The organism is Thalassospira sp. UBA848 (assembly GCF_002295455.1).
Lineage (GTDB): Bacteria > Pseudomonadota > Alphaproteobacteria > Rhodospirillales > Thalassospiraceae > Thalassospira.
The window spans coordinates 1-43,221 of the sequence record NZ_DBGS01000032.1 but is presented as its reverse complement, the minus strand read 5'-3'; the positions used below and the strand labels follow the sequence as shown (position 1 = coordinate 43,221).

Below are 43,221 nucleotides of genomic sequence, written 5' to 3'. Positions count from 1 at the left end.
CCCCGGTGGGTCGCCAGATCGAAGGCAATCGACAGACCCTTTTGCCCGGCGGCAAGGTTACGGCGATAAAACGCGTTGGATTCCTCGGCCGTGGAGAAACCGGCATATTGGCGGATCGTCCAGGGACGCTGCACATACATGGTGGGATAGGGGCCGCGCAAAAATGGCGGCATGCCCGGCATGGTGTTCAGGTGATCGATGCCGTCCAGATCCCTGGGGCCATAGGATGATTTGACATCGATGCCTTCGGGCGTGGTCCAGGGCGTGCTTTCAAACGGGTCCTTTGCGCCGGCGGATGCACCATCAAACAGCGGAAGGTCGGAGAAATCAGGAATGCGGGTCATGGTTATTTCTCCCCCTGCTTGCCAAGAAGGTGATCAAGTGCGGCACCACAAATGCCAAGAACATCGGCCCCGACAAAGACAAAGTCGTCAATGCCGGCGGCCGCGTAATCGGACCTCGCATCGCCCGGATTACCAGCAAGGTAAACCATGCTGGCCCCCTTTGCCTTGAGTGCCTTGGCAACATCGGTTGCCATGTCGCCATATTGCGGATCCGATCCACAGATTATGGCGATCTTGGCCCCGCTATCGGCGAAGGCGGATGCCAGTGTTTCTTCCGTGTCAAAGCCGTTATTGGTGATGGCTTCGATCCCGCCAGCTTCAAAGAAGTTTCGCGCAAAGGTCGCACGTGCCGTGTGCTGGGCGACCTTGCCAAGATTGGCGAGGAAGACCTGCGGGAAAGACCCGGTCTTTGTCTTGTGCGCCTCAGAACGTTTGCGAAGTGCCTCATAGTTTTCAGAAAGGCGATGGGCCGGAAGTGCACCGATACGGGTCGCGGCACTGGTGCCATAAAGCTCGGTAAACATGTGTCCGATGGTGGCGCCTGCGCGTGCGGCCTCAATCATGGCAGCAAGGCTTTTGCCGACCGTGCCGTCAAACTTGGTCTGGCGGCTCTTGGCATCGGCAACGATCACGTCAAGGTCGGGCGTTTCGCAGGTCACCTTGGCCTCAGCGATGTTGGGGAATTCGGAGACACCAGTCAGCGGGTCACGACGGGTGGACAGGCGTTTTTCACGGGCATTCCAGACGGTCTCGATTTCGGTTTTCAGGCTGCCATTGGCAAGGGCACTTAAAATACCACCCGAAGATTCAAGGGACTGGAATTTCGACCAGGCGGCCTTCGCCAGTTCCTTGGTCAGGTTTTCGATAAACCACGAACCACCAGCCGGATCGATGACCCGGTGCACGTTGCTTTCTTCCTGCAAGATCAGTTGGGTGTTGCGCGCAATGCGGCGTGCAAAGCCATCAGGCAGGCCAATCAGATGATCATAGGGCAGGCAGTTCACACTGTCCGCACCACCCAGACCGGCGGCAAAGCTTGTCACCGTGGTGCGCAGCATATTGACCCAGGGATCAACCTTGGTCATCGCCATTTCGGCGGTAACCGCATTGATCGTGATCGTCGCATCCTCGGCACCGGATGCTGAAAGAACGCGACTCCACATCATGCGAAGCGCACGCAGCTTGGCGATCCCGGCAAAGAAGTCCGTGCCGATGGCGACGTTAAACACCATCGCACCCGCAGCTTGATCAACCGCCATTCCGGCATCGGTCAGGGCACGTAAGTATGTCACCCCGCTTGCCAGCAAACAGGCCAGTTCCTGACCATCGGTGGCCCCGGCATTATAGTAAGGTGCGCCATTAACCGAAATTGCGGTCGCCAGCGGGAACAGGTCAATCAGCTCGACCGCGACGTTTGCCGCATGATCAACCGCCTCCTGTGCCCCGCAGGGCAGGGTGCCAGTAATTGCAAGGGTTCCAATCGGATCAATGTTAAAGGCCGGGGCGGCTTCGTCTGCGCCATCGGTATTGGCAATGTGCGCGGCCAACAGGGCCGCAGCCGGAACACCCGCGGCACCACCATCAAGCCCGACGGTGGCAAGGTTGGTGTAAACATCCTCAAGTGCGGCATCAAGATCGGCCAGACAATGAATGGCAATCCCGTCCACACCGACCTCGGCAGAACTGATTTCGCGCCCCGCACGGGCGGCGGCATCAAGTTTCAGCGTGATCGAGGTGGCCCCATTTTCAAGGTCCTCAAGGATCGCGGCATTGGTGGCTTTGGGGTCGGGATGGGTATGAAGCTGACGGATATCCCAACCGGTAACGGTTTCACGCGGCTCGACCGTGGCGTTAAGAACCTCGTGGATCAGCCGGGTCGCGTCATCCTGATCATCATTTGTATAGATCGGCTGAACGGAAAACCCATCAAGGGTGTTGGTGACAAGCTTCTTCTCGAACGGTGCACCCTTAAGGGCCTCTTCGGCCAGCTTGCGCCAACTTGCATAATCAGCAGATGGAAATTCGGATGCGAGCTTAAGCGGGTCGGACATGGTTTCTCCCGGCTTGGTTCATCCCGGCCTTGATGCGACTCCATATGGGGCGCGGCGCGGAAAGTTGCCAAATTCTATTCTACTACGGATTCCCAGTACCCGGTACACCCCGCCCGGCCCAATTCATGCCAAGAAAACACCATCGGTATTCTGACTCGTGCAAAACCGCGCAAAACGGCTTCGTACCTACAGTTGCGGGGGCAGTTCCGGGCTTGGCCACACCGCCAAAAGGCGGGGCCGCACCGGATTCCCGATCATGTTTTCCGGTCACATTCGCGACATGGCGGTTTATAGCACCTGTCCCTAATTCCGTAAATAGGCATGGAAATACCTATTTAGGCGGATAAGCCACCCGACAAATCAGGTTTCCGTAGCGTTATGTTGGCAGAAACATTGGGGTTTTATCGGCCGGGCCGTGATTTCTGTGCCACGGTGCCGGTGTCATAACCACCTTATACTTTCGCGCAAGGGGTGGAAGATCGGGGTGAAGGCAGAACATTGCATGGCAAAAATTTGGCGGGTTTAACCAATTTGACATTTTCATCTGTCAGTTTGGGCGTGTCCCAAATCTCGGAGTATCGCCATCCATGAATGCGCTCAGCGCCATGCCGCCGCAATTTTGTCCTGATGGACTGGTTGCGTTCGCCGACGACAGTCCCAGCGCCAAAGCAGCCCTTGAAACAGTGTTGCGCCGGGCCGGATATGACGTGGCCGGCTTTGATTGTGCCGATGATCTGATCGATCAGCTTGAAGGCATGTGCCCCAACGCCATTATTCTGGATATTGAAATGCCGGGCATGAGCGGCTTTGAAGCTTTTTGCGAGATTCGCCGCCGCTTCCCCAACAGCCAAAACGTGCCGGTTTTCTTTTTCTCCGCCCATTATGACGCCGATACCCGCGCGCAGGCGGATGCGTTGGGTGCCGCTGATTTCATCAGCAAGGATGCCAGCCCGAAAGTGGTCCTTGAGCAGCTCAACCGGGTTCTCGGCAATTCCATGAGCGCCTGTTAAGCTCTTCATTCGGCGTATTGCGATGACAAACGCTCTGCCTCGGCAGGGCGTTTTTCTATGTGTAATCGCTGGTCTTGCTTGCCATCATTCCCATATTTCGGGCATAGCATGGTCTGGGTTTATACCCGGTCCGCCACCAAATCCATCACGTCCCGGAGCACTCTGCAATGTCATCGTCCTCTGCTGCCAACCCGATCCTTGTCGAAGCCACCCGTGGCGCGATGGTCGAAAGTTTTCACCGTGGCCGGTATGTGGTGATGAAATCGGATGGCACCGTGATTGACGCGGGCGGCGATATTGACGCACTGATGTATCCGCGATCCGCGATCAAACCGCTTCTGGCGATCCCGTTGATTGAAAGTGGTGCGGCGGATGCCTTTGGCCTTGAAGACAAGCACATCGCGCTGGCGTGCTCGTCGCATAATGGCGAGGAAGAGCATGCAACCACGGTTGCCGCATGGCTTGAAAAGATCGGTCTGTCGGTCGAAACGCTGGAATGTGCGCCGCATTATTCGCTTAGCCTGAATGCCGCGATCAAGCAGGCATCCGATCATGTCAAACTGACCAAGGCGCATAACAACTGTTCGGGCAAACATGCCGGGTTCCTGACGACCGCGCAGCATCTTGGCGATGACCCGACAGGTTACATTGCAGAGCCCCATCCCGTTCAGCAGCGCCTGATCAAGGTGCTTGAAGAAATGGGGGATTGTGATCTGTCATCCACCCCGCGTGGCATTGATGGGTGCGGTATTCCGGTAATCGGTATGCGCCTGCGCGATCTGGGGCTTGCCATGGCCCGGATGGCTGATCCCGCTGGCCTGTCCGAAACGCGCGCCAATGCCATCAAGCGCATTCGCAAGGGCTGCGCAAACGCACCCTTCATGGTCGCAGGCACGGGCCGTTTCTGCAGTGCCATCATGGAAGAATGCGGCGAGGACGCGCTGGTCAAGGTCGGGGCAGAGGGTGTTTATTGTGCAGCCTTCCCGGAACAGGGGCTTGGTGTGGCGCTCAAGATTGATGACGGCACCCAGCGCGGGGCAGAGGTTGCGATGGGCGCGATCTTGCGCAAACATGGCGTGATCGACGATGCCCGCGCCGAGGTGCTTAAAAACCATCTGACGCCGGTGCTGACCAACTGGGCGGGCAAATATGCAGGCGACTTGCGCCCGGCCTTCTAATCAAGACGGGAAACCGATGCAAAGCATTGCGGCCTATATCTTTGCGGCCATTGCCGAAATTGCCGGGTGTTTTGCCTTCTGGGCCTGGTTGCGATCGGGGAAATCGATCCTTTGGGTCGTGCCCGGCGTCGTATCCCTTATTATCTTTGCCTGGCTTCTGACGCGGGTAGAAGCCGATTTTGCCGGGCGGGCCTATGCAGCGTATGGCGGGGTTTATATTACGGCATCAATATTCTGGATGTGGGTGGTTGAACGCAGCATGCCTGATCGCTGGGATATTATCGGCTTGCTGGTTTGCCTGATTGGGGCGGGCATTATTCTGTTTGCCCCGCGTTAAAGCTTTCAGGCTTTTGCCGGTTTTTCTTCTGGTTGTGGGCCGGTTCGATCTTCGCCGGGCAACAGAACATGGAACGTCGTTCCCTTGCCCATTTCGGTTTCAAACCAGATGCGCCCGCCATGGCGGACGGTGACGATGTCATGGGTGATCGACAGACCCTGCCCGGTCCCTTTGCCGACTTCCTTGGTGGTAAAGAACGGGTTGAAAACCTTGGATCGGTCTTCCTTGGCGATACCGGTGCCGTTATCAGAAATCGAAATCAGGATACTGTCATCAAGCGACGTCGTCTTGACCGTGATATGGCCTTCATCCGGTTTGCGCCCGGCAGCCTGAATGGCCTGTGCGGCGTTGACGATCAGGTTCAGGAAGACCTGATTGATCTCGTTGATGTGACAGGGAATATGCGGGATTTCAGGATCGAACTTCTCGATGATGTCGGCATTGTGTTTCCATTCATTGCGCGAAATCACAATCACGTTGGACAGAACACGGTTGATATCGGTGGTGGTTTTTTCTGCCCCGCCGGGGTGGGAAAACTCCTTCATCGACAGCACAATGCGCGCCACCTGATTGATCCCGTCCAAGGACTGCTGGGTCGCATGCGGGATTTCCTCAAGCAGGAATTCCAGATCGGAATCGCGCATCTGTCGAACAAAATCCTCAAACGTATTGGGTGGCAAACTGGCGCGGTTTTTCCACAAGGTCTGCAATGCCAGACCCAGGATACGTGACAGCGACCCATAACTGTCATTCAGGAACTTCAGGTTATCGCGAATATACTGGCTGGGCGTGTTGATTTCGTGGGCAATGCCGCCTGCGAGATGACCAATCGCCTCAAGCTTAAGGGCTTCGCGCAGGTCTTCCTCAAGTTTTTTCTGGGATTCTTCGGCCGTTTTGCGACGGGTGATATCCCGGAAAATATACAGATAACTCATTTCTGATTCGAAATTGGCCGGGCTTACTATGATTTCCATCGGAAAGCTGTCGCCATCAAGGCGTTGGGCCATGGTTTCGGTATAGTCATATTTTAAAACGCCGCTGCTGATATTGATGCAGCGGTTCAAAAGCCGGTGACGTACGGTGGCCTTGCGATCAATGAACATGACATCAACCGATGTTCCCAGCAGTTCATCACCCGTTGCGCGCAAGATTTCACCGGCTGACTTGTTGAAGTCCTGAATCATGCCGGTCGCATCGATGATCAGGATGCCTTCAACAACACTATCAAGAATGGTCTTGAGCCGTTGGGTTGCTTCCAGTTTGCGGCGCTTTTGTTCCTTCAACAGTGCCATGAAAGGCGCGCGAATTTCCTCGGGCGCATCAATTTCGTTCGCGGCATCAAGCAGATCCTCGCCGGATGTGACCTCGTCCGTGCTGCTCAGAATTTTTGGGGCCTCGATAGCGTCCTGGTTTTCGGTCATGACGCCTCGCCGATTTGCACTTCGGGGTCATGACCGCCACGGCGGACGCGAATGGGTTCGTGGAACTGATGGAGCTCCTGAAATACACGCAACCGTTGGAGCTGTATCTCTGAAACATAGTTGCCATGAGTGAGCAAGACCTGCCCCTCAAGGGTTTCGATATCAGTTAGCAGGAAGTCACCCATCCTGAGGTTCTTCAGATTGATGTCGTGCTCTGTTCCTTTGGGGTAGGCAACCTTGTCATAAGACGGGTCTTCTTTGGCGAGCAATGCCTCAATCTGGTCAAGAAGGCCCGGGTCATAGCGATCAGGTTTTTGGCGCAACTCGTCAAAATGCTGTTTGACGACCAGATCGCTATCAACAATCTTGCCAAGGTCGTTAAAGATCCGAAGCACGCGCGCCCCAAGCGGCAATTCGTTGCCAAGCGGGCCGTCGGCCGGGAAACCCGATCCATCAAAGTTGCGGTTCTGCAAATAGACAATTTCAGCGACTCTTTCCAGACGCGGGATATTGGAAATCAGTTGGCGGGCGACTTCCGGCGTCCGTCGAACCACATCACGTTCAAGCGGTTGTAGTGGTTTTTCCTCTCCGAGCCGGGCAAGGATTGTTGGCGGCAGCGATACATAGCCAATCGGGGCGAGCAAGGCGGCCAATCCCAATTCCCATGGATGCGGATAGCCGATTGATTTGGCAATGGTGTCGCACCAGATCTTGGCGCGCATCGCCTTGCCAAAGATTGCCGGATTAAGCTGTGCGAGAACCTCGGTCAGAACCTTGACACTGCCAGCCAGGGTTTGTTCGATCAGGGCCCTTTCAGCGGTTATCAACTGGTACTGCCGCAAACCTGCGTTAAGGCCGGCAATGAGGTCGTCGTCTTCGCAGGGTTTGTTGAAAAACCGGAAGATATGCCCGCGATTGATTGCCTCGACGGCGGTGTGTTGATCGGCATTTCCCGTCAGCATCATATTGACGGTGTCAGGGCTGAGCTTTGCGACCTCTCCCAATAACTGTACGCCATCCATGTCGGGCATGCGCATATCTGCCACACAGACGGCATATCTGTTACCGGCCTTGATTTTTTCAAGTGCCTGCAAAGGGCCGACTGCGGTGTCAAAATTGAACTTGCCGCGCAGCTTGCGCTTTAGAGCCATCAACAGGTTCTCATCGTCATCAACAAAGAGTACAGGAGGATTTTGTGTCATGCTCTGTCTCCCTTACGCATCAATCTCGCGGTATTTCTGTTCCACCAAGCGGGCGGTTTCGAGCCATACAGGCAGTCGATCGCGTTTGCCCAATTGATCCAGATATTCAAGATCAATGCGGCTTTCCGGCGCAGTCCCGGTGCGTTGCTCGATGGCAATTTCACGTGCCAGATGCTGCGCAACATAGATCGCCGTGAGTGCGTTCATTTCGGCATGCGGGGTCTTTTGGGGCCGATGGTGATAGGCAACAGTTTGCACCATGGCGCTGGGAAATCCCCACAATCCAAGAAGATAGGCACCGATTTCCGGATGAGCAGCACCGAACTGATCGCGCTCGGCGACATAAATCGGAACGTCTTCGGTTTCGACCCGTTTGACAACGTCGGCCATTTCATCGGCGCGATAGGCATACAGGATAAGGCTGCCAATGTGGCTCAGCATGCCAACTGCGGCCAGAACATTGACCACTTCTTTGGGCAGGTCTTCCTGTTCGGCAATCAGGGTCGCGATCACCCCAAGCTGCTGACTGCGTTTACAAAGCTGCATCATTTGCGTGACCGCGGATTTCGGGCCATCGAAGCTGCGAAACAGGCCAACAAACAAGGCAAGCGCCTTGAGCGTGTCGATGCCAATCATCCGGATGGCCTGCGAGATCGTGGTGATCTTCTGGCTGATCGCAAAATAGGCTGAATTGGTCAGCTTTAGAATTTCTGCGGTGAGTGCGATGTCTGATTCAACGATGGCTGTAAGCTGCTCGTTGCCGACAAGCGGGTTTTCAAGTGCTTTGACAAGGTTGGTATAGGTCGTCGGAGGCGAGGCAAGCGCGTCAATCCCGCCAACAAGGGCCCGCAAGTCCGGATTGGTCAGAAGATGGCGCAGATCAAGTGCATTTTCGATGGTTTCGATCAGCATCTTGTCTTCGCAGGGTTTGGCGAGATATTGATGCGCTGGCCCGACCGTGCGCAGGATCGCTTCTTCTTCGGCAAAACCGGACAAAATGATCCGCGCGGAATGCGGGTGTTTTTCCTGCATGATGGTCAAAAGTGCCGCGCCATCAGTTCCGGGCATGCGCATGTCTGAAATCACGACATCCGGATCGATCTCGTCAGCCTTGAGCAGCGCGCTTTCCGCGTCATGCGCGAAATGCAGCTGCCATTCCGGATGAACGGATCGCAATCTTCGACGCAACCCATCCAGAATATTCTTGTCATCGTCTACGAACAGGATGACGCTCATTTTCATCTCATGCGTGTGTTCCATGTTCAATACATGGGGCGAGAAGGGTGTCTTTGACAGTCCGCATTTGCGGAGGGTAATGAACTTTTTAGTCGTTCTTGCAATCAAAGGGTGTGGTGTGCGGGGCCATCAGCTATCGGTTAGTTCGCGGTATTTCTCGGAAACAATTGCCGCAATATTGGCCCATTCTTCCAGACGGCCATGCTTTCCGATCCGTGCGAGATAGTCCGTATCAATGCTGCTTTCGATGCTCATGCCCGCGTCACGGTCGGCGACTTCGCGGGTCAGGTGCTGCGCAACATATATGGCGGTCAGCGCCGTCATTTCCTGATGTGGAAGGTCCATCGGGCGGTGGTGATAGGCAACTGCCTGAATGACCGGGGCAGGGAACCCCCACAATCCAAGCAAATAGGCTCCGATCTCGGCGTGTCCTGCCCCAAACTGTTCGTTTTCAGCCTGATCGATTGAAATGCCTTCTTTTTCCACCCGTTCGACAACCGCCTGCATTTCGTCCGACCGGTTGGTGTAAAGGATAAGCGTCCCGATATGGCTGAGCATCCCGATCGACGGTACAGCATGGCAAATCTCACGCGGGAGACGTTCATATTCTGCAATCAGCGCAGCGGTAACCCCGATTTGCTGAGAACGGTGGCACAGTCGCTTCAGGTTGGCCGCCTGATTGGGCGGGCCGTCAAACCCGCGATACAGCCCGACAAACAGTGCCAGCGCCTTAAGCGTCTCCATGCCCAGCATGCGAACCGCATGGCCAACCGAGGACACATTCTGGGTGACTGCAAAATAGGACGAATTGGTCAGCTTCAGGACTTCGGTCGTTAACGCAATGTCGGACTCGACAATTTTACTGATGGTATCAAGCGAGTAATTGGGATCGGCAAAGGCTGTTTCGAGGCGCATATAGGTGTCTGGCGGGGATGCCAGGCTTTTGGAGTCCGCCACAAGGGTTCTGAGTTCCGGACTGCGTAACAACTGGCGCAGGCCAAGGGCGTTTTCAATGCTTTCGATCAGGGTTTCGTTATCGCAAGGCTTGCTCAGGAACTGGTGCGCCGGACCGATGGTGCGCAGATAGGATGCATTGTCGGCATGACCGGTCAGAATGATGCGTACGGCATCGGGTTGGGTTTTCTGCATGGTTTCAAGCAAGGTAACGCCATCCATGCCCGGCATCTGGATGTCCGATACGATCACATCGAAATCCTGTTTTTCAGCAAGCTCAAGTGCTTCTGCCCCGCTATTGGCAAAATGCAGGTTCCATTGTGGCCGCGCGCTGCGCAAGCGTCGGCGCAATCCGTTCAGGATGTTGGCATCGTCATCTACAAACAAGATCTGGTGCATTGGAACCGATACTTTTCAAGGACATATTGCAGATGGGGTTGCCTTTTGGCCCTTACAAGATCGCGAAATGACAAGTCATCGGGCAAAGCGAATCGGGTCATAAAGATGATAAGAGTCACCAAGCCGGATGCCCAATGCGGAAAAAACGGGAAACATTCCCGAAACCAAAAGCGTTAAAATAATACAATAGTATAGGTATTATGTGATGATATATTGATGTCATGCTCGGTATGGCGTGATTGTCATATTTTGTCAGAATGTATAGTGCCAACCGTGGGTACACTTTCAATGATTGTAAATTTGACGCGTATAAATGCTTTTCATGATCGACGGGGAGTGCGATCTCATAAATGACAACCCGCACGGAACTGATTGATGCCATTAAAAAGCATCAGCTCTATGTGATGAAGCAACCGGGTGGCAAGCGATTGCAGTTGCGCAATGGCAACCTTTCGCGCATCAAAATGAGCAAGATCAGTCTTGAGGATGCGGTTCTGCCCGGTGCCAACTTTATTCAGGCCGTAATCCGCGACGTCAAATTCGATTTCTGTGACCTGTTTGGAACCAACTTCGTTGAAGCTGATCTTGAAGGATCAAGCTTCATGCGGGCTGATCTGCGCGGTGCGAACATGGCGCGCGCAAAATTGCGCAATGCCAACCTTAAGGGGGCTGATCTTCGATCCGGCGTGATGGTGATCGTCGATGCTGGACGCGAAAAAAAGGTCAAGCGCAACACGGATTTGGCCAATGCCGATCTGCAAGGCTCGATGATGTCTGGCGCCAATCTGGCGGAAAGCAACATGTCCGGTGCCCGACTTGCCGACGCGGATCTGAGCGATGCCAACATGTTTGCCGTCAATCTTGCCGGGGCAGACCTTTCAGGGTGCAACCTTTCGGGGGCCAAGCTCAAGAACGCGAACCTGAAGGGGGCCAAGCTCAAGGATACATTGTTGCTGGGCACGGACCTGTCGGGTGCAAATCTGCGCAATGTCGATTTGTCCAATGTCGATCTGTCACAGGCCAACACTTCAAATTCGATCGGCAGCAAGTCGGGAGCGCCCTTGCCCGAAGATATCCGCATCTTGTTAAACGCCCATACGGAGTGGCTGACAAGTGGCGGGGCAGCAGGCGCACGACTTGATGTTACTGGCCGTGATCTGACCGAGCTTGATTTTACCGGCTTTGATCTTTCGGCAGCGTGCTTTGATGATTGCATCCTGCGTGGCGCGTTGCTGGTTGATACCATCCTTGTGATGGCATCCATGCGAAATGCCGATCTGGCCCGCGCCCGCCTGAGCGGTTCGATCATGAACGGGGTGCGGATGTCTTATGCCAACTGTTCCAAGGCTGTGCTTCAGGGTGTCAGGTTTGGCGGGCTGGAACAACGTGATGCCAAGGGACAAAAGACCGGCGAGGTGTGGCGGGCTGATCTGCAATCAGCAGATTTTTCCAATACTGACCTGCGAAACTCGGTCTTTGATCAGCCCCGCATGAAGGGGGCCTCGCTGCGCAAGGCGAATATTGCCGGTGTTGCATTCGGCGATACGGATTTAAGCGAAGTCGATCTTGATGGTGCCAATATCGGCTCGATTCTGAGCGGGACCATTCCCGAACAGGTTTAACCCCGATATAAAAATTTCCCGAAGCCTCCTGAGCATTCGGATAGGATTTCAGCGAAATAACCGACTTGCTGGGCAGTGCCGATACGCAAGAAGTTAAACTTGTTGCGTTGCAGGCTAAGTGCTGCATTCTATAATGCTGAATAATAAAAAACTGATTTAGAGTCGGGGGCTATTCGCTTTATGTCATCGCGTTCGGAATTGATTGATGCAATCAAGAAGCATCAACTTTACCTCAATCAAAAACCGGGCGGTCAGCGCATGCAATTGCGCAATGGCAACCTGTCGCGCATCAAGATGAACAAGATCAGCCTGAAAGAGGCCGTCCTGCCGGGGGCGAACTTCATTCAGGCATCTGCCCGCGATGTCTGCTTTGATTTCTGTGATTTGTTTGGCGCGAACTTTGTTGAAGCCGATCTTGAAGGATCCACGTTTGAACGTGCCGATCTGCGTGGTGCGAACATGGCGCGCACAAAGTTGCGCAACGCCAACCTGAACGGCATTGATTTGCGTGCGGGTATCATGGTGGTTCTCGAAGGTGCGCGTGAACGCACGGTCAAACGTGAAACCGACATGACAAACGCCGACCTTGAGGGCGCGATGATGTGGGGCGCGAATATGGCTGGCAGCAACATGTCGGGCGCACGTCTTGCCAACACCGACATGAGTGACGCCAACATGTTTGCTGTCAACCTCGAAGGGGCGGACCTGACGGGGTGCAAGTTGAATGGCGCGAAGCTGCGCAATGCCAACCTCAAGGGGGCCAAGCTTTCTGGTACTGAACTTGTTGGCGCGGACCTGAGTGGTGCGAACCTGCGCAATGTCGACCTGCAAGATGTCGACCTCACGCAGGCCAACACGTCCTATTCCATCGGCGGTGAAGCCCCCAGCGCCCCGCTGGTCGAAGATATTCGCGCATTGGTCAACGGTCACAGCGAATGGCTGTCAACAGGTGGCAAATCCGGGATGCCGATGATTGCAGCCGGGCGTGATTTGTCGGGCATGGACTTTTCCGGCATGGATTTGTCAGGGGCAGTCTTTGACAAATGCATTATGCGCGGCACCCTGTTTGTCGATACCATTCTTGCCATGTGTTCGATGCGCGAAGCCGACATGCAAAAGATCCGCATGAACGGTGCGGTGCTTGATGGTGTGCGCATGGCGGGATCGGATTGCTCGGAGGGGGTATTCCAGGGCGTTCATTTCGGCGGCGTCGATCAGCGCGACAAGAAGGGCGAGAAGACCGGCGTCGTCTGGAACGCGGATCTTTCGGATGTCAATTTCGAACAGGCCGACTTGCGCAACTCGGTCTTCCACGAAGCCAAGATGAAGGGTGCAAACCTGACCAAGGCGAATGTTGCTGGTGTTGCCTTTGGTGCGACCGATCTAAGCGAAACCGAACTCGAAGGGGCCAATGTTGGCCTGATCCTCAATGGCTATATTCCCGGCAAGAGATAACCTCTTCCGGTCATGGCCCGAAAACGCAAAACGCCGCCCTCATTGAAGGCGGCGTTATTGATTGTGCGCGGGCGGTTTGTCGCCTAGCTGCGATAATCGGCATTGATCGAGATATAGCCATGCGTCAAATCGCAGGTCCAGACCGTGGCCGCACCATCGCCAAAGCCAAGATCAGCATCAATGTCGATATACTGACCCTTGATGTGCGCTTCGACCGGGGTTTCGTCATAATCCTCGACCCGTTCGCCATTCTTGGCCAGCACAATGCCACCGATCGAAATAGTCAGCTTGTTCGGGTCGGCGGTGACACCGCATTTGCCGACGGCCATGACAATACGCCCCCAGTTGGCGTCTTCACCGGCAATCGCGGTTTTGACCAGCGGGGAGTTGGCAATCGCCTTGGCGGCGATCTTGGCTTCTTTCTCGTTCACGGCACCGGTGACATTGACGGTGATGAACTTGCTTGCGCCTTCGCCGTCACGCACGACCTGATGGGCCAGATCACGCAGAACGTCTTCCAGTGCCGTTTTGAACGATGCCAATGCGGGATCGTTCGCATCGGAAATGGCGTCGTTGCCAGCCTTGCCGGTCGCCGCCAACAGCACGGTATCCGAGGTCGAGGTATCGCTATCGACCGTAATCGCGTTGAAGCTGCGATTGTTGCAGTCGGTCAACAGCGCCTGCAAAACACTGTGCGGCAGGGCCGCATCGGTAAAGACAAAGCCCAGCATGGTCGCCATGTTCGGCTCGATCATGCCAGATCCCTTGGCAAAGCCGGAAATGGTAACTTTGGTGCCATTGATGGTCGCAGTGGCTGAGGCCCCCTTGGGGAAGGTATCAGTCGTCATGATTGCCTTGGCGGCATCAAGCCAGCTGGCATCATCGGCCAGGATGTCATCGACCGCATCGGTGATGCGGTTTGCCGTGGTCGGTTCTCCAATCACACCGGTTGATGCGGTGAAAATCTCGGTCTTGGCGCAGCCAAGTGCCTTGGCCGCGGCGTCGACCTTATCGGCGACGAACTTTTCGCCAGCCTTTCCGGTAAAGGCGACCGAGTTACCCGCATTGACGAAAAATGCACGTGCAGTGCCACCCTTAAGCGCCTCGCGCCCCCAGCGCACTGCTGCCGATGCTGTGGTTGACTTTGTGAACACGCCGGCAACCTGGGTGCCGGGCTCAAGTTCAGCCAACAGGACATCCGGGCGCCCCTTATAGCGAATGCCAAGGGTCGCGGTGTGTAACTTGACACCGGCAATGGCCGGAAGATCGGGGAATGCCGCGGGGGCAAGCGGTGAAATGGCAGTCGCAACCATCTGTGCAATTTCCTTTATTGGACAAGTAGGCCCATCCTGCCGCAATGGTGGCGAAAAGCAAGCGACAGAATGAGTTTGCGCGATCAAACTTATCGACAAAAAACGGGGCGAAGCCAATGGCCGCACCCCGTTTGATGATGTTGGAAAGACAGGGGCCGTCAATGCAGACGGGTGATCCTGTTTTCCGAATTATTCAGCCGGTGCTTCCTTGGCAGCTTCTTCTGCTGCTTTCTTTGCTTCGATTTCGACATTGTTGACGATATCGGCGGTGGCACGCAGGTCTTCGACCAGCGCGTTGAACGCATCACGGCTGATTTCGGCTACCAGCTGCTGACGGACTTCGTCAAGCGACGGCTGGGCGCCTTCTTTTTTCTCTTCGACCTTGATCACATGCCAGCCAAACTGGGTCTGAACCGGTTCGCTTGAATAGGTGCCTGCTTCCATTGCAAAGGCAGCTTCCGCGAATGGTGCGACCATGTCTGCACGGTTAAAGAAGCCAAGATCACCGCCATTCGGGCCGGACGGGCCGGTCGATTTTTCCTTGGCGAGTTCGACAAAATCAGCACCATCGTCGAGTTCGGCGATGACGGCTTTTGCGTCTTCTTCGCTTTCAAGCAGGATGTGGCGGGCGTGAACCTGCGGCTCTGGCTCGTTGGTCGCGATGAATTCTTCGTATTTCGCGTTGATCGCGTCTTCGGTGATCGCGTCATTAAGCGCACGATCCAGATAGGTTTCCGCGATCAGGCGGCGCTCAAGGGCTGCGATCTGTTCTTTGACTTCTTCGTCATCGGCCAGACCGGCTTCGCTCCCGGCATTCATCAGCAGACGCTGGTTGATTTCACGGGTCAGAAGATCCGCCTTGAGCATTTCAAACGGAAGCTGGCGGTACTGTTGCGGCAGGCCCTGCTGGGTTGCGCGGACTTCGGATTCAAGGATTTCCTCACCATTGACCGTCGCCAGCACCGGGTCTTCTGCCGGTGCAGCGTCCTGTGCCATGGCAGGGGATGCAAAAATGACGGTTGCCAGGGACGCAGCAAGAAGGGATTTGCGCAGCATAGTTTCTCCAGACTTTGATTTCAGACGGGCTTTTGCCCGATGCCTCTGCCCACGGGTAAAACACATAAGTGGTGCCTGCACAAGGCTTTGCCGTGGATGATGCACCTTTTGACAAAGCATTCTGTCTAAAATGTGAAGAAGCTAAATTTGCTTGTCAGCATGTTGTGTTTTGTATCTGTGCGCCCGCCCGCGGATGTGCCGCACGTATCGACTGCGAGGCGGGCGATGGTTGAACGACAGTAATATGAAATTTTGACAGGGCCGAGGATACGGATCAGGCCTGAACATCAAACAGGACTTCACCGACCATCCCGTGAGAACCATCGGCACGGGTGAAACCTGATTTGGCCACCAGATCGCCGCCCATCAGGCGTTCATCCAATGGTGTGATCATGGCAAGCGAGATCGATTTGATGCCCTCGTTTGCCAGATCGGTCTGACTTCCGTCTGCGCGCAGCAACACAAGCGAACTGAAGACAGCATCGTTTTCGTCAATCTGGCCATCATGGTTGTCGTCATATTTGGCCAGCTCGGCAAAGCCGTCTTTTGCGCCGTTTTGGTCGCCAAACAGTTCGGTGCCATCGTTGATTTTGCCATCGCCGTTGCGATCAAGCGCCAACAACGCATCCCCGCCACTGACCCAGGCTGTTTGATCAAGCGTGCCATTGCCATCAATGTCAAATCGCGTTCCAGCCATCACACTGGTGATGTCGACGCCATTGCCATCCAGATCAAGGATCAGCGGGTCTTGCTGAAACATCTGAGAGATCTCGATACGGATTAATTCGATATGGGCATGAAATTCCGAGATCGAGATATCGGCTGACCCTGTCAGGCTTGAAAAGCGCGTCTCAATGGCGCTGAAATCAATCTCGACGCTGCGCGAATTTACGGAAACCTGACCCAGATTGACCACGCTGTTACCTTGGGCGATGTTGATCGAGAGTTCCTGAGTTGAAATCTCCCCCTTGGCGCCATTCGCACCAACAGTCTTGAGCTCGGCCGGGTCGCCACCGGTCATGGCATTGGCGATGGCACGTGCCTTGGCGGGCGGAACACCCATCATCGAAAGGATGATGAAAGCATCGCGATTCATCCTTGCCTGCGCCTCGTCCAATGCGGGTTTCAGCGCATTAAAAGCTTCAAGCGGGGCAGTGTTGATTTCAAACACCGGACGCTGGAACTCGCCAAGGGCATTTTCGATGCGCTCATTGGCTTCGATGCTGAGATCAATCTGATCGGAAATCGTGCGCTGCCTTGCCAATGCCGTTTCGGTTTGGCTTTTCCCATCCGCCCCGGTATCCGCACTGCTTGCAGTCACCGCGCTGTTGGAGGTGGCGCGCGGCGTGGCAATTCCGGCGGCATTATCCGCTGCGGTGGGGTTGGAAACTGTTGTGTGCTCAAACATTCAGCGCCTCCTTCCTGAAGGGCTGCGGGATGCTGATTACGGCATCCCGTGGCTGTTAAATCAGAACATCCTGTTCCTGTGTCGGGTCAATGACGGGCACGGTTTCACCATTCGGGAAGGTGAATGTGGCATTGCCATCGTCCTGACCAAAACGGCCCATCGGCATCATCATATCAACCGTCAGCTGAAGCGGGCCAGTGCCTTCACCGGCTTCTGGTGCAGGCTGATTGATACTGCGTACAATCAGGGTTGCCTGCTCCATGAACTGTTCGGTGATCTGGGCATTCAGTGCCGCCATGCGTTCTGCGGCAAGCGCCTGGCCGTTGGTTTGTGCCGCACCATTGGTGGCACCACCTTCGCCCTCTGCGGATGTATCATCCGTGCCAACCGTTGCATTCATCAGTTCACGGATGAATTCGGCGACTCCGTTGTCATTGATATCGAACAGAAGCCCGCCATCCTCGGCACTGGCCGGGTTGCCCAACGCATCAACCAGCGATCCGCCGCCCAGTCCATCCATGACATTGCCAAGTGCGCCAAGGGCCGCCCCCATACTGTTGCCAATTGCGATGGCTTCAGTGCGGACAACCTCAACCTTGGCAGCCTCGTAGTTAAACGAAAACTCACCGGTTTCGTTATTGATGCTGATATCAAGCGACTGGACCGCCATCATGGCTGATTCGGATACGCCAACCGCTGCACCATTTGCCCCGGCATAGGAAATGGCAGTCTTGCTGTGGCTGGCGATGGCCTGATCAAAGGAAAATTCGAACTGGTCCTGCCCGCTTGCGGCATCGCGAATGCCATTGAACATCGCATCGGTTGCGGCAATGGCGTCTTCTTCTGACATGCCCGAAAGTGCAAACATTTCCTCAACACTGCCGCGGATCAGTTCAAGCGATGCATCAAGCGCACGCTCAAACAATTCATCGGTTGTCAGCGGTTCGGACGAAAGAGACTTTCCGTTGGCCGGTACAAGCTTCTGGCTGTCGTTATGTGCGGCAAGCGCATCATCAGAAAGGGCTACCGGGTCAATACGGGTGAGCGCATCAGGGCGGGCCTGTGCTGCGCTTTCGCCAGCATTTGAATCGGTTTTGGCATGGGGCTGACGCGCGTCTTGCAGGGCAGACTGCCCCTGACGAAACGGATTAAGCGCGGAAAAATCGACCATAATCCTCCTCCTGAGGACTTGATTTGGCAGCGTATAAGGATCATCCCTGCGCGCCAAAACGAGCTACATGCTCTGTTAGGGTGTAAAACTAATAGGTGAATAATACGACCATTCTTCGTGTTTCTCAAGCAAGAAGGCTTCAAGCGCGCCAAACGAAAACGTGAAGAGGCGCGGATTTGCCAGCAATCTGGTGCGATAACAGGTAATTTCCCGCTCTTCATTCCCGATATTGGTTCGTTCCGTTGACAGATGGCAGGCAGGGTTCTATCTGTGATCGGGCTCCGCTTTCTGCCGGGGTTCATTGTGTCTTAATTTATTTGTTCAGGAACGTATTAATGCTCGGCGCTATTGCCCGGAAAATTTTCGGTTCAGCTAACGATCGTGAAGTCAAAGCCCTGCGGGCCACGGTCGAGCAAATCAATGCCCTGGAACCCGAAGTCGAGAAGCTTTCAGATGACGAACTGCGCGCCCGTACCGATTGGCTGCGCGATCGTCTGAAGAATGGCGAGACTCTGACAGATATTCTTCCTGATACCTTTGCCACCATCCGCGAAGCCTCCAGACGTGTACGTGGCGAACGTCATTATGACGTGCAGCTTCTGGGCGGCATGGTTCTGACATCTGGCAAAATCGCCGAGATGAAAACCGGTGAAGGTAAAACCTTGGTTTCGACCCTTCCGGTCTATCTGAACGCGCTTGAAGGCAAGGGTGTTCATGTTGTGACCGTGAACGACTATCTGGCAAGCCGTGATGCGGAATGGATGGGCGAGGTTTATGGCTTCCTTGGTTTGACGGTGGGCGTGATCATGCATGGCATGACCGACGATCAGCGCCGCGAAGCCTATGCCTGCGACATTACCTATGCGACGAATAACGAGCTCGGCTTTGATTATCTGCGCGATAATATGAAGTTCCGCCTCGAAGACATGGTTCAGCGTCCGTTCAACTTTGCCATCGTCGATGAAGTCGATTCGATCCTGATTGACGAAGCCCGTACCCCGCTGATCATTTCCGGTCCGGCTGAAGACAGCTCGGAACTGTATCGCGCGATTGATGCCTTGATCCCGAAACTGGTCGAGGAAGACTACGAAAAAGATGAAAAGGCACGTGCGGTGACCCTGACCGAAGAGGGTACCGAACACGCCGAACAGCTTCTGATGGAAATGGAAATCCTGACCGAAGGCACGCTTTATGACGTTGCCAACGTTCATCTGGTCCATCACGTCAATCAGGCGCTGCGTGCGCACAAGCTGTTCCAGAAAGACACCGACTATATCGTCAAGGACGACAAGGTCGTCATCATTGACGAATTCACCGGTCGTATGATGGAAGGCCGCCGCTATTCCGATGGTCTTCATCAGGCGCTTGAAGCCAAGGAAAAGGTCAAGATCCAGAACGAAAACCAGACTCTGGCATCGATCACTTTCCAGAACTATTTCCGTCTTTATCCGACTTTGGCCGGCATGACCGGTACGGCAATGACCGAGGCCGAGGAATTTGAGGAAATCTACAACCTTCAGGTTGTCGAAATCCCGACCCATCGCCCGATTGCCCGTATTGATGCCGATGACGAGATTTACCGGACCGCCAAGGAAAAATGGGTGGCGATCTCTGAACAGCTCGAAGACTGCCACAAACGTGGCCAACCGGCTCTGGTCGGGACTGTTTCGATCGAAAAGTCGGAAATCCTGTCTGACCTTCTGAAAAAGAAGAAAATCCCGCACGAAGTTCTCAACGCCAAGCAGCACGAGCGCGAAGCATCGATCGTCGCACAGGCTGGTGCGCCGGGTGCCATCACGATTGCCACCAACATGGCCGGTCGCGGTACTGACATCAAACTTGGCGGCAACGTTGAAATGCGGGTCGAACACGAATTGGCCAATGTCACCGACGAAGCCAAACGTGCGGCTGCGATCGAGAAAATCAAGGAAGAGGTCAAAGCCGATCAGGAAAAGGTTCTGGCGGCTGGCGGTTTGTTTGTGATCGGTACCGAACGCCATGAATCACGCCGCGTGGATAACCAGCTGCGTGGTCGTTCCGGCCGTCAGGGTGACCCGGGTGGCTCGAAATTCTATCTGTCGCTTGAAGATGACCTGATGCGCATCTTCGGGTCGGAGCGCATGGACAGCATGCTTCAGAAACTTGGTCTGCAGGAAGGTGAAGCGATTTACCATCCGTGGATCAACAAGGCGCTTGAGAAAGCCCAGCAGAAGGTCGAGGCGCGCAACTTCGACACTCGTAAGAACGTTCTGAAGTTTGATGATGTCATGAACGACCAGCGTAAGGTCGTTTACGAGCAGCGCCGTGACCTGATGCAGGCCAAAAACGTGGCCGAAGACGTTGCAGACATGCGCGCCGAAGTCATCGAAGACATGGTCGACAAGTATTGCCCGGCCAAGGTTTATCCAGAGCAGTGGGAAACCACCAGCCTGCACGAAGAGGTTACCCGTCTTCTGGGGATTGATCTGCCGATTGCAGATTGGGTCAAGGAAGAAGGCATTGATCAGGAAGTCATGCGCGAACGCATTGAAAAAGCCGCGGATGAAAAAATGGCGGCCAAGGTTGCCAACTATGGTGCGGACATCATGCGCCAGGTTGAAAAAAGCCTTGTTCTGCAGCTGCTTGACCAGTCGTGGAAAGAGCACCTTCTTGCCCTTGATCACCTGCGTCAGGGCATTGGTCTGCGCGCTTATGGTCAGCGTGATCCGCTCAATGAATTCAAACGCGAAGCGTTCAACATGTTCGAAGCCATGCTGGTTTCCCTGCGTGAACGCGTGACCCAGATGCTGTCGCATGTCGAACTGCAATCGACCCCGCGCCCCGAAGACCTCGAGGCATCACGCCGTCCGCAGCAGGAAATGCGCGAAAACCGCGACGAACTTGAAGCAACCGAGCAGGGTGTGGATACCGCAACCGTGCAGTCGCGTCAGCCGGGCAATTTCGATCCCAACGATCCGTCAACATGGGGTCGGGTTGCACGCAACCAGGCTTGCCCATGCGGATCCGGGAAAAAATACAAACATTGCCATGGTCAGCTGAACTGATCGAACCCGGCAACATCATCAAAAAAGGCGCGCGCCCATCGGGTTCGCGCCTTTTTTTATTTTTGTGCCGTTGGCAGGGTGCCTTGCAGGAACTGTCTGACAGGGGCCAGAACCTGTTTATCGGTCGTCAGATAAAACCCAAGGGCAATCAGCGTTCCCGCATGGCCGGTGCCAGGGACTTCGACAAGTTCGGCCGTTGGTGCCAATTCTGCCAGTCGGCGGGAATTTCTTGGGAAAACGGTATGATCACGTGTGCCGGTCACCAGCAACAATGGTGGCATATGCGCCAGGTCCATCTCCACGGGTTGGCTTTCATCGGCTGGCGTGTTGCCAAACGCATTTTGTGTGGCTGCAACATCATAGGGATAAAAATCATACGGGCCTGACAGCCCGATAATCCCGGCAATGGCGCTGCTATCAAGGCCAACAGCGTCTAAATATCGTTTATCTGCAACCACCTGAACTGCGTTATAGGCACCGGCGGAATGCCCCGCCAACATCACAGGGGTGTCAGCTAGCAGCTTGGGGTTCTGCTTTGCATATCGATCCATAAACGCAATCGTCGACGCGCCGTCCTCGATAAAGGCCGGGAAATGTATATCGGGCACCAGTCGGTAATCTGGAATGGCCACGGCATATCCAAGTTCCGTAAACCGCTTGGCGACAAAGGCATATTTGGCGCGATCACCAGAAGCCCATGATCCGCCATAAAACCAGATCACAAGCGGTGCTGGCCGGGCTGATACATCGGGCAAGTAAAGATCGAGAACCTGCCGCTTGTCCGGACCATAGGAAATATCTGCGACATCCGGCTTCAAGTCACCCGCCTGCCAGTGGTTATAGGCACCCAGCTTGTCGCAACCAGCAAGCAGCATGATCGCGAGAAGTGAATTGGCGGTAATGCCCAGGAATTTCTTGGGAGACATACGGGTTACTGGCCAGTGCAAAATCAAATTACATATCTTCAATACGTTAGTGGATTGAGATCCGTTTAAAACATTTCTTTAGACGGGGCCTTGATAGACACGAGTGTGTCTTTGGTTTCCCCGGTTGATGCTTGTAAAGGTGCCAATTGCATGTGTCTTGTTGGCGCTTGTGTTTATTAGTCCTTAATGGCCTGCCCCTAAACTTTTTGCGTGAAGTACAACTACGGAGATCCAGTCACAGTGTCCTCATTTGATCAACTGTCCAAACGTGCCAGAAAGTTGGAAAAACAGGGCCAGATTGACGAGGCCATTAAACTCTACGAACTGTTTCTTCAGGACTTCCCCAAAAACACACGTGCCAAAGCAGCACTTGAAAAACTGCGTAAAGCAGAAACGGGTACTGGAATTTCTGCTCAGGCGGCTTTTGTGAAAGCTTCGGAATTCATTGATCAGGGCGCATATTCAAAGGGTATTGAGCTCGCGAAAAAGCTGTCAGAGGGTGCCCCGGACAACGCCCAAGTGTGGAACCTTTTGGGGCTTGCCTACTTCAGAAGTCAAAACCCGGTAGAGGCAGAAAAGTGCCTGCGTAAAGCCATTGAGCTCGATAAAAAGCTCGGGATGGCCTGGGTCAATATCGCGAAGTTGTTTTCAGCGCAAAACAAGTATGAGATGGCCTTGCAAGCCTATCAGAATGCCAGTTACATCGAACCGCAGAACGCCGGGGTTTTGAATGCTATCGGTGGTGTGCTGTTGGAAATGCGGCGCTTTGACGAAGCTGAAAAATTCTGTGTACAGGCAATAAAATACGATCCGGATTTTGCCGAACCTTACCAAAATCTCGGCATTGTCCTGTATCGCAAGAATAAACGCGGGGCAGCCAAGCAGGCGTTCGAAAAAGTTGCGAAACTCCGGCCCAATAGCATGACGGCACTTTCCGACTTTCTTCATGCGCGCGCGCAAATCTGTGACTGGGCTCCGCTTGCCCCTGAGTTGCAAAATACTAGGCCGGTGGGGAAACCGGGAAATTCTGTTTCTCCATTCTCATTGCTGCACTACGAAGACGATCCATACGCGCAGAAAAAACGTTCAGAAAACCGGGCTCAGGAACTTGCTGTGCGTGATCCTGCCAGGAAATTTCCGCGCCCTGCATCGCGTCCGGAAAAGCTAAAGATTGGTTATTTCTCAGCCGATTTTCATAATCACGCAACCTTGTCACTGATGATGGGGCTTTTCGGTGCGCATGATAAAGACCGGTTTGAAATTCACACATACAGCTATGGCAGCGTGAAAGACGGCTGGCGCCGCAGTCAGCTCCAGAAATTGGTTGATCACAACTGGGATGTCCGGAATGCGTCCGATGCAGAAATTGTTCAGCATGCCCGTGATCAGGGGATTGATATTGCGATTGACCTGAAGGGCTACACTCAGAACGGACGACCGCAACTGTTTGCCCACCGGATGGCGCCGATCCAGATCAACTATGTTGGCTATCCCGGGACTTTGGGAGCTGATTATATCGACTACCTTATCGCGGATCACACCATCATTTCCGATGATTATAAAAACGCCTATTCCGAAAAAATCATCTATATGCCGCATTGCTATCAACCAAATGACGGTGGTCGGGAATTTCCGGAAAACACACAAACGCGGACCGAGCTTGGCTTGCCTGAAGATGGCTTTGTGTTCTGTTCGTTTAATGCCAACTACAAGATTTCGCCGCGCGAGTTCGATATCTGGATGCGGCTTCTTAAAAAGGTCGATGGCTCTGTTCTGTGGCTGTTCGAAGGAAGCGAAGACGCAATGCACAACCTTCGAAAGGAAGCCGGGACTCGCGGTGTTGATCCAACCCGCCTCGTCTTTGCTGGCTTTCTGCCGGAGGCAAAGCATCTTGCCCGCCACAAACACGCCGATCTGTTCCTCGATACTTTCAATGTGAACGCGCATACGACGGCAAGTGACGCGCTCTGGACCGGATTGCCGCTGGTGACGTTGCCCGGCAAGCAGTTCGCAGCCCGCGTAGCTGCAAGCGTTTTAAAGGCTGCAAACCTGCCTGAACTGATTGCCAAATCCGAAGAAGACTACGAGGCGATTGCGCTCGATCTGGCGCTTCACCCGGAAAAAGCCGCAGCCATGAAGGCCAAAGTTACAGAAAACGTCAAAGCCTGTCCGCTGTTTGACACCAAATCATATACCCTTGATCTGGAGCGTGGCTATGACGCGGCGTATGAACGCTATCTGGGCAATCAGGCTCCAGCGGATATAGACCTTGTTAGTCCGTAACATGCTGGCGAATTTTGTATCGGGAATGAGGAAGAAGTTTTGAGCACGGCGATGGAAAAGGTGGTGTCGCGCGTTGAGAAGGCCATGCGCAGCAATGAGCCGGATCAGGCAATTTCCATCTGCGAAGAACATTTGAAAACGAATTCCAATGCAGTTGTGCTTTGGGATCTCTTGGCGAACGCGCATTTTCTGAAGAAGGACCATGTCGAGGCTGCTCGGTGTTTCGAGAAGGTTGTGGAACTCGCACCACAAAGCCCAAAGTCCCATCAAAACCTTGGCATGTTTTATCAAAGCATCGGCAAGTTCAACGAAGCGCTGCAATGTTTTCAGCGCGCGGTCAATTGCGATGCGAACTATGCGCTTGCCTATAACAGTGCTGGCAGTGTTCTGCTAAAGGTGGGGCAGGTTGATACCGGGCTACAGTACTTTGCCAAAGCGCTTCAGCTGGATCCTCAACTTGCCGACGCATACAGCAATATGGGCAATGCTTTCTTTATCAAGGGGCAGTTGCAGGCCGCCGCTCAGGGGTATGCCAAGGCGCATTCTCTTGCTCCGGCCATGAAAAGCGCACTGACCAATCAGTATTACACCTTGGCGATGATGTGTGACTGGTCCGGGTATGAAGAGTTTTCGCGTGCGGCCTCCACGTTGGGCGTTGAGGGGGAAGTTGTTTCACCATTTCCGCTATTGAAACTCGAAGACGCACCGGAACGACAATTGGTCAGAAGCCAAAGGCTGGTGATGGTTAATTTTGGTCGTGGTGCCCGATGGCCGTTGCCGCGGCCAACCAAACGGCCGCGCAAGCTGCGCATTGGCTATTTCTCCGCGGATTTTCAGGATCACGCGACGCTTTCGCTGATGATGGGGCTGTTGCGTCATCATGATCACGACAAATTTGAAATTCACGCCTTCTCATATGGTCTGATCAAGGAAAGCCAAAGCCTCGATCAGGCAAAGGGGTACTTTGAAAGTTTCTCCGATGTTGAACGGGCGTCGGATGATGCGATTGTCGCCCTCGCGCGCGAAAAGAAGATTGATATCGCGATCGATCTGAAGGGCCATACGAAACTTGGACGGATCGGCGTTTTTGCCCGCCGTGCTGCACCGGTTCAGATCAACTATCTTGGCAATCCGGGGACCATTGGCGCAGATTTCATCGACTATATGGTCGTTGACAAGGTTACGGTCCCCGTAACGCACAAAAAGTATCTGGCAGAAAAACCGATCTATCTGCCGCATTGTTATCAGCCAAACGATGATCAGCGCAGTATTCCCGAAACGAGCACAACGCGCGCTGATTTCGGCTTGCCTGATAACGGGTTTGTTTTCTGTAGTTTCAACAACACCTACAAGATTTCACCGCGTGAATTTGATATTTGGATGAGGCTCCTCAAACAGGTCGATGGGGCGGTGCTTTGGTTGTTCAAGGGCAACGACTATGCCGCGCAAAACTTGCGCAATGAGGCACAAAAACGCGGTGTCGATCCAGATCGTTTGGTCTTTGCCGAAAAACTGTCGCCAGCGGAACACCTTGCGCGCCACAAACATGGCGACCTTTTGCTTGATACCTTTAACGTTAACGCGCACACAACGGCGAGTGACGCGCTCTGGACCGGCTTGCCGCTTGTAACCCTGCCCGGTGAACAATTTGCTGCCCGTGTGGCTGCAAGCATCCTGCGCGCCGCAAGCTTGCCGGAACTGATTGCCACGGACGAAGCGCATTATGAGGCCATCGCCCTTGATCTTGCGCTCCACCCGGAAAAGATCGCGGCCTTGAAACAGAAGGTAAAGGATCAGATCAAAACCTGTCCTCTGTTTGATTCCGAAGGTTATACCCGCGATCTCGAGGCCGGGTTTGAGGCAGCTTATGATCGATATCTCAACGGATTGGAACCTGATGATATTGAAGTTTGAAGGCAGGATGCTTTCTGCTCTTGGCGAAGATTTGATGGCGCGATAAAACAGTGCCATGACAATACAACAACCAGATAAAGGCTGCATGTCGGTTGACCTGCGCCAGGGAAAAATTCCCGAGAAAACAGTATTCGTCAGTGCGGTAGCGCTGGTGGATATCGATCACCGTGTGCTGATCGCGCAGCGCCCGGAAGGCAAATCCATGGCAGGTCTCTGGGAGTTCCCCGGCGGCAAGGTCGAGGCGGGTGAAACCCCTGAAATGGCACTGGTGCGCGAGCTCAAGGAAGAGCTTGGCATTGATATCACCGAGAGCTGTCTGGCACCCTTTACCTTTGCGTCTTTCACCTATGATGATTTCCATCTGATGATGCCGCTTTATCTGTGCCGTGTGTGGAAAGGCGACGTCACGCCGATGGAAGGTCAGCAGGTCAAATGGGTCCGTCCGGTGCGTCTGGGCGATTATCCGATGCCGCCGGCCGATGTGCCGCTTGTTGCGATGCTACGCGATTTCCTGTGAGCCATCCGCCCTTTCGCGGCGTATGGTTCAGGGCAAAAGAATTTGAATGATGTTGTGGGGATATGATGTCTGATCCGGTCCGTGCCTGTCTGATTATTATCGGCAATGAAATCCTGTCTGGCCGCACCCATGACAAGAACCTGCCCTATCTGGCAGAGGAGCTGAACACGCTTGGTGTGCGCCTGGTCGAGACCCGCGTCATTCCCGATATCGAAGACACCATCATCGAGACGCTCAATGAATGCCGGGCAAAGTTCGACTACGTGTTTACCACTGGCGGCATTGGCCCGACGCACGATGACATCACATCGGAATGCGTTGCCAAGGCCTTCGGGGTGGCGATTGAACTGAACGCCGACGCGCATGACTTGCTTAAAAGCCACTATGACAACCCCGCAGACCTCAATGAGGCGCGCCTGCGCATGGCGCGCATTCCGGTCGGCGCAGAACTGATCCAGAACCCGATCTCCAAGGCACCGGGTTTCCGGATGGAAAATGTCTATGTCATGGCCGGTGTACCGATGATCATGCAGGCGATGTTCCAGGGCATCAAGCACCAGCTGATCGGCGGTAAACCAATGGTGTCGCGTTCTGTTGGCGGCTATATCCCCGAAGGCACGATAGCCAAGGTGCTGGCTGAAATTCAGGGTGATTTCCCTGCAACCGATATCGGCTCCTATCCGTTCCTGCGCGAAGGAAAGCTTGGCACCACATTGGTGGTGCGCGGCGAAAATCCAGATGATGTCAATCAGGCAGCAGAACGTATTCGCCTTGCCATCATCGAAGGCGGCAAGGACGTGATCGAAGATACCGGCACGGTCTGATTCAGCGCAAAGTTTGATCGCGCATCTCGGTTGGCGGCGTATTGCGTTTGGTCAAGGTAACCGTCAGGCGCACTGTCTAGAATTGTTCTGACCTATTGACGGGAAGAGAACATGACCGACCAGAACCAGGATCCGCACGATGATGTACGCAACAGTCAGGCTGCCCGCGAAGCGCGTTCGATTATAAAATTCATGATCGAACACACCGCCTATGGCGGCTTTGGCGCGCTGTTCTTCGGGGCGCTGGTGCTGTTTTTTGATATTGGCGGGATTTACACGTTGGCGATGTCATCGCGTGATGCGCCGATCTTTATCTTTTTGCTGTTCTTTGGCCTGTTCGTGACCTTTGGCGGGATCAGTCTTGGCATCGGGATCATGACCATGGGCGGGTTTTCCGATGATGATCGCTACTGCGATGAACGCACGCGCAACCGCAATTCAGATGACAGAAACTAAAAAGGCGCCAACCCTTGGCGCCTTTCCCGGGTGACAAAGACCTTGGCTTATTGGGGGTCCGCGCCAGACTTTTTGGCGACCACGCGCGCGATCAGCATGCCGATGATCCAGCCCGCCAGCGGCACGATGAAAATGTAATCAAACAACGGATGGCTTGAATCCCCGCCAGACGCCGCCAGAATAAAGCCGATCCAGCCTGCGGTCAGCACATAGCCCGCAATCTTGAAATAGACCCCGTTCGACAGTCTCTTTTTTTGTGATGGCTGTTCGGGATTGTTTGATTGGCTTTCGTCGCCAGACATTCTTCATTCCTTGCGTTCTGAAATAGGCTTTGGCGATCAGCGTTCAAGCGTAAGCGCATCGGGATCAATGCGTTCCTGCCAGCCTTCGCGCACCAGTTCGGGCACAACGTGATCCTGTTCCGGATAGCCAATGCACAGATAGGCAATCAGGCGCCAGTGGTCTGGCACATCAAGTGTCTTGCCAACCACATCGGGCTCAAGGATCGAAACCCAGCCAACCCCGATGCCTTTCACACGCGCGGCCAGCCACAGCAACTGCACTGCTGCCACGGCGGAATAATCAAGCATCTCGGGCATCGTCTTGCGGCCCAGTCCCATGCCGGCCTCGGTTTCTTCATCGGCAAACACAGCCAGCTGTACCGGGGCCTGATCCATGCCCTGAAGCTTAAGCGACGCATAAAGCTTTGCGCGCTCGCCGTGATAGTCATTGAGCGCTTCGTTATTGGCGCGCTCGAAACTGTCGCGGATTGATTTGCGGCGTTCGGGATCATTGACCTTTACAAAACGCCATGGCTGACAGTTGCCGACGGATGGCGCCAGACACGCTTCCTTGATCAGGTCGTCGATATCTTCTTGCGGGATCGCGTCTGTGCGAAACCGCCGGACATCGCGACGCCACAGCAAAAGGTCAATGAACTGCTTTTGAAAGGCATGGTCAAAAACCGGCGGTGTCAGGTCCGTTTCCTGGTCGCTGTTTGCGGCAACTTGATCTGGTTTTGTCATGGCGCGGCCCTGATGAAATGCGGGGTAACGTTCAATGGTTTTGCACCCTACCTGTCAGCGCCGTTATCGCCAATAGCAAGATGGGCTAAAGCGCCAGGCACCGGCATTATTTCCGCTACATCGGACCGGCGGGTCCTAGAATGGCACATCAATGCTCAGAAGGCCGGTGTAGTCTCCGTGCTGAACTTCATAGGTCAGTTTGCGCCGCAGCTCAAAGCTGACGCTGGCGGGAAAGCGGCTCCATTGCTGGGTGATGCCGCCGCCGGTATCAAGATACAGATTGGTGCTTTCAATGCTGACAAATGGTTCAAGCATCATCGATGAGCGCGCAACATCATGGGTCAGTGAAAACTCCGTCCGAATGCCGGTGATGTCTTGCTGTCCGGTGGCAATATCGCGAAAGCCCAGAACGCTCAGATCAAAGTTCAACAGATCATAGGCATAATCCGAACCGGCATAATACCGCCTTGATCCGCTGCGTCCGTAATCCTGGTTCAGCAGCGATATTGTCTGTTCCTGTCCTGCAAACGGGATGATTTCATGATTGCCAAAGCCAAGCCGATAGCGGGCCTCAACCGAGGTATCAAAAAGCCGGGTGGTGGCGATATTCCCCGGCACAAGGCCTCCGTCAGTGGCGCGCGCGGCATCAATATATTCACGGGCTGTGACCATGTCGCCTTCAAGCTGGATGCGAAGCGGCACTGCGCCAAATTCATAATCGGTCCCGAACCCGATACTGTTTGAAATGCTGGTACTATCAAGTGTTTCGGCATAGTCCAGATTGTCGGGAACCAAGCCAGTCGGGGACTGCGAAATGGTGCTTTGACCAAGGCTGATACTGCCGCGCAGGTTAAACCAATCTGTTATGCGCGATACAAAGTAAGGTGACAGAGCAAGATTGTTTTCGCGATAGCGCAACTGTCTGGTGCTTGATTCCCCAACAGTACTGCCCCAGCCGATCCCCATGCCAAGCACGAGCCCGTCATCAACCAGATAATCAACCCCGCTATCAAGCGATATGGTGTCGCCGCTTAAACCCGGATCATATCCTGAACCGGTGATGCGGTTCTCAAGCGCGGAATGATTGCCCGCAAGCCAGATGCTAATTGGGACGCGCACATTGCGTGATTGGGTGGGAAAGGTGCCTGCAGCACTGTCAAAATCAATCCTGCGCGCAAGCGATGACAGCGCGGCGCGACCGGCAAGGATCTCGCTTGGTGTCGGTGTGCCCATGCCAAATTGCAGGTTTTCGGTCGCCTGTTGCGGTGGGGAAAGAAAGCTTTCAGACAAAAGCGGGGCGAGCCTGCTGTCATAAAGGTCATCGTCCATTTTGTCGTAAAGCCGGTTCATATGCCGGCGCTGGTTTTCTGTGCGTGTGGTTGTCTTGTTTCGCAGGACCGGTGCATCTGGCCGAGCAGCATCATCGCGGGCAAAGGCCTGCGCTATGATGGGGGGCTGGCGTGTCTCGCGGTACAGGGCATCGGTAATGGCCGCCAGACAGGCCGTGGCAATCACGGCAGTTTGAAAGCGCCTGTGCATCTGACGTTAAACATCTCGGTTCGGGTCAGTTATCCAGCGTGACAGACGAAAATGCAGGGAATATGGAGAAAGACGGGCAGTTCTGCCCCATTGATGCCTGATCGGCCAAAGACAGGGAAAGCAGACAACAAGAGCCAATAGGATGTTGCGTCAAAAACCAAGCCGCGCTAGAACGCTTTGCATCGGCTCTGGCCGGTCCATCGCGCGTCGCGGGCGTGGCGAAATTGGTAAACGCAGCGGACTTAAAATCCGTCAGCCCTAAGGCTTTGCCGGTTCAAGTCCGGCCGCCCGCACCATCGCATCTTTCACCCGGAATGCGGTTTGCGCGCTCGGCATGAAATTGCCGAAATCCGGTCATCAAATCCCCTGCTTTGAGATGCATCATTCAAAGTTCCACGCGCAGGTCTGCTCTGTGCGCCTGTGTGGTTCTACAAACGAGGAGAATGATGATGGTCCACTTGATTGCTTTTGGCGTGATTGCAGTCGCCGTTCTCGCTGTCAGCTAAGCGTGACCGGCTTCAATTTGTGGTGGGTTCAACCTGCTGTATGATCGGAGAAGGATCTCTCTGGGTTAAATGGCGGCGCAAAATACGCATGTCGATTTTTGAATTTGGTGATGTCGCAAAGTAAAATGTCTGTGTCGCGACGGGCATTTTGCTTATGTGAACCATATCCCCCAATTCCGGATAGGTATTAAGCAGGGTATCGGCCACTGCCTTCTCCATCAATCCGCCATCAGCCCGCTTTTTGGCGATCATCCGCAAGATGGTTAAGTCATCTACGACTTCGATGGTGTCAACATCGTCACGGCGGCTTTCAAAAACGTCACCATACCAATAGCCAGCGCCAACAGCGATGCGGTGGTTCCACAGTTCGTTGGCCTCCAGCGGATACTCGCGGTGGGACAGTAAAATGGTGTCACTGACCAGAATTGGGAACTCGTAGTTCAGCCCATAATTTATCGCCTGACCGGATTCGGCGCAGAATATGACATCGACGTCACCATTGCGTGCGGCATCAATTGCGCGCTTCCATGGAAAGACCTCTATCCTGACTTCATACCCGAATGATGTCATGAGCTCTTGGACATAATCGACAAGAATACCACCTGGAAGCTTCCCATCGACAACATAGGGTGGCCACGGACTGCAGGCAGCGACGATTTCGGTGCTGTCGTCGTCAGATGCGCTTGCCGATGATGATATCAATGGCAATACACACAGAACAAATCCCAAAAATCTTAATCTGCGCGACATCTGAATTTCCGGCTTGTGAGCAATCATAATAGCATGTGTGGTGCCTCTTTGCTGGTTTTTAGGTTTGTTCAGCGCACAAAGAACCGGGCGAAAAGAATATCCATCAGAAGTCATTGATATAAATTCGTTTCCCGCAAAGACACGGAGCCAATTAATTTCCCCGTGGTGACTTCTTGTAAGCAATGCTGCGGTGCGATACGATCTGCGGTGCGCTGAATGCGCAATCAAAAGGCTCGCATTGCCATGAACAAAGTCGTCGCCAAACCCGCTGAGATTTCAACGGACCCGGTGCAAGCAGACGGGGCATGGCATGCTTTGCCCGCCGAGCAGACGCTTGATGATTTCCAAACAAGCTCCCAAGGCCTTGATCCGCAAGAAGCATCGAAACGTCTGGCGCAATACGGGCACAATCGGTTGGCCCCGCCACGTCGGCGCGGGCCGCTGATCCGGTTTCTTTCACAGTTTAACAATGTGCTGATTTATGTCCTGCTGCTGGCAGCCCTTGTCACAGCCGTTCTGGGGCATTGGGTGGATACGTCTGTCATTCTGGCGGTGGTGGTGGTCAATGCCATCATCGGCTTTGTTCAGGAAGGCCGGGCGGAAAGCGCGCTTGAAGCGATCCGCAATATGCTTTCGCTTGCCGCCATCGTCGAGCGAGATGGCCGCAAAACTGAAATCCCCGCCGAAGATGTCGTGCCCGGCGATATCATCCATCTGCAATCAGGGGACAAGGTCCCGGCCGACTTGCGCCTGATCCGGGTCAAGGGCCTGCAGGTTCAGGAAGCCATTCTGACGGGCGAATCTGTCCCGGTCGACAAGGACATTTCCTCCGTGGCCAAGGACACAGCCCTTGGCGATCGTTTTTCCATGGCCTATTCCGGCACCATGGTTACCCACGGGCAGGGCTGCGGCGTGGTTGTGGCCACCGGGGCCAAAACCGAAATTGGCCGCATCAGTGCGCTTCTGTCCGAAGTCAGTACCCTTACCACACCGCTTCTGCGGCAAATGTCGGCCTTCGGGCGCAAGCTGAGCGCGGCGATCATGACGGTGGCCTGTGTCACCTTTGCCATTGGTGTCTGGGTACATGGACGGGTGGCGGCCGACATGTTTGTGGGGGCTGTCGCACTGGCCGTGGCCGCCATCCCCGAAGGCCTGCCCGCGATCATGACCATCGCGCTTGCCACCGGCGTGCAGCGCATGGCGTCGCGGCGCGCCATCATTCGCCGTTTACCCGTCGTAGAGGCATTGGGATCGGTCAGTGTCATTTGTTCGGATAAGACCGGCACGTTGACGCGCAACGAAATGACGGTGCAGTCCCTTGCTACCGGCAAGCATCTTTATGCCGTGACTGGCACCGGCTATCGCCCCGAAGGCGGTTTTGAACTCGATGGCAAACCGGTCACGCTTGATGATCATCCGGGGCTGACCGAAATGGCGCGTGGGGCATTGCTTTGCAGTGATGCCGGTCTGCATGAGGATGATGGTCAGTGGGTAGTTGATGGCGATCCGACCGAAGGCGCGCTGGTTGCCCTTGCCATGAAGGCCGAACTCGAACCCGGTGCCGAAAACCGTCAATTGCCGCGCCACGACGTCATCCCGTTTGAATCCGAACATCGTTTCATGGCGACCCTGCATCACCATGCCGAAGGCCATGGCTTTATCTATGTCAAAGGGGCGCCGGAACGTATTCTTGCCATGTGCAACTCTCAGGGCGGACCCAATTATCAGGAGGTCCTTGACCGCCCCTATTGGGAAGACCGCATGCAGGAAATGGCCGAAAATGGTCAACGGGTTCTTGCACTGGCGTTCCGCCCGACCCACAACCACCATCACCAGCTGGTGTTTGATGACGTCAAACAGGATCTGGTGTTGATTGGCCTTTATGGTCTGGTCGACCCGCCGCGCGAAGAAGCCATCGCTGCCGTTGCCAAATGCCGTGCTGCCGGGATCACTGTTAAAATGATCACGGGCGACCATGCGATCACCGCCGGTGCCATTGCCCGGCAACTGGGCCTTGGTGATGGTGAACGCGTGGTCAGTGGCCATGAACTGGACGCGCTTGATGATGAAGCGCTGCGAAGCGTGGCCCGGCAGTCCCATGTTTTTGCCCGCACCAGTCCCGAACATAAACTGCGTCTGGTCAAGGCTCTGCAGGCCGAAGGCCATGTCGTCGCCATGACCGGCGATGGGGTTAATGACGCCCCGGCGCTGAAACGCGCCGATGTCGGGGTTGCCATGGGCCAAAAGGGTAACGAGGCCGCCAAGGAAGCCGCCGAAATGGTGCTGGTTGATGATAATTTCGCCTCGATCGCCGCCGCGGTGGAGGAAGGCCGAACGGTTTACGACAATCTGGTCAAATCAATCCTGTTCATCCTGCCCAGCAGCGGCGGAGAGGCGCTTACCATCGTTATGGCGCTGGCCCTTGGCCAATTGTTGCCCATCACCGCCCCGCAAATTCTGTGGGTCAATATGATCACCGCTGTGACGCTGGCCTTGGCTCTTGCGTTTGAGCCGGCCGAAAATAACGTCATGAAACGTCAGCCGCGTCGACGGGATGCGCCCTTGCTCTCGGGCTTTTTGATTTGGCGGACTGTTTTTGTCTCGCTCATTCTGGTGGGTGGCGTTTTCGGCGTGTTCGTCTGGTCCCAGAACCGGGGCGCGGGGCTTGAAGTTTCGCGCACGCTGGCGGTCAACACGCTTGTGATGTTTGAACTGTTCTATCTTTTCAATACGCGCTTCCTGACTGCATCGGCGCTTACCAAGCAGGGTCTGACTGGTAGTCGGGCGGTGCTGATTGCCGTGGCGCTGGTTGTGGTTTTCCAGCTGATCTACACCTATGCCCCGCCGATGCAGTATCTGTTTGAAAGTGCTGCGATCTCGCCGCTTGGCTGGACGCTGGCGGTTGGGGTCGGGTTCAGCGTCTTTGTGCTGGTCGAAGTCGAAAAGGCGGTCCTGCGACACTGGCAGAGGCGCAAGTCACAGGGGCCAAATTCATTCACATAATCGCTCGGGCCTCCGCGATTTGTGTGGCTTTGCGACAAAGTAGCCCATGCAAATCAGTTGCCGGACCGGTCATGTGCATGAGTTTGGCCCCTGGTGTTTACCGGATGTAAAGCACATGGCCCCTATCCATAACGCATCGCCGCAATCACGTGTCAGGCCGCCCTATGCCGCTACCAGATGAAGAAGATGAAGGCCCGCGCAAGAAAGAACGGATTGGCAAATATGTTGCCCCCGAAGAGCGCGCGGCCAATATCGTCAAGCAGCTTGATGAATTCCTGCGCAAGGGTCCGCGCAAGGGGCTGAAATACTCCCGTTGGCAGCAACTGGCCTGGTACGAGATCGTCGATGAAATCAAGCGCGCCGAAATGGCCCAGAAAAATCAGGACACCCTGACCAAATCAGCCTTTCTTAGTCTGGCGATTGGCTTTGGCACAGTCGGTTTTTGGGGACTGGTGCTGATGGCGGGCAATGGTCTTGGCGGGATTGCCGCCGGTGTGATTGTGATTGCCGGTCTTGTGATCTGGCGCGCCATGGCCAAGGCCCAGTGGTTCAAATAACAACGCATTCAGGCAGGCATTCGAAACCATGAACAAGGACGCAGCCGAAACACTGGCCATCAACGCCATCGCCCATATCGCGGGCGATGAAGAATTGTTGCAAGGACTGATCGCGCAAACCGGTATGGGGCTTGATGACCTCAAAGCGGGGATCGGATCAACCGAAGTGCAACTCGGTGCCCTTGAATTCCTGTTGTCGCATGAGCCGTTCCTGATGCGCTTTGTCGAGGATTCGGATTACGCCCCCGAAGACCCGGCGCGCGCGCAAATCGTTCTGTCCGGCGGCCCGATCTGGCAGGACTAGTGGCGGGAAAGCAGTTCTGGCATGCCCGGGATGTCCGGCCTGGGATCGGTGCGCAGCAATCCGTAAATCACGGAATCGCGGATACCGATATGGGTTTCCCATTCGCCGCGCAAAACGCCTTCGCGGGTAAAGCCCAGTTTTTCAAACGTCTTTTGTGATGCGTGATTGTCCGGGTCGATATCGGCAAAAACCCGGCGCGCCGAAGTTTTGGCAAACAGATCGTCAATCGCCGCAGCCAATCCGCGCGCCGCATAGTTCTGCCCGCGGGCAGAGGGGGCGATCATGCAGGCCGCTTCCCAGATATCCTTGTCCCGCCCGGTGTTATAAAGCGCAATGCGACCAAGGGCCGGTCCATCGGGTGTTTCGCACACAACCCAGGATGTTGCCTCGAACCCTTCAGTCTCGCTTTTCAGATTGGCGATGGTGGTTTCGAGATCGGGGAAGGCGGGATCAGGTAGCCAAAGGCAACACTCAGCGTCACCAAAAATAACGTGCAGGTCCGGGCCATCGGCCATCGGATCAAGGGGGCGCAGATACATGTCAGGCACTTCGTTTAAGGATCGGATAAGGGGTGGTGGCTGCTTGGCTTAGCTCAGAAAGGGCAGGGGTGTGCCGCCATAGACGTAAATCCATACCAGAAGCCCGCCGCCCAGCAAGATGCGATAAATGGCAAAGGGGGTGAAGCTTGACCGTTTCAGCCAGCTCATCAGAAGGGCAATGGCGATCAGTGCGGTGATAAAGGACAAGCCAGCCGCCAGCAGGACATCCTCGGTCAGGTTGATGTCACCGGCCTGATGCAAATCGATCCCAGCCAGCAAACCGGCACCAAGGATCACCGGGATCGACATCAGCATGGAAAACTGTGCTGCGTCCGCGCGTTCATACCCCATGAAGCGGGCCGCCGTCATCGTAATGCCCGAACGGCTGGTACCGGGAACAAGGGCAAGAACCTGTGCAAGGCCAATAAACAACGCACCACCCCAGCGCATATGCTCAAGGCGGTTGATTGTCATGCCGACCTTGTCCGCAATCCAAAGCAACACGCCAAAGCCAAGCGTGGTCCAGGCAATGATTTCAATCGAGCGCAGCTGTTCCTCGATGCCAGAGACCTTGAAATAGAATCCGACAGCAATCACGGGGATGGTGGCGAGCACAATATGAATGGCAAGGCGGGCGCCGGCATTGATTCGCCCGGTAAGCAGCCGGACGAATCCGCCGATCATGGCGAACACATCGCGCCAGAAATAGATCAAAACAGCAGCCAAAGTGCCGACATGGACGGCGACGTCTACCAATAAACCCTGATCCGCGCTGCCGGTGATGGCAGGGGCCAGCACCAGATGGCCAGATGAGCTGATCGGGAGAAATTCGGTGATCCCCTGAACGACTGCCAGAAGAATTATGTGCTGTAGTGTCACGCCCGCCTCTGTGCCTGTTCGCTGCAAAAACTGATCGCTTATAGCAGTTTAGCCCATTTTGGCGAAACGCATAAATAGTACCATTATGGTACTATTGAAACAATGTTACAGCGGTTTTCAATGGGGTTTCGCGAAAAACCGGAAAAATAATCTGGATATTTACGTCAGCATTATTGACGTAAATGATATTTTATACTGGATTCTTGCCTGTTTGACACGTATACAGAGCAAAACCCGCAACATAAAACCCTTCCAGAGGGCCGTCATGACAGAAAAGATGCTGAAGTTTGTTCATCTTGAACAAAAGTATCCGCACAAAAGAGAAGCGTCCGAGCGCCGCACGGATTTCAATGAAATTTACGAGCCGTTCGAGGACCAGAGTGCCGCGGACCAGTCCGCGCGTTGCTCGCAGTGTGGTGTGCCCTTCTGCCAGGCACATTGCCCGCTTTATAATAACATTCCCGATTGGCTGCGCCTGACCACCGAAGGTCGCCTTGAGGAGGCTTATGCCATCTCGGCTGCAACCAACAACATGCCGGAAGTAACCGGCCGCATTTGCCCGCAGGACCGCCTGTGTGAAGGCAACTGCGTGATCGAACAATCGACCCATGGCGCGGTCACCATTGGTTCGGTCGAAAAATACATTACCGATACCGCGTTTGAAAACGGTTGGGTCAAGGCCCCGGTGCCGGGCAAGGAAAATGGCATGTCGGTGGGTATCATCGGCGGTGGCCCGGGCGGTATGGCAGCGGCTGAACAGCTGCGCCTCAAAGGATATGAAGTCCATATCTATGACCGTTATGACCGCATGGGCGGGCTTCTGGTTTATGGTATCCCGGGCTTCAAGCTTGAAAAGGATGTGGTTGAACGCCGCGTGAAGCTTCTCGAGGAAGGTGGTGTTGTCATGCACACCGAATTCGAAGTTGGCCGCGATGCCACCCTCGAAGACCTGCGCAAAAAACACGACAGCGTTCTGATCGCAACCGGCGTTTACAAGGCCCGCGAACTGAAACTGCCGGGGGCCGGTCTTGAGAACGTCTATCCTGCACTTGAATACCTGACAACGTCCAACCGTCATGGTCTGGGCGACAAGGTTCCGGCCTATGAAGACGGAACGCTGAATGCCAAGGACAAAAACGTGGTCGTCATTGGTGGTGGTGATACCGCCATGGACTGTGTGCGTACCGCGATCCGTCAGGGTGCAAAATCGGTCAAATGTCTTTATCGCCGTGACCGGGCAAACATGCCGGGCTCCCAGCGCGAAGTGGCCAATGCCGAGGAAGAAGGTGTCGAGTTTGTCTGGCTGACAAACCCCGAAGCCTTTGTCGGCGATGACAAGGTAACCGGTGTGCGCGCGGTCAAGATGCGCCTTGGTGCCCCGGATGCCGGTGGCCGCCAGAGCCCGGAAATCATCGAAGGTTCGAGCTACACCATGGATGCCGATATGGTCATTCTGGCGCTTGGCTTCGAACCCGAAGACCTGCCGACCCTGTTTGATGCACCGGAACTCGGTGTGTCGCGCTGGGGAACGGTCAAAATCGACTTCCGTACCATGATGACCAATCTGGATGGTGTGTTTGCTGCTGGCGATATTGCCCGCGGTGCATCGCTTGTGGTCTGGGCAATTCGTGATGGTCGCGATGCGGCGGACCGGATTGATGAATATTTGCTGGCGCGCAAAGAAGCTGCCGCTTAATCCCGCTGCCGCATTAGGAGAAAGAGTTATGAACAAGATCGTTCACAGCAAGGGCGCAAGTGACATCGCCCGTTTTGAAAAGAACGCGGCTCATCTTGAAGCCAGCGGGATGTATGATCCGGCAGAAGAACATGCCAACTGTGGTGTGGGTCTGGTCGGTGCCATTGACGGCAAACCGCGCCGTGAAGTTGTCGAAGCCGGGATCGAAGCCCTTAAGGCCATCTGGCACCGTGGTGCTGTTGATGCCGACGGCAAGACCGGTGATGGCGCGGGTATCCACCTTCAGATCCCGCAGGACTTCTTCAAGGCCTATCTTAAAGTCATCAATCAGGAAGCGCCTGACAGCCTGATCGCTGTTGGTCAGGTCTTCCTGCCGCGTATCGACATGGCCGCACAGGAACGTTGCCGTGCGATTGTCGAAACCGAAATCCTCAAGCAGGGTTACGGCATTCTTGGCTGGCGTCAGGTGCCGGTTGATGTGTCGGTCATCGGTGAAAAAGCCAACCAGACCCGCCCGGAAATCGAGCAGGTCCTGATTGGCGTGCGCAGCGATGTCAGCGAAGAAAAGTTTGAAATCGACCTTTATGCCATCCGTCGTCGCATCGAGAAGGCCGTGCTTTCCGAGGCGATCAAGGATTTCTATATCTGCTCGATGTCGTGCCGTTCGGTGATCTACAAGGGCATGTTCCTGGCCGAGGACGTTGATACCTTCTATCCCGATCTGCGCGATGATCGTTTCATTTCGAACTTCTGCGTTTATCACCAGCGTTACTCGACCAACACCTTCCCGAGCTGGCCGTTGGCACAGCCGTTCCGTGTTCTTGCCCATAACGGCGAAATCAACACGCTGCGCGGCAACGTCAACTGGATGAAAAGCCACGAAGCGCGCATGGCACATGATGCCTATGCCGACAGCATCGATGACCTCAAGCCCGTGATCCAGCCGGGGTCTTCGGACTCGGCGGCTTTGGATGCCGTGTTCGAACTGATGGTGCGTGCTGGTCGTGACCTGCCGATGGTCAAAACCATGATGGTGCCGGAAGCCTGGTCGAAAAAGGCGTCCACGCCAGACAGCTACAAGAACCTTTATGCCTACTGCAACGCCGTGATGGAACCGTGGGACGGCCCGGCAGCACTTGCGGCTTATGGCGGCAAATGGCTGATGGGTGGTACGGACCGTAACGGTCTGCGTCCGCTGCGCTATGCCGTTACGGGCAATGGTCTCCTGATTGCCGGTTCCGAAGCCGGCATGGTTCATATCGATGAAGAAGCCTGCGTTGAAAAAGGCCGTCTCGGCCCGGGGCAGATGATTGCGGTTAACCTCGAAGAGGGCAAGCTGCTTCATGATGCCGAACTGAAAGACCAGCTGGCCGCACGTCGCGACTGGTCAAAGTGGGTCGGTCGCACCAAGGTTCTTGATGATCTGATTTCGCCCGAACAGGCGGAACCCGTGAAACTTGAAAAAGAACGCCTGCTGCGTCTGCAGAAGTCGATGGGCCTCACGCACGAAGACCTTGAACTGATCCTCCATCCGATGGGTGAGGATGGCAAGGAAGCCATTGGCTCGATGGGCGATGACACCCCGCTTGCGATCTTGTCGGATCGTTATCGTGGCCTGCATCACTTCTTCCGTCAGAACTTCTCGCAGGTGACCAACCCGCCGATCGACAGCCTTCGTGAAGCGCGCGTCATGAGCCTGAAAACCCGTTTGGGCAACCTTGGCAACATCCTTGACGAGGATGAAAGCCAGTGTGACTTGCTCCAGCTTGAAAGCCCGGTTCTGACCAACGCCGAATATGACGCGATGCGTGGCTATATGGGTGACAGCGCTGTTGAAATCGACACCACCTTTGACATCAATGGTGGTCAGATGGCACTGCGCGAAGCAATCTCGCGCATTCAGCGCGAAGCCGAAGAAGCTGTGCGCGGTGGTGCCCTGCACGTCATCCTGACCGACGAAGGCATTTCGGAAACCCGTGCGGCGATCCCGATGATCCTTGCGACCGGTGGTGTTCACAGCCACCTCGTCAAGACGTCGCTGCGGACCTATATCTCGCTCAACGTTCGCTCTGCCGAATGCATGGATGTGCATTACTTCGCCGTTCTGATCGGTGTGGGTGCAACCACGGTTAACGCCTATCTTGCGCAGGAAGGTCTGCTGGACCGTTATGCACGCGGCCTGTTCCCCAATGTGAACAGCACCGCCGAAGTCATGCAGCGCTTCAAGGCCGCAATCGATGCTGGTCTGCTCAAGATCATGTCGAAAATGGGTATTTCGATCATCAGTTCCTATCGCGGGGGCTATAACTTCGAAAGTATCGGCCTGTCGCGATCCCTCGTGGCGGAATTCTTCCCGGGCATGCCATCGCGCATTTCGGGGATTGGCCTTCAGGGTATCCAGCGCCGTACCATCGCCCAGCACAAAGAAGCCTTTAACGGCAATGTTGTGGTTCTGCCTGTCGGTGGTCTTTACAAATACCGCCGCAGTGGCGAACGCCATGTCTGGACCGGTCCGCTGATCCATACGTTGCAGTCTGCAGTTACGACGGGCAGCTATCATTCCTTCAAGAAATTCTCCGAAGGTCTGCGTTCGCGTGAACCGCTGCATCTGCGTGATCTGCTTGATTTCCGTTCTGACCGCGAAAGCGTGCGTCAGGATCAGGTCGAAAGCATCACCGAAATCCGCAAACGTTTCGTCACCCCGGGCATGTCCCATGGTGCGCTGTCGACCGAGGCACACGAAGCGCTTGCGATTGCCATGAACCGCATCGGTGCGAAATCGAACTCCGGTGAAGGTGGTGAGTCGCGTGAACGTTTCCGTCCGCGTGCGAACGGTGACAATGCGCGTTCCTCGATCAAGCAGGTTGCATCCGGTCGTTTCGGTGTGACTGCCGAATACCTAAACAACTGCGAGGAAATCCAGATCAAGGTTGCCCAGGGTGCAAAACCGGGCGAAGGCGGTCAGTTGCCGGGCTTCAAGGTCACGGTCGAAATCGCCCAGCTGCGTCATGCAACGCCGGGTGTGACCCTGATTTCGCCGCCGCCGCACCATGACATTTACTCGATCGAAGATCTGGCACAGCTGATCTATGACCTTAAACAGATCAACCCGCGCTGCCGCGTTTGCGTGAAGCTGGTATCGCGTTCGGGTGTCGGGACGATTGCTGCTGGCGTTGCCAAGGCAAAAGCCGACGTGATCCTGATTTCCGGGTATGACGGCGGTACGGGTGCAAGCCCGCAGACCTCGATCAAATATGCTGGTGTGCCATGGGAAATGGGCCTGTCGGAAGTCAACCAGGTTCTGACGCTCAACAACCTGCGTGACAAGGTCAAGCTGCGCGTTGACGGTGGTTTCAAAACCGGCCGTGACATCGTGATGGGCGCGATGCTGGGTGCCGAGGAATTCGGTATCGGCACCGCATCCCTGATTGCGCTTGGTTGCATCATGGTCCGTCAGTGCCATTCCAACACATGCCCGGTCGGTGTCTGTACCCAGGATCCGGCGCTGCGTGCCAAGTTTGTCGGCACCGCAGACAAGCTGGTCAACCTGTTCACCTTCATGGCAGAGGAAGTCAAAGACGTTCTGGCCGAGCTTGGCTATACCCGTCTTGAAGAGGTCATTGGCCGTTCGGACCTGCTCCATCAGGTTCATCGTGGCGCCAAAGACCTTGTTGACCTTGACCTTAACCCGCTTCTGGCACAGGCCGATGCCGGTGACCATGCACGTTTCTGCACCATCGAAGGCCGCAACGAAGTGCCTGACACCCTTGATGCCCAAATGATCAAGGATGCCCGTCCGCTTCTTGAAGACGGCGAAAAGATGCAGCTGCAGTACAACATCCAGAACACCCAGCGTGCGATCGGGACCCGGATGTCGTCACTGATCACGCAGAAATACGGCATGACCGGCCTGAAACCGGGCCATCTGCATGTCCGTCTGCGCGGATCAGCTGGTCAGTCGCTTGGTGCCTTTGCCGTGCAGGGGCTCAAGATCGAAGTACAGGGCGATGCCAACGACTATGTCGGCAAGGGTCTGTCGGGCGGAACGATTGTTCTGCGTCCGCGGCCAAGCAGTTCGCTTAAGACCAACGAAAACACCATCATCGGCAATACCATTTTGTATGGTGCGACCTCGGGCAAGCTGTTTGCTGCGGGTCAGGCCGGTGAACGTTTCTGTGTGCGTAACTCCGGCGCGACCGTTGTGGTCGAAGGCTGTGGTTCGAACGGTTGTGAATACATGACCGGCGGCACGGCTGTCATTCTTGGCTCCGTTGGTGAAAACTTCGGTGCCGGCATGACCGG

Annotated in this window: 33 protein-coding genes, 1 tRNA gene and 1 riboswitch; of the genes, 17 read left to right on the top strand and 17 right to left on the bottom strand. The window is 55.0% G+C overall.

All coding sequences use genetic code 11. The features are described from left to right. A partial coding sequence (locus B2R48_RS03730; protein WP_296997949.1) for a methylmalonyl-CoA mutase family protein occupies nt 1–344 on the bottom strand: 344 nt, incomplete at its 3' end. 2 nt (nt 345–346) lie between these two features. Beyond that, nucleotides 347–2,395, bottom strand: coding sequence for a methylmalonyl-CoA mutase family protein (locus B2R48_RS03725; protein ID WP_296997947.1), 2,049 nt, complete (start codon nt 2,393–2,395; stop codon nt 347–349). 123 nt (nt 2,396–2,518) lie between these two features. Beyond that, a riboswitch (cobalamin riboswitch) is annotated at nt 2,519–2,696 on the bottom strand. Nucleotides 2,697–2,982: 286 nt separating this feature from the next. Here B2R48_RS03725 and B2R48_RS03720 point away from each other — a divergent pair. From B2R48_RS03720 to B2R48_RS03710, 3 genes are all read left to right on the top strand, one after another. After that, nucleotides 2,983–3,405 carry a response regulator gene (locus tag B2R48_RS03720; RefSeq protein WP_062956754.1) on the top strand — a complete coding sequence of 141 codons (423 nt, stop codon included), beginning with the start codon at nt 2,983–2,985 and terminating at the stop codon, nt 3,403–3,405. A gap of 167 nt (nt 3,406–3,572) precedes the next feature. Next, nucleotides 3,573–4,583 (top strand): asparaginase, encoded by a 1,011-nt coding sequence (locus B2R48_RS03715; protein WP_296997942.1) that lies wholly within the window; start codon nt 3,573–3,575, stop codon nt 4,581–4,583. A 16-nt stretch (nt 4,584–4,599) separates the two neighbouring features. Next, nucleotides 4,600–4,920, top strand: coding sequence for a YnfA family protein (locus B2R48_RS03710; RefSeq protein ID WP_296997940.1), 321 nt, complete (start codon nt 4,600–4,602; stop codon nt 4,918–4,920). 5 nt (nt 4,921–4,925) lie between these two features. On the opposite strand, the gene B2R48_RS03705 is transcribed toward B2R48_RS03710, so the two are convergent. The 4 genes from B2R48_RS03705 to B2R48_RS03690 all read right to left on the bottom strand — a co-directional run bounded on the left by B2R48_RS03705 (nt 4,926) and on the right by B2R48_RS03690 (nt 10,132). Further along, nucleotides 4,926–6,341, bottom strand: a complete 1,416-nt coding sequence (locus tag B2R48_RS03705) for a two-component system sensor histidine kinase NtrB (protein WP_213473516.1) — start codon at nt 6,339–6,341, stop codon at nt 4,926–4,928. Further along, nucleotides 6,338–7,543: an HD domain-containing phosphohydrolase gene (locus B2R48_RS03700; protein WP_296997935.1), complete on the bottom strand. Its 1,206-nt coding sequence runs from the start codon at nt 7,541–7,543 to the stop codon at nt 6,338–6,340. Before B2R48_RS03700 ends, B2R48_RS03705 begins: the two co-directional genes overlap by 4 nt. 12 nt (nt 7,544–7,555) lie before the next feature. Then, nucleotides 7,556–8,779, bottom strand: a complete 1,224-nt coding sequence (locus tag B2R48_RS03695) for a response regulator (RefSeq protein ID WP_296997932.1) — start codon at nt 8,777–8,779, stop codon at nt 7,556–7,558. A 129-nt stretch (nt 8,780–8,908) separates the two neighbouring features. Further along, entirely contained in the window at nt 8,909–10,132 is a 1,224-nt protein-coding gene (locus B2R48_RS03690) for a response regulator (protein ID WP_296997929.1), read from the bottom strand. 350 nt (nt 10,133–10,482) lie between these two features. Between B2R48_RS03690 and B2R48_RS03685 the strand changes: the two genes are divergently transcribed. Both B2R48_RS03685 and B2R48_RS03680 read left to right on the top strand, forming a co-directional pair. Beyond that, nucleotides 10,483–11,754: a pentapeptide repeat-containing protein gene (locus B2R48_RS03685; protein ID WP_296997927.1), complete on the top strand. Its 1,272-nt coding sequence runs from the start codon at nt 10,483–10,485 to the stop codon at nt 11,752–11,754. Nucleotides 11,755–11,934: 180 nt separating this feature from the next. After that, nucleotides 11,935–13,209 (top strand): pentapeptide repeat-containing protein, encoded by a 1,275-nt coding sequence (locus B2R48_RS03680; RefSeq protein WP_296997924.1) that lies wholly within the window; start codon nt 11,935–11,937, stop codon nt 13,207–13,209. Between the two features lie 83 nt (nt 13,210–13,292). Here the strand turns inward: B2R48_RS03680 and argJ are convergent, their stop codons facing one another. The 4 genes from argJ to B2R48_RS03660 all read right to left on the bottom strand — a co-directional run bounded on the left by argJ (nt 13,293) and on the right by B2R48_RS03660 (nt 18,157). Beyond that, nucleotides 13,293–14,522 (bottom strand): bifunctional glutamate N-acetyltransferase/amino-acid acetyltransferase ArgJ, encoded by a 1,230-nt coding sequence (gene argJ / locus B2R48_RS03675; RefSeq protein WP_296997922.1) that lies wholly within the window; start codon nt 14,520–14,522, stop codon nt 13,293–13,295. A 189-nt stretch (nt 14,523–14,711) separates the two neighbouring features. Next, complete coding sequence (locus tag B2R48_RS03670; protein WP_296997920.1) at nt 14,712–15,578, bottom strand: peptidylprolyl isomerase; 867 nt, start codon at nt 15,576–15,578, stop codon at nt 14,712–14,714. Between the two features lie 274 nt (nt 15,579–15,852). Continuing rightward, nucleotides 15,853–16,986 (bottom strand): hypothetical protein, encoded by a 1,134-nt coding sequence (locus tag B2R48_RS03665; protein ID WP_296997917.1) that lies wholly within the window; start codon nt 16,984–16,986, stop codon nt 15,853–15,855. A gap of 55 nt (nt 16,987–17,041) precedes the next feature. Next, complete coding sequence (locus B2R48_RS03660; RefSeq protein WP_296997914.1) at nt 17,042–18,157, bottom strand: hypothetical protein; 1,116 nt, start codon at nt 18,155–18,157, stop codon at nt 17,042–17,044. A 335-nt stretch (nt 18,158–18,492) separates the two neighbouring features. On the opposite strand from B2R48_RS03660, the gene secA reads away from it, so the two are divergent. Beyond that, nucleotides 18,493–21,201 (top strand): preprotein translocase subunit SecA, encoded by a 2,709-nt coding sequence (secA, locus tag B2R48_RS03655; RefSeq protein ID WP_296997912.1) that lies wholly within the window; start codon nt 18,493–18,495, stop codon nt 21,199–21,201. 56 nt (nt 21,202–21,257) lie between these two features. On the opposite strand, the gene B2R48_RS03650 is transcribed toward secA, so the two are convergent. Next, on the bottom strand, nt 21,258–22,127 hold the full coding sequence (locus B2R48_RS03650; protein ID WP_296997910.1) for an alpha/beta hydrolase: 870 nt from the start codon (nt 22,125–22,127) through the stop codon (nt 21,258–21,260). A gap of 240 nt (nt 22,128–22,367) precedes the next feature. On the opposite strand from B2R48_RS03650, the gene B2R48_RS03645 reads away from it, so the two are divergent. The 5 genes from B2R48_RS03645 (at nt 22,368) to B2R48_RS03625 (ending at nt 28,121) form a co-directional block, all read left to right on the top strand. Then, a complete protein-coding gene (locus B2R48_RS03645; RefSeq protein WP_296997908.1) occupies nt 22,368–24,410 on the top strand; it encodes a tetratricopeptide repeat protein in 2,043 nt (680 codons plus the stop codon). 39 nt (nt 24,411–24,449) lie between these two features. Next, nucleotides 24,450–26,324 carry a tetratricopeptide repeat protein gene (locus B2R48_RS03640; protein WP_296997906.1) on the top strand — a complete coding sequence of 625 codons (1,875 nt, stop codon included), beginning with the start codon at nt 24,450–24,452 and terminating at the stop codon, nt 26,322–26,324. Between the two features lie 85 nt (nt 26,325–26,409). Then, nucleotides 26,410–26,841: an 8-oxo-dGTP diphosphatase MutT gene (gene mutT, locus B2R48_RS03635; protein WP_296997904.1), complete on the top strand. Its 432-nt coding sequence runs from the start codon at nt 26,410–26,412 to the stop codon at nt 26,839–26,841. Between the two features lie 62 nt (nt 26,842–26,903). Then, a complete protein-coding gene (locus B2R48_RS03630; RefSeq protein WP_084272106.1) occupies nt 26,904–27,665 on the top strand; it encodes a competence/damage-inducible protein A in 762 nt (253 codons plus the stop codon). A gap of 111 nt (nt 27,666–27,776) precedes the next feature. Then, nucleotides 27,777–28,121, top strand: coding sequence for a hypothetical protein (locus B2R48_RS03625; protein WP_296997900.1), 345 nt, complete (start codon nt 27,777–27,779; stop codon nt 28,119–28,121). A 47-nt stretch (nt 28,122–28,168) separates the two neighbouring features. Here B2R48_RS03625 and B2R48_RS03620 read toward each other — a convergent pair whose 3' ends face one another. The 3 genes from B2R48_RS03620 to B2R48_RS03610 form a co-directional block, all read right to left on the bottom strand. Further along, nucleotides 28,169–28,423, bottom strand: coding sequence for a hypothetical protein (locus B2R48_RS03620; RefSeq protein WP_296997898.1), 255 nt, complete (start codon nt 28,421–28,423; stop codon nt 28,169–28,171). Between the two features lie 36 nt (nt 28,424–28,459). After that, on the bottom strand, nt 28,460–29,146 hold the full coding sequence (gene bluB, locus B2R48_RS03615) for a 5,6-dimethylbenzimidazole synthase (RefSeq protein WP_084272105.1): 687 nt from the start codon (nt 29,144–29,146) through the stop codon (nt 28,460–28,462). Between the two features lie 135 nt (nt 29,147–29,281). Continuing rightward, complete coding sequence (locus tag B2R48_RS03610) at nt 29,282–30,685, bottom strand: hypothetical protein (RefSeq protein ID WP_296997896.1); 1,404 nt, start codon at nt 30,683–30,685, stop codon at nt 29,282–29,284. Nucleotides 30,686–30,894: 209 nt separating this feature from the next. Here B2R48_RS03610 and B2R48_RS03605 point away from each other — a divergent pair. Continuing rightward, nucleotides 30,895–30,981 (top strand) — tRNA-Leu (locus B2R48_RS03605). A 222-nt stretch (nt 30,982–31,203) separates the two neighbouring features. On the opposite strand, the gene B2R48_RS03600 is transcribed toward B2R48_RS03605, so the two are convergent. Continuing rightward, entirely contained in the window at nt 31,204–32,055 is an 852-nt protein-coding gene (locus B2R48_RS03600; RefSeq protein ID WP_296997893.1) for a substrate-binding periplasmic protein, read from the bottom strand. 102 nt (nt 32,056–32,157) lie between these two features. Here B2R48_RS03600 and B2R48_RS03595 point away from each other — a divergent pair, with 102 nt between their 5' ends. From B2R48_RS03595 to B2R48_RS03585, 3 genes are all read left to right on the top strand, one after another. Beyond that, nucleotides 32,158–34,944, top strand: coding sequence for a cation-transporting P-type ATPase (locus tag B2R48_RS03595; RefSeq protein ID WP_296997890.1), 2,787 nt, complete (start codon nt 32,158–32,160; stop codon nt 34,942–34,944). Between the two features lie 164 nt (nt 34,945–35,108). Next, a complete protein-coding gene (locus B2R48_RS03590; RefSeq protein ID WP_213473533.1) occupies nt 35,109–35,501 on the top strand; it encodes a hypothetical protein in 393 nt (130 codons plus the stop codon). 28 nt (nt 35,502–35,529) lie between these two features. Beyond that, nucleotides 35,530–35,805 (top strand): DUF3572 domain-containing protein, encoded by a 276-nt coding sequence (locus B2R48_RS03585; protein WP_062956735.1) that lies wholly within the window; start codon nt 35,530–35,532, stop codon nt 35,803–35,805. On the opposite strand, the gene B2R48_RS03580 is transcribed toward B2R48_RS03585, so the two are convergent. Further along, nucleotides 35,802–36,344 carry a GNAT family N-acetyltransferase gene (locus tag B2R48_RS03580; RefSeq protein ID WP_296997880.1) on the bottom strand — a complete coding sequence of 181 codons (543 nt, stop codon included), beginning with the start codon at nt 36,342–36,344 and terminating at the stop codon, nt 35,802–35,804. The genes B2R48_RS03585 and B2R48_RS03580 overlap by 4 nt on opposite strands. A gap of 48 nt (nt 36,345–36,392) precedes the next feature. Next, entirely contained in the window at nt 36,393–37,223 is an 831-nt protein-coding gene (locus B2R48_RS03575) for an undecaprenyl-diphosphate phosphatase (RefSeq protein WP_062956733.1), read from the bottom strand. Nucleotides 37,224–37,488: 265 nt separating this feature from the next. On the opposite strand from B2R48_RS03575, the gene B2R48_RS03570 reads away from it, so the two are divergent. After that, nucleotides 37,489–38,919 carry an NAD(P)-dependent oxidoreductase gene (locus tag B2R48_RS03570; protein ID WP_062956732.1) on the top strand — a complete coding sequence of 477 codons (1,431 nt, stop codon included), beginning with the start codon at nt 37,489–37,491 and terminating at the stop codon, nt 38,917–38,919. Between the two features lie 28 nt (nt 38,920–38,947). After that, nucleotides 38,948–43,221, top strand: a 4,274-nt coding sequence (gene gltB / locus B2R48_RS03565; RefSeq protein ID WP_296997875.1) for a glutamate synthase large subunit, incomplete at its 3' end; no start/stop codon positions are given.

Bases quoted from the DNA above. Each gene is read 5' to 3' on its own strand.
- B2R48_RS03570 (WP_062956732.1), top strand. From the start codon at position 37,489: ATGACAGAAAAGATGCTGAAGTTTGTTCATCTTGAACAAAAGTATCCG.
- B2R48_RS03710 (WP_296997940.1), top strand. From the start codon at position 4,600: ATGCAAAGCATTGCGGCCTATATCTTTGCGGCCATTGCCGAAATTGCC.
- secA (WP_296997912.1), top strand. From the start codon at position 18,493: ATGCTCGGCGCTATTGCCCGGAAAATTTTCGGTTCAGCTAACGATCGT.
- B2R48_RS03665 (WP_296997917.1), bottom strand. From the start codon at position 16,986: ATGTTTGAGCACACAACAGTTTCCAACCCCACCGCAGCGGATAATGCC.
- B2R48_RS03610 (WP_296997896.1), bottom strand. From the start codon at position 30,685: ATGCACAGGCGCTTTCAAACTGCCGTGATTGCCACGGCCTGTCTGGCG.
- B2R48_RS03725 (WP_296997947.1), bottom strand. From the start codon at position 2,395: ATGTCCGACCCGCTTAAGCTCGCATCCGAATTTCCATCTGCTGATTAT.
- argJ (WP_296997922.1), bottom strand. From the start codon at position 14,522: ATGGTTGCGACTGCCATTTCACCGCTTGCCCCCGCGGCATTCCCCGAT.
- B2R48_RS03715 (WP_296997942.1), top strand. From the start codon at position 3,573: ATGTCATCGTCCTCTGCTGCCAACCCGATCCTTGTCGAAGCCACCCGT.
- B2R48_RS03580 (WP_296997880.1), bottom strand. From the start codon at position 36,344: ATGTATCTGCGCCCCCTTGATCCGATGGCCGATGGCCCGGACCTGCAC.
- B2R48_RS03705 (WP_213473516.1), bottom strand. From the start codon at position 6,341: ATGACCGAAAACCAGGACGCTATCGAGGCCCCAAAAATTCTGAGCAGC.
- B2R48_RS03630 (WP_084272106.1), top strand. From the start codon at position 26,904: ATGATGTCTGATCCGGTCCGTGCCTGTCTGATTATTATCGGCAATGAA.
- B2R48_RS03590 (WP_213473533.1), top strand. From the start codon at position 35,109: ATGCCGCTACCAGATGAAGAAGATGAAGGCCCGCGCAAGAAAGAACGG.
- B2R48_RS03585 (WP_062956735.1), top strand. From the start codon at position 35,530: ATGAACAAGGACGCAGCCGAAACACTGGCCATCAACGCCATCGCCCAT.
- B2R48_RS03685 (WP_296997927.1), top strand. From the start codon at position 10,483: ATGACAACCCGCACGGAACTGATTGATGCCATTAAAAAGCATCAGCTC.
- B2R48_RS03660 (WP_296997914.1), bottom strand. From the start codon at position 18,157: ATGGTCGATTTTTCCGCGCTTAATCCGTTTCGTCAGGGGCAGTCTGCC.
- B2R48_RS03700 (WP_296997935.1), bottom strand. From the start codon at position 7,543: ATGACACAAAATCCTCCTGTACTCTTTGTTGATGACGATGAGAACCTG.
- B2R48_RS03670 (WP_296997920.1), bottom strand. From the start codon at position 15,578: ATGCTGCGCAAATCCCTTCTTGCTGCGTCCCTGGCAACCGTCATTTTT.
- B2R48_RS03690 (WP_296997929.1), bottom strand. From the start codon at position 10,132: ATGCACCAGATCTTGTTTGTAGATGACGATGCCAACATCCTGAACGGA.
- mutT (WP_296997904.1), top strand. From the start codon at position 26,410: ATGTCGGTTGACCTGCGCCAGGGAAAAATTCCCGAGAAAACAGTATTC.
- bluB (WP_084272105.1), bottom strand. From the start codon at position 29,146: ATGACAAAACCAGATCAAGTTGCCGCAAACAGCGACCAGGAAACGGAC.
- B2R48_RS03595 (WP_296997890.1), top strand. From the start codon at position 32,158: ATGCGCAATCAAAAGGCTCGCATTGCCATGAACAAAGTCGTCGCCAAA.
- B2R48_RS03695 (WP_296997932.1), bottom strand. From the start codon at position 8,779: ATGAGCGTCATCCTGTTCGTAGACGATGACAAGAATATTCTGGATGGG.
- B2R48_RS03650 (WP_296997910.1), bottom strand. From the start codon at position 22,127: ATGTCTCCCAAGAAATTCCTGGGCATTACCGCCAATTCACTTCTCGCG.
- B2R48_RS03720 (WP_062956754.1), top strand. From the start codon at position 2,983: ATGAATGCGCTCAGCGCCATGCCGCCGCAATTTTGTCCTGATGGACTG.
- B2R48_RS03620 (WP_296997898.1), bottom strand. From the start codon at position 28,423: ATGTCTGGCGACGAAAGCCAATCAAACAATCCCGAACAGCCATCACAA.
- B2R48_RS03600 (WP_296997893.1), bottom strand. From the start codon at position 32,055: ATGACTTCTGATGGATATTCTTTTCGCCCGGTTCTTTGTGCGCTGAAC.
- B2R48_RS03625 (WP_296997900.1), top strand. From the start codon at position 27,777: ATGACCGACCAGAACCAGGATCCGCACGATGATGTACGCAACAGTCAG.
- B2R48_RS03680 (WP_296997924.1), top strand. From the start codon at position 11,935: ATGTCATCGCGTTCGGAATTGATTGATGCAATCAAGAAGCATCAACTT.